The organism is Enterococcus sp. 2STP (assembly GCF_032465635.1).
In the GTDB taxonomy this organism is placed as follows: Bacteria; Bacillota; Bacilli; order Lactobacillales; family Enterococcaceae; genus Enterococcus_B; species Enterococcus_B lactis.
Genome location: NZ_JAWDJH010000009.1, coordinates 115,343 through 173,013, shown reverse-complemented (window position 1 = coordinate 173,013; position 57,671 = coordinate 115,343). Strand labels below are relative to the sequence as shown.

Genomic DNA, 57,671 nt, shown 5'->3' with positions numbered 1-57,671 from the left:
TAAACCGACCAAACATCGACCGTGTTGGAGAGATGACCGCTAGCATTCAACTGGAAGATTCAGGGGGAGCTGTTTCAGTCATCGAAGTGCCGATTACCGTCAAGTGGGGAAGTACGATTTCTTTAAGAGGAAACAGTAATATTACTGTTGGAGCATACAGTTTGACGAAAAATGGAGATGGCACACTACAACTTCATTCGACATTTGGGGACAACAGCGTGTATCGAGATCGTCAAGTCCATCCTGATTATGGAAGTAGTGATTTTTACCATTTGGAAGTGTTCGATGGAGAAACCAGCATATATAAATATGCTGTCAGAGGAGACCAACTCATTGGAGATGCAATCAATGGATTCAATCACGGTAATCCTTTGGAGGTTTCTGTGGGTAACACGATCAGAGTTTTTTGTAGAGATTCTGATATCGATCGGAACAACTTAATGGTAAACGAAATAGAAAAAAATCACACTTACGAAACAGATTATGCTTACTATAGAGTGACAGAAGAGGGACTAGAACCAGCACCTGTTCTAGTAGCGAAATCACTGAAGCAAGACTTTGTCCTTGGTGAAGATATTACGGAGTTAAATCCCCACGATTTATTTGAATACGTTGGGTTAAACAACTGCGTAATTTCTTCTGATAAATACGAAGTCGAACAACTCATAGGTTTTGATACTTCCTTGGTAGGTACTCGTAATGCTAAAGTAAAGATAACATCTACTGTAGCTAATATTTCATTGGAAGTAGAAATACCATATGAAGTGAAATGGGGAAGTACGATTTCTTTAAGAGGACTTAGTGATCGTACAGTTGGCGCCTATAGTTTGACGAGAAGCGCAGATGGCACACTGCGTCTGCATTCGACATTTGGTGACAATAGAACGAATCAAGGTATGCAAGTCCATTCTTATTATGGAAGTAGCGTCTATTATTCTATCGAAGTGTTCGACGGAGAAACAAGCACATATCAGTATGAAGTCACAGGAAATGCGATTATCCGAAATGCAATCAATGGATTCAATCAAGGCAATCCGCTAGAAGTTTCTGCGGGGAATATCATCAAAGTCTTTCATGGGGAGTCCCACAGTCGAAGTCGATTGATGGTAAATGAAGTCGCGGAAAACTACTCCTTCGGTACACCTTTTTCTTACTACCGAGTAACGGACAATGGCTTAGTTCCGATCAAACACTTGGAAGCTGAAGCAGTCCCTCAGACATTTAACTTAGGTGAAAGCGTTGACGGACGTGACCTAAAAGAATTCGTTAAGGATGTGCAGGTAAATGGTGTAGCAGTGGATGCAAGTGAATATGAAATCTCGTTGCGTTCCGAAGTCAACACGACGTTGATCGATACGCGTGAAGTCGAAGTCGAAATACGCACGACGGACGGATTAGGCATCCTGAGAACAACTGTACCGTATGAGGTCAGATGGGGAAGTACGATTTCTTTAAGAGGGCTCAACAATCGTACAGCAGGAGCATACAGTTTGACGAGAAGCGTTGATGGTACACTGCGTCTCCATTCAACTTTTGGGGATAACCGAGCGAACTTAGATACACAAGTTCATCCTTATTATGGAAGTAGTGTCTATTATTTGATCGAAGTACTAGACGGAGAAACAAGCACATATCAATATGAAGTGCCTGGCAATATAAGTAACAGGAATGCAATCAATGGATTCAATCAAGGCGATCCATTAGAGGTTTCCGCTGGGAATATCATCAAAGTTTACCATGCGGAATCCAACACCCGAAGCAGACTGATGGTAAATGAAGTTGCGGAAAACTATTCCTTTGGCACCCTTTTCTCTTATTATCGAGTGACTGACAATGGATTAGTTCCAATCAAACAGTTGGAAGCTGAAGCGGCTCTACAAACGTTCAACTTAGGTGAAAGTGCCGATGGACGCAATCTAAAGGAATTGGTTAGAAATGTACGAGTAAATGGCACAGCCGTAGACGCAAGTGAGTATGAAGTCACCTTACGTTCAGAACTTGATACGTCATTGATTGGTACGCGTGAAATCGATGTTGAAGTCCGTACAACTGATGGACTAGGTATCGTACAACTGACAGTTCCTTATGAAGTGAAGTGGGGGAACTCGATCATCGCGCAAGATCAGGCAGCAAACTCTGATAAGACAGTAGCTGTTCTGTCATTGACCGAAGAGAATAATTTGCCAAAACTGACAGCTACGCAAGGAGACGGACTTGATTCTTTCAGTCCAGTAGCCTCTGCACCACAAGCAGTATTTTATCGTGGTGATCTTACTTCACCAAGATTCTCCCTTTTGACCAATAACTTGGCTATGGACGCACAAACACTGAGAAGCAATTGGAACAATGTTCTTAGACAAAATGAATTAGCCTATGGTGATGTGCTTTCTTTTGAAGTTTTCGATTCTGCAGGGAATAACCTACTTGGAAATAAAACAGCTGTCTCAAGAAATGAACAGTTAGTAAAAGAAGTAATCGGCTATCCGCAAGCTTTTTACGAAATGACAGCTAATGGGTTCAATCTTCTACGTATCAACCAATTAAAAGTAGAAACGCAAACCATTGAAAGTGGATTGACAGAAGAGGAATTAAGTCAAAATATCGAATCTTATCTGTCAACTGACGGATTCGATACGATCCATGTGACAAAGTTCATCCAATATCCTGACACAAGTAAAGCTGGAACAAGTAACGGGATCATCGAAGTAGAAGAAACATTAGCGACAGGTGGCACAGCTACGTATAACTATACGGTACCATTTATCGTGGAGAACTCGACGGAATGGATCGATGTCAAGATTCCTAAAAAATTGCTTTTTGGAACGACTGACGTAAATAAAGGAATGGTTTCTTCCCCGCTTTACTACATCGAGAACGCTGGGACGAGAAATCTAAAAGTCAGCGTGGAAGAAATCAACATCACGAACAATACGAATAACTTGGAGCTGTTACGTACAGCTGATGCAGATCCATCTGCAGAGAGGGCAGCAGCAAAACTTCGTATGAATTACAAGACGAGCAATATCCTTGTCGATCTTTATGAAAGTACACCAAATCAGGTAGTTGCTGAGCTAGCACCGAATGAACAAACCCAGTTTATGATCGAAGGGCAATACTTTGGAAACTATCAGCAAGAAATCAATATTGGGTTGGATATCCGCTATCGATTTGAGGTTGCTTCGTAAGATAGAAAGCTGTTGATTTGAAGAAAATGATGTACGAACACAAAAGCCCATCAATCGATTGAAATCGGTTGATGGGCTTTTTGAGTATTATCGTGTGGGGTTAGGCTTTGACTGCGATGGACTTGATAGATTTGAATTCTTAGCTCTGTTACTAGCGTCTTGAGTTAAGTTATATAATTTTTTTTCTTGGGTGGGTTGTTGTGTGTTTTTTTCCTGATAAGAGGTTAGGCTTTTAGAAAGGCTCTGTTTGTAGTCCTCAACTGCTTTTTGTAATTTTTGAGGTGGATTTTCTAGTTTCGCCATCTCTTTCCTAGCATTCCAACCTAACGATTGATCAGCTTTGAGTGCATTATCAATGTTTACTTGAGTAGTTACGTAATTTTGTATTGCATTTGTGATCTTATTTTTGTTAAAAAGTCTATTCATGAATGTATCTACCTTTTTACATTGTTTTAAATTATTTGTTTGTTTAGCTAGCAGCGACTTAAAATCATTTAAACTGGTCTCTTGTTTTGCCTCTTGTTTTTTAAATGATTGTTCTTTTTGCTTCTGTTGTGTCTTTTGTTTCGCCATTGTTTTTCTAGTATTATCAAAGGTCTTTAATATTTCTGGTGCTCGTGTTTTCAGTTCTTCTCGTAATTTTGATGCTTTTAATTCTGCCTTCGCATATACCTTGTTATCTTCAACTATTTTGTATTCAGGTGTATGTTTTCCATGTTTGGGTGTACTTTCCATAACATTTATATTATCTCGGAGTTGTGCTGCAAGATCTTTTGTTGTAGGATCTTTAATCTCATTGATCATTTTATCTAATAGTGTTTCTTGCCTATAATCTGGTGAATTTGCAATATCTTCTTTTGGCATGTCAATTCCTCTTTTCTTTTTTTATTTGTATCTTTGTATTCACTTTATCATGCTTTCTTTTTGTTTTTGTTCCGTCTTTTTCTAAGGTGGAAAATATCTGGTACGGTTTTCTGGTATTTTCCATAAAAAATAAAACAAGGTGCTTCTTTATGAAAAAAGATTCGTACCGATTTTTTTCAATCCTCATTTATCCTTGTTGTCAAAGGCTTTTTTTCTTCGTATCATTCTTTTTTATTTTTAGAAATTATGGTCCCAAGGCATGAAAAAAAACATGTTATAGTAAAAACATAAGTGAAGTTGGCAGAGGAATCAGCCGATTTTTACTGTCTATCTAAGCGAAAAACAGCTGTCCACAAAAATCAAATCGAGGAGGATGCATTTGAAAAAACTCATCACTAATTTAACACGTACAGATGTTTCGCCCCTGATTCTTCGGTTAAAAGGAGAGAAACATGCATTTACGTTTGAAGACATCGAAAAAGAAAGCGGGATAAAATTGACGAGCGCAGACAAATTTTTGATCCGTTCTGTCGCAGAGAAAAAATTCAAAATGCAAGTGGTGTGCGAAGCACCGGAGAACCAGCTGAAGTTCTTTCCAAAAGCAAAAGAACTTTCTTGATCACTCTATTTATTGTTCTATCTATGTAGCAAACAGGAAAAAATAACAAATATGTTATTAAAAGTGTTGCAATCGCATACAAAAAGAGTAAAAAACAAAATAGTCCTTTATTATAGGAGATGGAAACACGAGAATGTCAGACAGGGGGGATGGGATGCGTTGATTTTTTAGTTGTAAGTTGGTTGCTACATAGATAATAAAGGGGGAGTAATTGGATTGAAAAAGAAAATCATTGGTAGTCTATTACTATCAACGCTAGTGTTGACGAGTATGATAAATATGTTCATCAATGAAGACTTGCAAGCGGAAAATCATGTGCTCAATATCAGTCGCACGCTTCAAGAAGAAAAGGTGAACGATCTCAATCCTGGGGGAGAAGATGGTATCGGCAATGCCTGCCACTGATAGTCATCGAAAATTATCGCGCAGGCTATATCGGCTCTATCGACATCGTTCCTCAATAAAAAGAACGATGAGGAGATAGATATTTTTTAGGAAACAAGCACATAACTTATGATCGCATAAGTATTTTCACACAGGACTAGCAAATAGTCCTGTGTGGGTATCATAAAAAAACTGAATAGAAACAATAATCAGCTTTACCACCATTGATAGAAAAGAGATAGAAAACCGAGAAAAGGAATCGGTCCTCTATCTCTTTTTGCTGTACAAACGCATGTTTCTCCTGTTTTTTGCATGGATTCCTTTAAAGAAAGTGTACCATGTTTTCTTGATACGTTTAGAACACCTTTTTCTAGAGGTAGAAAAACTACAAGTTGAGAGGATAAGGAGAGTCGTTTGAAGAGAACTCAGAAAAAAGGACACTGTATGAGATCAGGTGTCCTTTTGTGAAATCTGATATTATTACGTACGGATAGATGTGAGACTGATTTCGCCAGAAGACAAACTCATTTCCTGTCCATTTGTTTGGACGATCAGTTCGCCGTGATCACCGATTTCTTTTGCAAGTCCGACATAAGTCGTTCCTTTTTGATTGAACGACACGGTTTTTCCCAATACGAATGATTTTTCTTTATAAAAGTCCAATGCTTTTTTCGGTTGAGAAAGATAGGTGAACAATTCTTGCCAGATTTTGCTGATCAGTTGATTCCTTGTGATACTCGCTTGCCCATCAGGAAAGACAGAGGTGGCTTTTTCTTGGAGATCAGTTGGAAAATGATTTTGAGGAACAGAAAAATTCAGCCCGATCCCGATGATGATATGACTGATTCTGCCGCTTTCCATATCACTGACTGCTTCAGATAAAATCCCACAGACTTTTTTTCCATCCATGTAGATGTCATTGACCCATTTGATCGAAGCAGAACGACCGGTAACAGATTCAATGGCTTTCACACAGGCACTGGCTGCGATGATCGTATATTGAGGCAGTTCATCAAACCGTTTGTCTGGATGGAGCAAGAGACTCATGTAGATTCCTCGTCCAGGTTCGGCAAAAAAAGGTCGTCCAAAACGTCCACGAGCTTGTTCTTGTGTATCAGCAACAAATAACTTCGAAACAGAATCTCCGTGAGCTGCTGCCAGTTTGGCATCTTTCATCGTAGATTCAGAAGTCAACATCGTTTGTACCTTCAAATCGGGAATAAAAGACCGTAGCTCTTGCTGGATTTCTTTTGCATCTAGTACGTCAGAGGGCAGGTAACGATACCCTGTAGGCCCGTGCTCAAAACGATAGCCTGCCTTTTCCAATTCTTTGATGGCTTTCCAAATACTTGTCCGGGAAACTTCCAGTTGCTGTGCTAACTTTTCTCCGGAAAGAAAATCTGGCGTCTTTTTCAATAAATGAAGTACTTTGTCTTTTGTTGTCATGGTACCAAGCTCCTTTCTCATCCATTCTATCAGGAAGAAGGAGAGAACAAAATAGTTTTCGAAGAAACAACGGTTGATACATAAAGCAAAAACGAAAGAAGAAAAGAGAAAAAAGAAGAGGGGGGCGTTCATTTTTTGTCCCAGCCTCTTTCTGATTATGAAGATAAAAGTACTTGATCGTCTTTTAATGCCGTGCCGCTGTTTTGTTTGAACAACGCTAATAGTTGAGGTACTGTGAGCTGCTGTTTTTCCTCTTGCTGGATATCGACGACGATCCTTCCTTGATGCAGCATGATTAGTCGATTTCCATAGCGGATCGCGTCTTCCATGTCATGAGTGACCATGAAAGCAGTGAGACTCTGCTCGGTGATCAGCTTTTCTGTCAATTCCATCACCGTTTTGGAAGTAGCAGGGTCAAGCGCTGCAGTGTGTTCATCTAATAAGATCAGTTCTGGACGCTGCAATGTAGCCATTAACAGCGTGATGGCTTGACGTTGTCCCCCAGACAGCAAACCGATTTCTGAGGATAAACGATTTTCCAAACCCAAATTCAGCCGAGCCAGCTGTTCTTTGAAAAATGTTCGGTCTTGCGGTTTGACACCGCGGAAGAAGCCGCGTTTTTTTCCTCGTTTCATAGCAAGAGCGAGATTTTCTTCTACCGTTAAACGAACGGCTGTCCCTAGTTTAGGATCTTGGAATACGCGACTGATGGATTTCGAACGTTCGACAACGGATTTTTTCATGATATTTTTTCCATTCAATAAAATCTGTCCCTGATCGACAGAAAATGTACCAGCGATGCTGTTCAGCAAAGTAGATTTACCAGCACCATTTCCACCGATGATCGTCACGAAGTCGCCGGGTTCTAAGGAAAGATTAATCCCTTTCAGGACATGGTTTTCGTTGATCGTTCCTTTTTCAAAGGTATGATGGAGATTTTCCAGTGTTAAGACGTCATTCATTTGACACTACCGCCTTTCCTTTTTTGAGATAAATGGAATTTTTGCTGAATCTGCGGGAAAGAAAGACAGATCACTAGCACGAAAGCAGAAGCAAGTTTCGAATCACTTGGTTCAACATTCAGTTCGAAGACTAACGCCAAAATAAAGCGGTAAATGACCGCACCTAAAACGACAGTCAAGAGACGGAGAAATAGTGGCTGGTTACGTAACAAAACTTCTGCGATGATAATAGAAGCTAGTCCAATCACGATCGTTCCAATACCAGAATTCAAATCAGCAAAGCCGTTGTTTTGCGCAAGCAAGGAGCCAGAAAGAGCAATGCATCCATTAGAGATCATATAACCGATGATCTTCATATTATCTGTGTTGATCCCGTTTGCTTCGCTCATTGCCAGATTATCGCCAGTTGCACGAATAGCAAGTCCTGTTTCTGTACGTAAGAACAAAACAAGTAAACATACAACGATTAAAGCAAAAAGCAGACCGACGATCAGTACAGCGTTGTCTTTTGTTATGCCGAATGACTCGACCCAATGAAAGATCGTTGGCTGACCCAATAAAGAGATGTTCGGCGCACCCATCACACGGGATGTGACAGAGTATAAACCAGTCATGGTGATGATCCCTGCAAGAAGGGCGGGGATTTTTAATTTTGTGTGAAGCAGTCCGGAAACAAGCCCTGCTGCCGCACCCCCTAAAAAGCCTAGAAGACAAGCTGTCAATGGGTGATAGCCATTTGTAATACTTACTGCCGCGATCCCTGCACCTAAAGGAAAGCTTCCTTCAGCAGTCAAGTCGGCAATGTCCAAGATACGGAAAGTGACATACACACCAATCGCAAGCAGGGCCCATAAGACCCCTTGCGACGCAGATGATAAGAAAAGAGAGAGCAGATTTGTCATGAGAATCCTCCTGTGTTTTATTCAGCTTCTTTGATGCTGTCTGGATTGATACCTAATGCTTTGGCCATGTCTTTATTGACATACAGTTCCAAATCATTTGCTGTTTCGACAGGAAGTTCACTTGGCTTCTTGCCGTCTAAGATTTTTGCTGCCATGATCCCCGTTTGTTTGCCCAAGCTTTCGTAGTCGATCCCTACTGTTGCTAGACCGCCGTCTTTGACTTGATCAACTGCGCCAGCAACGACAGGTGTTTTTGTTTCTTTTGCGACTTCACCGACAACACTTGCCGCACTTGCGAACGTGTTATCAGTAGGAATATAGATTCCGTCTACATCTTTAGCTAGACTTTTCGTCACTTGTTGGACATCATTTGTGGAATTTGCTGTCAGTACTTTGACTTTTACGCCCGCTTTTTTCAATTCTTTTTCTGCCAAATCAGCTTGGATCTTAGAGTTTGCTTCACCGTTGTTATACATGATGCCGATTGTTTTGGCGTCTGGCACGATAGTTAACAGTAAGCCGATTTGTTTTTCGATTGGCACCATATCTGTCGTGCCAGTCACATTTCCGCCAGGTTTTTCATTGGATGTGACTAAATGGGCTTGTTCCAAGTCTGTGACCGCTGTGACAGTCATCGGGATAGTGGTTGTTTCATTTAATAAAGATTGTGCTGCTGGAGTGGCGATCCCAAGTAGCAAATCAGGATCTTCTTTGACGAGCTTCTCACTCATGCTTTTCAGGTTGTCTTGATTGTTTTGGGCATTTTGATAATCGATTGTTAGATTATCGCCTTCTTTATACCCTTCTTCTGCTAATCCTTCTTTGAATCCTTTATAGGCAGCGTCTAACGAGTTATGTTGTACAAGTTGCAATACGCCAATTGTTTTTTGTCCATCTGATGCCTCTGCGGAATTGTCTTTTTGTGCGCAACCTCCTAAAGCTAGTAGCAGAGCAGCGCCTAATCCAATTAATATGTTTTTTTTCATTTCTTTTTCCTCCTTAATTTTGGGAAACAAAAAATCCATTCAGACAAAATGTCCAAATGGATTGAAAAGTCGGAAAATAAATTGAAAAGTAGAATGCTTGATACTTTTACTTTGTATTTTCACTGCTCAGCCACTTAGCATTTTGTCTACGTGGCTTTTTGCTGCAATACAAAGTTCTTTAGCCATCATAGATACAAACTGTCGTTTAACGTTTGTATCCATCATGATGAATACAAACCTATCTAAAGTAGCTAAAGTAAAAGTTATTCAGTTGTGTTGGTACGATTTGCTTGATATTGGTTCGCATAGAAGTTCCTCCACAAAATGAATTTTCTAAAGTATAACCGAGAAAAAAAGGTCTGTCAATTAAGAATTGTCAGATAATTGAAAACATAAAATTGAAAACATTAAGAAAATATTGCGAAAAAGTAGAAGAAACGCCAGGAAGTGTTGACTTTTATAGAAAATAAGTGTAGTATATGAAGTTGCAAAAACTATCTGATGAAGAAAAGGCAGAAACGAAATATTGTCCGTTTCGGCTTTAATATAAGGAAACAAAAGTAGAAGCTCACGAAGTAAGGTTTCAAGAGAATGTTCTATTTTTGGTTTTTTTTTGCCTAAAAGCCGCAAAAAATGTCTGTTGTTACCTAAAAATAATATTTGAAATATTATTGTAACAATTGATCGGGTAGTCTTTTTGAATGACATTTTAGAGGGGTGAAGAGCTTGGCTGGACACGTAGTAAAATACGGAAAACATCGCGAACGTAGAAGTTTCGCAAGAATCAGTGAAGTGTTGGAATTACCAAATTTGATCGAAATTCAAACAGACTCTTACCAATGGTTCTTAGATGAGGGACTTAGAGAAATGTTTGAAGACATTTTGCCAATCGATGACTTCAATGGCAATCTATCTTTGGAATTTGTAGATTATGAATTGAAAGAACCAAAGTATACAGTAGCAGAAGCTCGTGCGCATGATGCAAACTACTCTGCACCATTACATGTAACATTGCGTTTGACAAACCGCGAGACTGGCGAAATCAAAGCACAAGAAGTATTCTTCGGTGATTTCCCATTAATGACAGAACAAGGAACATTCATCATCAACGGGGCAGAGCGAGTAATCGTTTCTCAGTTAGTCCGCTCACCAGGTGTCTATTTCCATGGAAAAGTCGACAAAAACGGAAAAGAAGGATTCGGTTCTACTGTTATCCCTAACCGTGGCGCTTGGCTAGAGATGGAAACTGATGCAAAAGACATCTCTTATGTACGTATCGACCGTACACGTAAGATTCCTTTAACCGTATTAGTTCGTGCGTTAGGATTTGGTTCCGATGATACGATCTTTGAAATCTTCGGCGACAGCGAAACATTACGCAATACAGTCGAAAAAGACTTGCATAAAAACGCAAGCGACTCAAGAACAGAAGAAGGTTTGAAAGACGTTTACGAACGTTTGCGTCCAGGCGAACCAAAAACAGCAGACAGCTCACGTAACTTGCTGAATGCTCGTTTCTTCGATCCAAAACGTTACGACTTAGCAAACGTTGGTCGTTACAAAGTAAACAAAAAATTAGATTTGAAAACACGTCTATTGAATCTGACATTAGCTGAAACATTAGTTGATCCAGAAACAGGCGAGATTATCGTTGAAAAAGGAACAGTCTTGACTCACCAAGTCATGGAAACATTAGCTCCTTTCATTGATAACGGTCTAAATTCAGTGACTTACTATCCATCAGAAGATGGTGTGGTCACAGATCCAATGACTGTCCAAGTCATCAAAGTATTTTCACCAAGAGATCCTGAACGTGAAGTGAACGTGATCGGAAACGGCTATCCAGAAGCAGCTGTAAAAACGGTTCGTCCAGCCGACATCATTGCTTCAATGAGCTATTTCTTGAACTTGATGGAAGGTATCGGCAATGTCGATGATATCGACCACTTAGGAAATCGTCGTATCCGTTCAGTCGGTGAACTTTTACAAAACCAATTCCGTATCGGGCTAGCACGTATGGAACGTGTGGTTCGTGAAAGAATGTCGATCCAAGATACTGAAACATTGACACCTCAACAATTGATCAATATCCGTCCAGTTGTGGCAAGTATCAAAGAATTCTTTGGTTCTTCTCAGTTGTCACAGTTCATGGATCAAACAAACCCTCTTGGCGAATTGACACACAAACGTCGTCTTTCAGCCTTAGGACCTGGCGGATTGACTCGTGACCGTGCCGGTTATGAAGTTCGTGACGTTCACTACTCCCACTATGGCCGTATGTGTCCGATCGAAACTCCTGAAGGCCCAAATATCGGGTTGATCAATAGTTTGTCCAGTTATGCGAAAGTAAATAAATTCGGATTTATCGAAACACCTTATCGTCGTGTAGACCGCGAAACAGGTCGGGTTACTGACCAAATCGACTACTTGACAGCAGATATCGAAGACCATTACATCGTAGCCCAAGCAAACAGCCCATTGAATGAAGATGGAACATTTGCTCAAGACGTTGTTATGGCGCGTGCTCAAAGTGAAAACTTAGAAGTATCTATTGATAAAGTAGACTACATGGACGTATCACCTAAACAAGTAGTTGCCGTTGCGACAGCATGTATTCCTTTCTTGGAAAACGATGACTCCAACCGTGCCTTGATGGGTGCCAACATGCAGCGTCAAGCAGTGCCGTTGATCAATCCTCAAGCACCATGGGTTGGTACTGGTATGGAATACAAATCAGCGCATGACTCAGGAGCTGCTTTGTTATGTAAACATGACGGTGTCGTTGAATACGTTGATGCTTCTGAAATCCGTGTACGCCGCGACAACGGTGCATTAGATAAATACGATGTGACAAAATTCCGTCGTTCAAACTCCGGAACAAGCTACAACCAACGTCCAATCGTTCATTTGGGTGAGAAAGTCGAAAAAGGGGATACTCTGGCAGACGGACCATCTATGGAACAAGGCGAAATGGCTCTAGGTCAAAACGTTTTAGTTGGTTTCATGACTTGGGAAGGGTACAACTATGAAGATGCGATCATCATGAGCCGTCGTTTGGTAAAAGATGACGTATACACTTCTATTCATATTGAAGAATATGAATCAGAAGCCCGCGATACAAAATTAGGACCTGAAGAAATCACACGCGAAATCCCTAATGTCGGGGAAGACGCATTGAAAGATTTAGACGAAATGGGTATTATCCGTATCGGTGCAGAAGTCCAAGATGGCGATTTGCTTGTAGGGAAAGTCACGCCAAAAGGGGTAACAGAATTATCTGCAGAAGAACGTCTATTGCATGCGATCTTTGGCGAAAAAGCTCGTGAAGTCCGCGATACATCATTACGTGTACCGCATGGCGGCGGAGGGATCGTTCACGATGTGAAAATCTTTACTCGTGAAGCTGGAGATGAATTGTCACCAGGCGTAAACATGTTAGTTCGTGTTTATATCGTTCAAAAACGTAAAATCCATGAAGGGGATAAAATGGCCGGTCGTCACGGAAATAAAGGGGTTGTATCCCGTATTATGCCGGAAGAAGATATGCCATTCCTACCTGACGGAACACCAATCGATATCATGCTGAATCCTTTAGGGGTGCCTTCACGTATGAACATCGGACAAGTATTGGAATTACACTTGGGTATGGCTGCACGTCAGTTAGGTATCCACGTAGCAACGCCAGTATTCGATGGTGCAAGTGATGAAGACGTATGGGAAACAGTTCGTGAAGCCGGTATGGCCAGCGATGCGAAAACTGTTCTGTACGACGGACGTACAGGTGAACCATTTGACGGACGTGTGTCTGTCGGTGTGATGTACATGATCAAACTTGCTCACATGGTCGATGACAAATTGCATGCACGTTCAATCGGACCTTACTCATTGGTTACACAACAACCATTGGGAGGTAAAGCTCAATTTGGTGGACAACGTTTTGGTGAAATGGAAGTATGGGCACTGGAAGCTTACGGTGCGGCTTATACTTTACAAGAAATCTTGACATACAAATCAGATGACGTAGTCGGACGTGTGAAAACATACGAAGCAATCGTCAAAGGTGAACCAATTCCAAAACCAGGTGTACCGGAATCCTTCCGCGTATTGGTGAAAGAATTGCAATCACTAGGTCTGGACATGCGTGTCTTGGATATCGAAGAGACAGAGATCGAACTTCGCGACATGGACGATGAAGACGACGATTTGATCACTGTTGATGCTTTGACAAAATTTGCCGAACAGCAAACTGCCAAAGAATTAGAAAAGAAAGCTGCTGAACAAGTGGAAGATGAAAGAGACGATGTCATCCAAAACTTTGAAACCGCAGAAGATAATTTAGACTAATCCGGTCTATGAGCTGCAAGGCGGTCGAAGATCAGCCGTCTTGCGGTTTGCCATTAAATGAAATGGAGGGAACCCCTTTTGATCGATGTAAATAAATTCGAAAGTATGCAAATAGGTTTGGCTTCTCCCGAAAAAATCAGAAGCTGGTCTTACGGTGAAGTAAAAAAACCTGAGACGATTAACTATCGTACCTTAAAACCTGAACGCGAAGGGTTGTTCTGTGAGCGGATTTTTGGTCCTACAAAAGACTGGGAATGTGCCTGCGGAAAATACAAACGTATCCGTTATAAAGGAATCGTTTGTGATCGATGCGGAGTGGAAGTGACTCGTTCGAAAGTTCGCCGTGAACGCATGGGACATATTGAATTAGCAGCTCCTGTTTCACATATCTGGTACTTTAAAGGGATTCCTTCACGTATGGGTCTTGTATTAGACATGAGCCCACGCGCTTTGGAAGAAATCATTTATTTTGCTTCATATGTGGTTATCGAACCAGGAAACACGAATTTAGAGAAAAAACAATTGTTGACAGAACGCGAATATCGCGAAAAACGTGAACAATATGGACAAGAGTTCCAAGCTGCTATGGGTGCAGAAGCGATCAAACAATTACTTGATAATGTTGATCTAGATGCAGAAGCAGCCGAATTGAAAGAAGAATTGAAATCTGCACAAGGACAAAAACGTACACGTGCGATCCGCCGTTTGGATATTTTAGAAGCATTCCGCGCTTCAGGAAATCAACCAAGCTGGATGGTTATGGATGTTATCCCTGTTATTCCACCAGATTTGCGCCCAATGGTTCAATTAGAAGGTGGACGTTTTGCAACAAGTGACTTGAATGATCTTTACCGTCGTGTCATCAACCGTAATAACCGTTTGAAGCGTTTATTAGACTTGAACGCACCTGGAATCATCGTTCAAAACGAAAAACGCATGTTGCAAGAAGCAGTAGATGCATTGATCGATAACGGTCGTCGCGGACGTCCAGTAACTGGACCAGGTAACCGCCCATTGAAATCTCTTTCTCATATGTTGAAAGGGAAACAAGGTCGTTTCCGTCAAAACTTGCTAGGTAAACGTGTGGACTACTCCGGTCGTTCCGTTATCGTTGTTGGACCTTTCTTGAAGATGTACCAATGTGGACTTCCAAAAGAAATGGCCATCGAATTATTCAAACCATTCGTGATGCGTGAGCTTGTTCAACGTGAACTAGCTTCAAACATCAAAAATGCGAAACGTAAAATCGAACGTCAAGAAGACGAAGTATGGGATGTCTTAGAAGACGTAATCAAGGAACACCCAGTATTGCTGAACCGGGCACCTACGCTTCACCGACTTGGTATCCAAGCATTCGAACCAGTTTTAGTACAAGGACGCGCAATCCGTTTGCATCCACTTGTATGTGAAGCTTATAATGCCGATTTCGATGGAGACCAAATGGCTGTCCACGTGCCATTGAATGAAGAAGCACAAGCAGAAGCACGTATGTTGATGTTAGCTGCTCAAAACATCTTGAATCCTAAAGATGGTAAACCAGTTGTTACTCCTTCTCAAGATATGGTTCTAGGTAACTACTACTTGACAATGGAAGAAGAAGGACGCGAAGGCGAAGGAATGGTCTTCAGAGATCAAAACGAAGCCGTTATCGCATGGCGCAACGGATACGTTCATTTACATTCACGTATCGGTGTGAACCCTAACTCATTAGGTGAAAAACCATTTACTGAATGGCAAAAAGAACGTACGATGATCACAACAGTTGGTAAGATCATCTTCAACGAGATCATGCCTCCTGAATTCCCTTATCTGAATGAACCAACAGACTTCAACTTGACCGTCCAAACACCGGACAAATACTTTGTTGAAGCTGGTACGGATATTCCTGCACATATCAAAGAGCAAGAATTAGTATTACCGTTCAAGAAGAAAAACTTAGGGAACATCATCGCAGAAGTCTTCAAACGATTCAAAGTAACAGAAACTTCTAAGATGCTTGACCGTATGAAAGACTTAGGGTACAAACATTCAACACATGCCGGTATCACAGTAGGGATCGCTGACATCAGTGTACTGAATGAAAAACAAGAAATTATTGAAAATGCCCATAAACAAGTTGAAACTATTACAAAACAATTCCGTCGTGGTCTGATTACAGATGACGAGCGTTATGAACGTGTCATTGCTGTTTGGAACGCTGCAAAAGACAGCATCCAACAAAAACTGATGGAAGGTTTGGAAGCGAAAAACCCAATCTTCATGATGTCTGATTCTGGAGCTCGTGGGAACATTTCCAACTTTACACAGCTTGCCGGAATGCGTGGTTTGATGGCCGCTCCTAATGGTCGAATCATGGAATTGCCAATCATTTCAAACTTCCGTGAAGGACTATCTGTCTTGGAAATGTTTATCTCAACTCACGGGGCTCGTAAAGGGATGACCGATACAGCCTTGAAGACTGCCGATTCAGGTTACTTGACTCGTCGTCTGGTTGACGTGGCCCAAGATGTAATCATCCGTGAAGAAGATTGCGGGACTGACCGAGGTCTTGAGATCCAAGCAATCCGTGAAGGAAATGAAATCATCGAATCATTAGAAGATCGTTTAGTGGGACGTTACACTCGTAAAGAAGTACGTCATCCTGAAACAAATGAATTGATCATCGCAGGAAACCAATTGATTTCCGAAGACATCGCAAAACAAATCGTTGATGCAGGTGTCGAAACAGTGACGATCCGCTCTGTCTTCACATGTAATACAAAACATGGTGTCTGCAAACATTGTTACGGACGCAACCTTGCAACTGGCTCTGACGTTGAAGTCGGCGAAGCAGTTGGTACGATCGCCGCTCAATCAATCGGTGAACCTGGTACTCAGTTGACGATGCGTACATTCCATACGGGTGGGGTTGCCGGAGACGATATCACTCAAGGTCTTCCTCGTGTCCAAGAAATCTTTGAAGCACGTAATCCGAAAGGGCAAGCAGTGATCACAGAAGTAACAGGGGATGTCATCGATATCTCAGAAGATCCTGCAACACGTACCAAAGAAGTAACAATCAAAGGAAAAACAGATACACGTACGTATACTGTTCCTTATACAGCACGTATGAAAGTAGCAGAAGGCGATATGATCCACCGTGGTGCACCATTGACAGAAGGATCAATCGATCCAAAACAATTGTTGCAAGTCCGCGATGTATTATCTGTTGAAAACTACTTGCTTCGTGAAGTACAACGTGTTTACCGTATGCAAGGGGTAGAAATCGGCGACAAGCATATCGAAGTAATGGTTCGTCAAATGCTGCGTAAAGTTCGTGTAATGGATCCAGGTGATACAGATATCTTACCAGGTACATTATTAGACATTGCAGACTTTAAAGATCAAAACTACAATACGCTAGTCTCAGGAGGCGTGCCTGCAACTTCTCGACCTGTCTTGTTAGGTATCACAAAAGCATCATTAGAAACAAATAGTTTCTTATCTGCTGCATCATTCCAAGAAACAACTCGTGTCTTGACGGATGCTGCGATCCGCGGTAAGAAAGATCCTCTTCTTGGTTTGAAAGAAAATGTTATTATCGGTAAGATCATCCCAGCTGGTACTGGTATGCAACGTTACCGTGACATGGAACCAAAAGAAGTCGGTGTAGCAAGTGAAAATGTCTACAGTATTTCAGATATTGAAGCGCAAATGGCTGCAGAAGACGCAATGAACAATCAAACAAAATAGAGGTTGTGACAGAAGCTACTTCTGGAACACCGTGTATAAGAGGTTGTGAAATCAGCGTTTTGACCTGAGTATTAGAGAAATAAACGAAAAAATAGTTCCTCATATTTTGCCGTTTGTTGAGCTAATACCGAGGGTCAGCTGATTGAACACCGTTTATTCGGAAAAAGGGCTTGTGACAAAATCTTGTCACACGCCCTTTTTTTGCTTATATGAAGTAGTTTACCTTTCATCTGTTTGGTTAGAAGAAAGAGTAGGAGATGATCTTGAAGCTACAGGTTTTGCTATATCTGCTAGCTGTTTACTGCGTTTCACTTTTTGTTTTATTTCTTTTACTGTAGTTAGGGATACGCCAAAAAACGTTGCCACATGTTTTTGTTTAGTATAGGGTATTGTTAATGCTTCTTCGATTTGATTACGTAATTTTTGTGGTATCCTTTGATTTTTTTCTCTGGAAATTTTTCCGAATTTCCCATGAAAAAGCTGATGGGTCATTTTTTCATCATAGTCTTCTTCAAAATGTTTTTGGTATATATTATTTACTGTAGAGTTGGACACGCCAAAAAATGCGGCAATCTGTCTTTGACTAAGATTAGGCAATGTCAATGCGTGTGTGATCTGTTCGCGTAATTTTTGTGATAAACCCCTTTTTTCTCTTTTTCTGGAAACTTCGCCGAATTCCTTGTATAAGACTTGATATGTGTGATTTTGAGCATCACCTTCTGCAAGTTGTTTGAGGTATATATTGCTTACTAAACATGAGGATACGCCAAAAAATGTGGCAATTTGACTTTGTTTAATATCAGGCATTGTTAATGCGTGTTCGATTTGATTACGCAATTCTTGTGATAGTCTTTTATTCTTTCCTTCTCTAGAAGGAATAGGACCAAATGTCTCATACAAAAGCTGATAAGCGTTATTTCCATCATTTCCTTCTACTAGATTGCTCGTTTTTTGTCCATCCACAACAAAGGAAGGTCCTGGCTCAGTAGGCGAGATGGGTTCTTCGTTCGTTTGTTGATGGAAGATTGGATCGGGCAATGGTTCATCAATAAATTGTCGCTCCTCTCTTGTGAGAGACTCGTGCTCCATTAAGTTATGGAAACGATAATCTTCCCCAAAGATGTCAATAGGTGGAGATGAAAATGACTCCTCAAATGGCGAATGTTCAGGTGAATTTGGAATAACTGAAGCTAGTTCATTAACGAGTTGCTTCTCATCTTCTAGGAGAGTTAGAGCATCATCCTTTGAATGAGCATCAAATTCGTGGGAAGTTACAGGGGGCGTTTTTATTTTTTTGTTCGCTTTAGTTAATAGTTCATCAAATGCAATAAAGTCAGTGGATGTATCTGAATGTTTTCTTTTTGCTTTAGGCATAGTTATCCCTCCGATAACATGGATTTGTTTATTCGCATGAAAAAATAAAGGTACATAATTTTGGAATAAGCATACCATATAAAACTTATACACAACGTGGCTGAAAAGACAACTTTTTCTTGCCTGTGGAAAAAATAGTTTAACACAAACCTTATAGTTATCCACAACTAATTAAAAATGAAGAAAAATCCGATAAAATACCGGGAGGGGGTAAAAACAAGCAAAATAATTTTAATTATCTATAAAACAGGTATGATGAGAAAAAAGGGGGATTTTATATGACAAAAAAAGCAGTTTTCGCAGGCGGATGCTTTTGGTGTATGGTCAAACCATTTGAAGAGCAGCCAGGGATCATTTCTGTGACATCCGGTTATACAGGCGGGCATGTACCAAATCCAACTTACGAACAAGTAACAACAGGCACAACAGGGCATACAGAAGCCGTAGAGATCGAATATGACCCAGAAATTATTTCTTATGATCAGTTGGTGGAAATCTATTGGCAGCAAACCGATCCGACTGACGCGTTAGGACAGTTCGCTGATCGTGGTGATTCTTATCGACCAGTGATCTACTATAGTGATGAAGAAGAACGAAACATTGCAGAGCGTTCAAAACAAGCATTGCAAGACAGCGGGCGATTCGATAAGCCAATCGTGACAAAAATCGAACCAAGAAGCGAATTTTATCCTGCAGAAGATTACCATCAGGATTATTACAAGAAAAACAAGCTCCATTACAATCTTTATCGAGAAGGTTCTGGACGTGCCGGTTTCATTCGTCGACATTGGGGAGGCAAGAAATAAGAAGCTGAAAAAGCTACTTTTGGAACACCGTATATCAGAGGTTGTGACAAGTCGTTTGTCACAACCTTTTTTCAATACCTAAAATGAAGGACGATCAGCAATGCACTACTCAAAAAAGGAATGAAAGGCAGCTTTTCCAACTTTTTTTTATGACAGATAAAGTAAACAGAAAAAACGGTTATTCCAAACAGGCTAGCCAGAAACAAGACCCGAAGCAACTCTTCCAGAGGCAAGCCCCCACTCCAAGAAAGCACCAACAGAGTATCGCCAGCTCCGAGATAGGATTGACCATAGCGAAGGCACACACCGCCTACGATGAACGTTAACAGCACACTTTGCCATTGGAAAACGCCAGCCTGCCACCAAAAAATCCATAAGACTGCCCAGGAGCAGAATAGCGTGTGAGAATGGACCATGAAGTAAAACAAGTCCATCAACGAAAATAGCAAAGCCGAAAGCACCCAAATGAACGTCGAAAAATTTCTTGCGGAAGAAAAAGTAAAGAACCAGACAAAAAGACCACCACATAAGACTTCTGCCAGCAAATAGTAGAAGGGCAACCGACACCGGCAATAGCGGCAGCGAAAACGTTGGACGATGATCGAGAGAATCGGAATCAATTCATACCAAGAAAGCGAACGACAGCATTTGACACAATGGGATCTAGGATAAATAATAGAGTGACCTAACGGAATCCGCTGGGCGGTTAAACATAAAAATGACCCGATACAGCAACCAATGATAAAATAAAGTAACACGCCATCTCCCCCTTTTCAAAACCAAGATACGCAAGCTTAAACTAAATTTTTGTACATACATAAAATTTGAGGTGAAAAAATGAACGTTTCAATCGGATTAGATATCGGAACCACACAAACCAAAGCAGTTGCTTTCACAGATGAAGCCCAAGAAGCAGCATCCGCTTATTTTCGCTACCCTTTGATCCAAGAAACACAAGGGATGGCAGAACAAGATCAGGAATTGATCTTTCAAGGCGTCTGCACCGTTATAAAAGAAGTAATTAAACAGTTGCCTTCAGACACGACCATTCAATTTGTCTCCTTCTCCTCTGCGATGCATAGCCTGATATTGTTGGATGAAGAGAAAACACCGTTATCTCGAATGATCACTTGGGCAGATAACCGAGCAGCGGACGAAGCAGAAAAACTGAAATATACCGTGCTTGGCAAAGAATTTTATCGGCAGACTGGGACACCGATCCATCCAATGACACCATTGAACAAAATCAAGTGGCTGCAAAACAGCCAACCTGAATTATTCAAAAAAACTGCTTATTTTGTCGGTATCAAAGACTATATCTTTTATAGATTGTTTGGAGAACTCATCAGCGATTACGGAACAGCTTCAGGAACTGGATACTTTGACATCCATGAATTCCAATGGGCAGAAGAAGTGCTTGACTACTTGGGCATTCGAACAGAACAATTGCCGCAAGTATTTCCTTCCACCTATCAAGTAACAGGTCTACCGTCAGAAACAGCAGCAGAACTAGGTTTGCCAAATGATATATCATTTGTTTTGGGAGGGGCAGACGGGCCGCTTTCTAATCTAGGGTTAGGTGCTTTTGGTGATACGATCGCCGCTTTGACTGTAGGAACGAGCGGGGCACTTCGTTTTATTACTACTCAGCCTCAGTTCCATCCAGAAATGGAGACGTTTTGTTATGTTCTGGATCAGAAACATTGGGTAGTGGGAGGAGCGACTAGCAATGGTGCTGGCATCTTTGATTGGGCAGGGCATACATTTTTACAGGAAGTCGTTCAATCTGCTAAAGAAAAAGGCGAAAATCCATATGATGCACTGCTTTCGGCTATTGCTTTTGTGCCAGCGGGTGCCAATGGTCTGATTTTTCATCCCTATTTGCTTGGGGAGCGAGCACCGCTTTGGGACGCAGATGCGTTTGGCAGTTTTATCGGCTTACAGCGGCAACATACAGAAAAAGAAATGATGAAGGCGATTCTAGAAGGGATCTGTCTCAACCTTTATCGGATTTTAAAAGGAGTTTGCCAAGAAAATCAGCTCACAGAGATCCGTGCTACAGGCGGGTTTGCTCAATCTCCGATTTTTCGTCAGATGATGGCTGATGTACTGGGTTACCCGCTTGTTTTCCCTACTGTCACAGAAGCATCCGCATTAGGAGCTGTGATTTTAGGCTGGCGAAGCATCGGAAAGATTCAAAGTATCAGTGAAGCACAGGAATTGATAGAATTGAAAGAGCAAGTCGGAGTACAAGAAAACGATCATAAAAAATATCAGAAAATCTATCCATTATTTGTTTCGACACAAAAGCATTTAGCACAGACTTATCAGCAATTTGCTCAACTGCGAGAAGAATTAGCTGATTCTGAAAAATGATTGGCTTTACGGATAAAAAAGCGAAATGAAAATCGTTCTCAGGTAAAGGATTTTGTTGTACTTTTCATTGAAAGTCTACTATTATTTTAAGTGTAAGAAAATGTTAGGAGGCAAGAAAGATGAAATTCCAACAAACCAAAGAAGTATTAAATCAATTAGTTGCAGATCTAAGCCAAATGTCTGTTGTTGTTCACCAAACACATTGGTACATGAGAGGACCAGGTTTCCTTACATTGCACCCAATGATGGATGAGTTCATGGACGATTTGAACGCTCAGTTAGATGAAGTATCCGAACGCTTGATCACATTAGACGGTTCACCTTATTCTACATTGCGTGAATTTGCAGATAACACGAAAATCCCTGATGAAGTAGGACGTTGGGACCGCACGATTCCTGAACGTTTGGAAACACTTGTTGCAGGCTACCGTTATCTAGCAGATCTTTACCAAAAAGGAATCGAAGTTTCTGGAGAAGAAGGCGACGATCCAACACAAGATATCTTTATCGAATTCAAAACAGCTACAGAAAAACGTATCTGGATGATCCAAGCTCATCTAGGCAAGGCGCCAGAGATCGACGCGTAAAAACTGTTGTTGAACTTGACCGAAAAAAGGACGCAGAACTTGATAGTTCAGCGTCCTTTTTGTTTTTCATTTTGACAGGAAACGACCCTTTTATATAAAAGAAAGAAAAAGAAGTAAAGTTTCATATAAATTTTTCAATCAAGCAGAAAAACGTTGACATTGACTAGATTAGCGGGTAATATGTTAAATGGTATTGTTTGCCCCACAAAGAGCCCCGGAAACTCGAAGTGTATGTCAAACATCAGAACTTAAATTGGAGGAAAATAACGTGCGTACAACATATATGGCCAAACCAGGCGAAGTAGAACGTAAATGGTATGTAGTAGACGCAACTGATGTTCCATTGGGACGTCTTTCAACAGTTGTTGCATCTGTACTACGTGGTAAAAATAAACCAACTTTCACACCTCATTTGGATACTGGCGATTTCGTCATCGTCATCAATGCAGACAAAGTGAAATTAACAGGTAAAAAAGCGACTGACAAAATTTATTACCGTCACAGCAACTACCCAGGAGGATTGAAATCAATCACTGCTGGCGAATTGCGTGCTAAAAATTCTCGTCGTTTGATCGAAACTTCTGTAAAAGGTATGCTTCCTAAAAACACTTTAGGCCGCAAACAATTTACAAAATTGAACGTATACGGTGGAGCAGAACATCCACATGCAGCACAACAACCAGAAGTTTTAGACATCACAAACTTAATCTAATAGGAGGGAATTTCATTGGCACAAGTTCAATATATCGGCACAGGCCGTCGTAAAAACGCAGTTGCTCGCGTACGTCTAGTACCAGGAACTGGCAAAATTACTGTAAATAAAAAAGATGTTGAAGAATACATTCCACATGCTGACTTGCGTGAAGTAATCAATCAACCTTTCGCTGTTACTGAAACAAAAGGCGCATATGACGTATTTGTTAACGTAAACGGCGGAGGATACGCTGGACAATCAGGAGCTATCCGTCATGGTATCGCTCGTGCATTGCTAGAAGTTGATCCTGACTTCCGTTTAGCGCTTAAACGTGCTGGCTTGCTTACACGTGACGCACGTATGGTCGAACGTAAAAAACCAGGTCTTAAGAAAGCTCGTAAAGCTTCACAGTTCTCAAAACGTTAATATCGTTCGAGCAAAACACACCTTCTATTTGGAAGGTGTGTTTTTTTTGATTATGAAAAAATACAGAGCGAGGCGTAAGCAGAGTAAAGTAGTTTTATTTAATGGATGCGACTTCATTTGCTTATGAGTACTAGTTCAATTCTATCACTACAAGGCACTTTCAAAATTTGGAGAGTGTCAACTAATAGAAATAAAAAATGTATGTATTTTTTGCCAAAGTCAATTTTTCCTCTTTACTATGATATGATTTGATTGGTATATGATTGAAGTGGACAAGAAAGGAGTACAAATGTTTATCAATAGTGTAAATGATGCTGTTTTTTCTTGCCAAGCGTGTGTGAATGTCTATGTGTTAAAGTTGTCTAGAACTTATTTTATTCCTGTTGATGTTTTATTTATAGACCAGAGAAACAGAGCATGGGAATTAAAAAAGAAGTACTTTGAAAAGCAGATAAAATCTAAAGTGAAACAAAGGCAATTGATTGTTGCATTCAATGAAATAATTGATAAGGTGATTTTAAGAAGAGAGAAGCAACATTTTCAGTTCTCACTATCCAATCAACATTTTTTAATACGGGTAGAAAAAATAGAGGATAAAGAACATTTGATTATTTTAGGTCCTTTCTGTACGAGTGAAACTATTCAGTCCCATATAGTTCTACGTAAATGTATTCGTAAACTAAGAAAATTCTATTCCAAAAAGGTCAATAAATATCTGTACTTAGTGATAGATGAAATATTGGCTACTGAGAATTTCTATAGACATTCTTTAGGATTTTGGGCGAAGAAAATTGGGTATGATTATTCGTATTTAAGTAGAGAATTCAAGAAATATGTTGGCTGCTCATATAGTTATTATCGAGAAAAGTATAGAATTGAACATGCAAAGAATGACTTACTTATGACTCAGTTATCTATCGAAGAAATTTCTAACTTTTTAGGTTTTTATGATTCAAGTCATTTTTATAATAGTTTTTTTAAAGAAGAAAGAACTTCACCAACTTTTTTTAGAAATCGATATAAAAAATTAAATAAATAAAGGCTGGAATATTAATCCAGCCTTTATTTATTGTGTTGATTAAAAAATATAGTAAGAAGGAGCATGTCTTAAACTATTTGAACCTGTAACGCGTGCAGTACGAGTTTGTCCGGCATTACCAGTGACATGATTAGCTTTAATCACTGTTCCATTTGAGTTTAGTAACACGGCTGAAACTCGATAACGACGTGTACGATGATGAATAGTTGAGTTTAGTCTTACGTTTCCCCAAGCAACAAAAGGAAAACCATCTGTTGAAATTGTCCAAAAGCCCCAAGGGAAATGAGTTTGTCGTCTAGATAAAGGATTATCTGTGCTATTGCTTTTTTCTAACAAAATTTCATTTGAAACATCCAGAACTCTTCCGTTTTCATCAAAAACAATGCTTCCGCTATTTGGAAATGACTCTGTTATTGGCATTGTTAGTGCATCATTTTGAAATCCAACTTCATCAGCATTTACTGATACAGGCATAGCAAGGGGCAAGAGAGTAATTGCAACAAATGATACAGAAAAAATTTTTCTCATAATGCAGAGCACCTCTTTCTTTTTGTGGAAATAGATTATTCCCACATTTAAAATACTATGAGGTTAGCCATATTTTCTATGTAATATCATGACTATATACCTATATCTATTTGTAATAATATGACTTCTTAACAAACATAGATTGTTGAATGTTTAGTGTCCATCTATACTTTTAATTGACTAACTACGTTAAAAACAAGGAGTTTTGCCGATGACTAATATAGTATTGAAAAAAATCGTTTTGCTGTTGTCTATACTCTCAAGTCTTGCATTAGCTGTTGCCATTAGGAATGTGAATAGGGAAGAAGATTTCCAGAAAAAGGTAAACACGGTCGAGTATTTTACACCGTTCAGATTTCCAGAATTTATCGTAGATTCTCAGCAAGAAACTAGGGTTCTAGAAATACTTGAATCAGTCTCAGAAAAATTGAATGTAAACTATATGGCAAAAGTTTCATTCTATGGTGTGAGAGACCATACCTTTTCTGAAACAGGAGAAATCTCTTTTGATCGTTTAGGTGAAACACATACATTTTTTCTTTCCAAGCAAACAGAAACACATCTTTTGAACAATTTTTACATAGAGCCTCAAATAATCAGTGAAAAAAATTATTTTGCATCTGACTTAGAGAAATATCCAGATGCGGAATATTTAGAAAATAAACAACTGAAAAACGAAGATTTTTTTATACTACCGATACAAATGGCTGAGGCGCTAAATCCAGCTGATTTTTTTGTGGAAACGAAAGATCAAAAAACTCTAGATAGGTTCCTATCAAAATTATCTGATGAATACAATCTCTCCTTTGAGACAGCGTACGAACCCACATCTTTTCAATATGAGAATGACATAGAAACATTTGCACCATCTCGAACATTAGAAGCATCTACTTTTGTGATATTTACTCTTTTCTATAGCCTTTCCTTGATTTTATGGATACTAGAGAACAATAGACACATTGCGATCTATCGTTTAAATGGTTTAACTAGTAGAAAAATTTTAAAAAGATTATTATTAAAAGAATTAGTGATTCTTTTTCTCTTGAATCTATTGGTAGCTTTCTTCTTTGTCCTACATTCAGTGAATCATTTGTTTGTGCTAGTGCAACTGTTCTTGCTTATTTTTAGTCTAATCATTTCTTTTTTTGTGATTGATTTACTAGGCAATCTTTCATTGAATAAGCAACTAAATCGCCAAACTTTTGGTAAAGGATTCTTTTATACTATCTATTCTGTCAAAATGTTGATTTTATTTTTTAGCGTGGTACAACTTGTTCCGTTAACTGAATATGCTCGCACATTCCTTACACCAGAAGCAGTACCTGAAGAAATAAAAAATCATGCCGTTTTCTATCCAAGACTTGGCGGCAATGAAGCGACTTTGACAGATCTTTCTCAAGATATGAGAGGATTAGATAAAACAAAGTTGCTTTCGCAACTGTTGGATGATGGAGCAATCGAGGTTGATACAAGTGCTTATTTTGAAGAAGAGAATCCTTTGATCCATCAATCTATTTATGTAAATACAAACTATTTAGACAAGTATCCGCTCATCAGCATAACAAATCAGCCTCTCCAAATTGATAAAAATGAGGATCGAGAAATCATATTAATCCCAGAACGAATGATGCCCGATTTTGTTCAACTTCGTTCTTGGTTTTTGAATGAAACGAATCCTGATAGACGAACAAAAAAAGAAGAGGATGTTTTGTTTTATACCATCCAAGATGAACAAGAAATCTTTGCCTTTGACCAAGAACAGGCAATCATCATCAATCAGCCGAATATCATCCATGTATTCACTTTGAACAATCTACCCATTTCTCATAGAAATATTCTGACAGGAAATAGTTTTGCTGAACCATTAAAAATTCCATTGATTGGGACTGCACAAGAAACCTATGATAGATATCTTCCGTTATTGAAGGAAGCAGGATTGGAAGACAACTTTCCTTTTTTGATCCCAATGGAACAGTTAAGGAAAACAGAATTGCAGTTGATTTATTTGTGGGACATAAGACAAAGGATAACTGATTTATCGATTACTATTTTATTGGTTATTGTTTTGATTACCTATTCCACACTGAGCTATTTCCGCCTTTATCGGCAAAAATTTGTTGTTTGGCGGTTAAATGGTGTTTCTTTTTTCAAAACTTATAGAAGAATTTTTCTGTTGTTTGGCTTACAATATCTTTTGTTTTTTATCTATGTAGCTGTCCATTCATTTAGGATAACGGATGTCTTTATTTTTTCGTTATACATACTAATCGAATGTATTGTGCTGTTGTCTACATTTTTTTTAATCGAGAAAAAACAGAACAGATTATGTGGAAGTAAATGATTTTTTAGTTTCACAAGTAAAAATACCCTTTTGACTGTCTTTGGAAAAGTCAAACATGGGGTTGTGACAAAAGTCTTGTCACGACCCCTCTTATTTTGCAGCTAATGTCAAATTTTCAAACAGCATATATTATTTTTCATAGGTCCGTTTTTAAGGATGAGTGCTTTTCTTTTGCTTTTTATATACTCTGGCTCTTTTGACGTGTTCTGCGGTGATTCGAGGGTAGGCCATACGTACTTCTTCATCTAGGAAGCAAAGATCACAGATTGTCTGGATTCGTTGGGTCTCTGAACGAATGAAATCATCGTCTTCTCGAAAAACAGCAGCAATCAATTCAAGTTGAGAAAGACGCAAGGTGATGACTAAGCGTCCTTGTAAACTCGGATGTTCTTTCACTAAAGTTTGGAGGTCGGGAACTAAAGACAATGCTTCTTCATATCTATCAAAGAGTAGCTGGATCAAGGCATAGTTAAGTAGATGATTGGCATATTTAAAAGACCAGTCTTCTTCAAAATCACGGTAGTTCTGATAATTCTTTTTAAAGCGTGAGAGGAATAAAGGGCGGATATCATCTGCCAACATTGGCAAAATGATGCTTGCGTTATTCATTTCCTTTAGCGTCCACGTCTCCATCTGCATCAAATAATCTTCCATGAACTTCATTTCTTCGGTATTGACTTCGCTTGTCTGTGCATCGATTCGATCAATAGTAGCGAGTAAGTGGATGAGGTACGCATAAAAACGTTCTTCTTTTTTCTTACTATCTTTGTACTTCAAATAAAACTTAGGTTCTTTTTCCACATGTTGGAATCGTTGGGTTTCTTCTGCTATTTCTTTTAAGAAACTTTTCTGTCCGCGATATTTTTCTCCATAATGTAAAAAGAAAAATTCATCGGGGTTTTCTAATTCTAAATTATCGAGAACGGATAAAAAATTATCTAAAGCTAGATTTACTTCCCCCCGTTCAAAACGATAAGCAAAGGTCCGTCCAACGATTCCTCCATACACTTCCTTCATCAGCAACCCTTTGTCTATCCTGATGCGACGCGCTGTCAATCCATATTTCTCCATATACTTCCCTCTTTTGTGTTCATTATAGTGAACATAATAACATAAAAAATTGATCTGCTGATAGGATGAAAAAAACGAAGGGAGCATGGAGCATGAATACACTCACTCTTGAACAGCAATCAAAGAAACAAGTTATGAAAGCAGCAATTTCTTCTCTTATCGGGATATTTGGTTCTTCTATCTTTACATTTGGACTTAGTCTGATGCTACTTGAAAAAACCGGGTTAGCTATTTCATTTGTTTTAGCATCTGTCATTCAGCCAATACTTGCCATTTTTCTAACACCCATCGTTGGACCCATCGTGGATCGATACGATCGTAAAAAAGTGATCATCATCAGCCAGCTTGTAACGTTAGTTATTTTAGCCATATACGGTTTATATTGGGGGCTGTCTGCTCATCCGCAAAAAGGAATTCTTTTGCAATCAATCTTGCTGATTATTGTATTGAAAGCCACCGACCAATTTACTTATACTGCACAACAGGCGGCAAAACCCGATCTAGTATTGTCGGATGACTTGATGAAACTTGCCAGTTATTTGAGCATGGCTACGAGTATCTCGAGTCTACTAACAGGAGTTTTAGGTGCGGTACTTTATTCACTTCTTCCATTCTGGCTTTTTGTTTTTATCGAGATACTGACTGAGATCATGACGTTATTCATTACATTGACAATGGATTTTCGCCTTGTTCATTCACAAGAAGACCAACTGAAGAGAGCTACCGAATCAGATAAAGGTTCTTTTCTTGAAGGGTTGCGTTACATCAAACATCAAAAATATCTTATCTATTCGTTGGTTTTTGCTTTACTGATGAATTTTTTCAGTGCCATCATCAATGTAGGGCTGCCCATCATCATGCTTCGTACTTTGAAGGTATCTAATGTTCTTTATGGATTGACTGAAACATTCTTTTTTGTCGGGATGTTAGTAAGTGCCTGGTTAGCAGGAAAAATAAAAGATCCATCGGCTCCTCTTGAACGATCTCGTAAGCTTTCTTATGGCTATGCAGTTGGTTATGTAGGCATTAGTTTAATGGTTCTTTTGGTCCACGGAGAGATTCTTGCAGTTATCATTGATGGCTTGCTTCTTTTTGCGATTGCTATCGTGAACAATCTGATGAATATCCCAACTATGGTCTGGCTTCAGCGAGAAGTTCCAACGCATATACAAGGACGTCTGATGTCAACGATAACAACGATTACCATGGTGGCTAGTCCACTTGGATTAGCACTGTTTGGTGCGCTCTTTGATTGGCAGACAACGCAACCACGTCTGCGAGATAGTCTGATTTTTCTGGGAGGGAGTCTTGCTATAGTTATCCTTATAACTGGTCTGGTAAAATTACTCAAGCTTGATCTGAAAGAAGCAAAAATTTTCAGTGAAGAGGAATACAGAGAAACGACTTTGGTCGAAAAGAAAGAATCAGGAAACTGATACAAGCGTATAACAAACTGTCTGATAATAGGAAAGACACGTATTGTCAGATTGTTTTTTTGACATTCAATTGGAAAATTTACACTTTCTTTATACATTTCTGGCTGCTTTCTTTATACCCGTCAACTATACTTCACTTATCAATAAGAAAGAAGGATAAGTATGGATTTTGGAAATGAAACGGTCTTGAAAGCAACTGGTATAACCAAAAAATACGGTGCTGCCAAAGCATTAGATAAAGTATCGATCGAAATCAAACGTGGAATGATCTATGGATTGATTGGGGAAAATGGAGCGGGGAAGTCTACCTTTATGAGAACTATTATGGGTTTGATCTCGATTGACGAAGGTTCGATCGAATTATTTGGAACGACGGATTTTCAGGCAGCAAGACGACGTATGGGTCAATCGATTGAAACCCCTGCTCTTTATCCAGAATTAACTGCAAGAGATAACCTACGTATCCAAGCAGCGAACGGCGGTGTGTCGGATAGAGAAATCGAAGACCTGCTGAAAATGATGCGGTTGGAAAATACAGGGAAAAAGAAAGCAAAGAATTTCTCTTTAGGTATGCGCCAGCGTTTAGCTATTGCAAATGCACTGATCACGAATCCGGAATTTTTGATTTTGGATGAACCGACGAATGGGATGGATCCAGCGGGGATGGCAGAAATGCGAGAAATCATCCAACGTTTGGTAAAAGAACGGGGAATCACCGTCTTGCTTTCTAGCCACTTGCTAGATGAATTGTCACAGATCGCCACCCACTATGGTATTTTGCATGAAGGACACTTGATCAAAGAATTATCGAAAGAAGAATTGGCACAAGAATCTCGTCAATTTATAAAAATTGACACTTCGGCGACGGAACAAGCAGTAACGGTTCTCGACTCTCTTGGTTATAGGGATTATTTTGTCCAATCTAGCCGTGTTATCCAGCTTTTTGAAGGAATTGACCAAGTAGCAGCCATCAATCAAGCATTGGTAGAGGCAAAAGTTCCTGTGGATGGCATCCACCTAGTTGGGCAAAAACTGGAAGATTATTTCCTACAATTAACTGGAGGCAAGACACATGTTTAATCTATTAACTGCTGAAAAAATAAAAGTATGGAAGAGCCGTAAAATGTGGGTTTCACTAGGACTGATGGTCGTACTTCCGCTTTTTTATTCTTGGAACGAATGGTATATGCATACAAAATACGGCAATGAATTAAATCAAGCAACGGATACAGTCATCAACGGTGCAACAGGGATTTTAATGGTGGAAAAAATGGCTGCATGGATTCTTCTGGCTTTTGCAGCATTTGCGTGCTTTTATATTGGGGAAGAATTTCAAAACGGTACGATTCGCAATACGTTATCTTTAGGACGGAATCGAATGACTTATTATGTGTCGAAACTTCTCGTTACGCTTTTGATCACAACACTTGGCGTGGTTTTGATCACGGGTCTAGCCATGCTTGCTTACACACTTGCTTTCGGATTTGGTGAAATCGAGGGAATCAAAAACTATGGAAATTATGTTCTGCAAGTATTTCCTGTCTTGCTTCTGCTGACATTAGGGACATTATCTGTTCCAGTGGCTTTGACATTCATCACTAGAAGTACCAGTGTCAGTTTGCTTCTTTCTTTTCTTTATATCATGGGAACGGCCTTCGTTCCCGGTGTTTTCGCAAAAATCAAAGGCTTGGAATTTCTAACGGAGTGGTTTACGGAAACGTGGCTCATGTATACGGACTTTGCGCAACAAGCAACTTATTCGCAAGCACCGAAAATGATTCTGGTCAGTCTAGTAACAATCGTGGTATCATCAGCTCTAGGAATGTTTATTTTCCAAAAATCTGACATTAAGTAGGTGGTCCTGCTGGAAACTATTTTGATTATCGAAGACGATGAAGCTGTTCATTCCTTACTGGAGGAGGTTCTTGAACAGAGATACAAACTTCTCGATGCTTATTCAGGTACGGAAGGAAAATTATTGTTAAGCACATATCCTGTCGATTTGATCCTTCTAGATCTCATGCTTCCAGGGCTTTCAGGAGAAGCATTGTTAGCAGAAATCCGACAGACATCGAATGTTCCGATCATCGTTCTTTCAGCAAAAAGCGATCAAAGAGATAAAGTTTCCTTGTTGGCAGCAGGAGCGGATGACTATGTGACGAAACCATTTGATATCGAAGAACTGTTGTTACGAATCGGCATCCAACTTCGTCATCAGACTTCTGTCCAAGTAAAAGATCTGTCACAACGCATCTATTATAAGGAAATCTTACTGGACAAAGAGTCAAGGGATGTAAATGTGAATGGTGTGGCTGTCCATTTGACAGGAAGAGAATTCGATTTGCTGAAGCTTTTTTTAGAACATCCGAAAAAAGTATTTTCGCGAGCAAATCTTTATGAAACAGTTTGGCAAGAACCATATTTTGATAGTGAGAAAACAGTGAATATGCATATTTCCAATCTTCGAGGGAAACTAGCAAAGGCACATGCTGTGTATATTCATACGGTGTGGGGAGTGGGGTTTAGATTTGATTAAGTGGCTGTTGCTTCTCGTTGTTATCTTTATGGGAAGTTTTATTTTCTTCCTGCAAAGGGAAATCAAGCGATTGACTAAGAAAATCGCCACTCTTTCTGAACGACAAGAATATGGTGGTCGTCTTTCAGTCGAATTTCGAGAAAAGAATCTAATGGACCTAGTAGATGCACTGAATACATGGGTGGATGAAAATGAACAAAAAGGACAAGTATTTCAAGAAATGGAAGAAAACATCCGACTATCGATCGTCGGCCTTTCTCATGATCTCAGAACTCCTTTGACTGCTATTAACGGTTATGTACAATTACTGGAACAGGTAGAGGATACGGAGAAACGGGAGAAGTATTTAACGATCATCAAACAATCTGTTGCAAGATTACTCAGTATGACGGATCAGTTTTATGATCTTGCTCGAATAGAGACGAAGCAAAAAGAAATGGATCTCCATACGCTTTCTTTTTCTAAAGAGGTGGAAGAAGCTTTTTTCTCTTTTTATGAACAGTTTTCTGAGAAAAATATCGAGGTAGCGTTCGCTGAACACTCGATAAATACAACTGTATTAGCAGATCCGCTCATGTTGTTGCGAGTGCTGCAAAATATCATACAGAATTTATTGCGTTATGCAGATGGACAAGCAAAGGTGACATTTTCAAAAGAGGATCCATTCATTCGATTAACAGTGGCCAATCCTATCAAAGCAGGAGCACAAACCTCTGTTGAAAAAGTCTTCCAGCGTTTTTATACCGAAAATACCAGCCGCACAAATACGGAATCTAGCGGAATCGGGCTTTACCTGTCAAAAAAATTGGTGGAAGGAATGGGAGGAGAGATGACCGCTAAATTAGACGGGGACATCTTCTCCATCTCTGTCAAGTTGCGGAGGGTTTAATTATACAAGATTAGTGAGAACTAGTAGAAAAACGTATTATCTATATATATATAGATATATAGATTTAATAGAGAAAAAAGCCTGTGATATAAATATTGCTGGCTTTTTTATTGATTTGAAATAATCAAGAATATTAGAAACTTCTACATTAATCAAGAACTTTCTTCTGTATGAAAATAGAGATAATAATTGTACACTTAAGCTGTATTCAGGAGGTGAAGATAATGGGCATCGAATTTAGCGAACGGCAAATGAAAATACTATACTTTTTGATTGAAAATGAGCACACAACTTACAAAGAATTATCAGAACAATTATATGTATCTACGAAAACAATTAGCAAAGATATTTTAATTTTGAAAGAAATAATCCAAAAAATGCCAGATGTACAAATGTTGGTTCAACCTAAAAAAGGCGTTTCGCTTATTGGAAAAAAAGAAACACTTCGAAATTTATTATCCAGTCATAAAATCAATATCGCAGACTCTCCGGAGGACCGTCTAACTTATGTGTTTGCTAAATTATTGAATACTAATGATTCTCTAAAGATTCAAAATCTTGCTGACGAATTATACGTGAGCAGGTCGACGGTAGAAAGCACAATGAAAGATGTTAGAAAAAGACTAAACAAGCATGGGATGTCCTTAGTTTCAGATCGAAATGGCGTGCGCATCAAAGCTGATGAAAAAAGTAAAAGAAGGTTGATGTCAGAAGTTGTGAACTATTATTGGGGTGGCTTTACAGCATCTAACAGTAAAACAGATCTCTTAGACTTGAATATTAATTTCATTGGTGAAGCGAATAATTTCTTAAATAAGGACATATTGAAAAAAGTAGCCGAATTGCTTAATCGATACATGAATAAGACACAATTGAAATTTACAGATTATGAATTTCAAACTTTAGCTATCCACCTTGCTATTGCGATAGAAAGGATTGAAACAAGCAATTTCTTATCACGTAGTAATAATTCTGAAGAAGAAATCTCAGAGAATACACTTATTTTAATCAAAATGATTGAAAAAGCATTTTCAATTATTGTGCCAATAGATGAACAAGCTTATGTTGACATCCACATTACTTCGATTGAAAAAAATGCTATGAATCACGACTTAGATCAAACGAAGCTTTCCTATTTAGATATGGGTGTTGAGCTACAAGAGCTAGTAAGAACTAAATTAAATGAATTTTATCCTGATGAAGAATTGATCAATAATCTAGTATTACATCTCAATGCAGCAGTTAAAAGACTCAAATTGGGAGTAAATATCTATAATCCTTATACGGACAAAATCAAATATTCTTTTAAAAGGTCATTTATGATAAGTGTGGATTTATTAGAGGAAATCGAAGAGAGATTCTGTATACATTTCAATGAAGATGAAATCGCTTACGTAACACTCCATGTTCAATCACTTTTGGATCGTTACAAACCTGACAAAACGAAAGTGATATTAGTTTGTAGTAGCGGATATGGAACATCAAAATTATTAGAGCAAAGAATAAATAACGGTTTTGCAGATATGGTTGAGATAGAAGATGTACTAAGCATCAATGAACTACAAGATCGAAAAGTCACTGATGAACTTGTTATAAGCACGATTCCGATTGAAAATACAAATTTTCCTGTTATTGTTGTTAGTCCTTTGATGTTAGGGGCAGATGTCAGAAAAGTAAAACAGTATCTACAGTTAAATGAACAAACAGAAGATGCTTTTCTAAATTTATTAGATAAACGATTTTGCTTTTTTACCCACCAAATAAAGGATAATCAAGTGAACGTTTTAAATATAATTACCAAAAAATTGGTAAAAGAAAATTACGCGAAAGAAGGGATACTAGAGGGAACAATCAAAAGAGAAAAACTATCTTCAACAGCGATGAATGATTTTGCTATGCCGCATATTGAAGTAGATTTTATAAAAAAACCAGTAATCTGTGTCTACGTTAATCCAGAAGGAATTGATTGGGATGGGACACTTGTTCATTCTGTTTTCTTTTTTGCACTTAATGAAAAAGTAAAACCTGAATTGAATAAAATTTATGAAACATTCAATGAAATCGCTTCGAATCATGAGTTATTAGCAAATTTAAAAACGAGTTCGTCGTTTGAAAAATTAGTTTATATATTGAAAGAAGGCTTATAAATGATCAGTGAAAAAATCAATATAAATAATATAGTGATAGATTTAAATGCATCTGATAAAAAAAGTGTAGTCGAAAAATTATCGAAATTGTTAGAGACTAATGGGTTTGTGTCTGACCACAAACAATTTCAAAAAGACGTATTTGACAGAGAAAACCATATGACCACAGGAATTGGGAAAAATATCGCCATTCCTCATGGCAAAAGCCTAGCAGTAATTGAATCAACAGTGGCTGTAGCCAAGTTAAAGCGGTCTGTTGAATGGGGCGCATTAGATGATCAACCAGTTGATCTCGTCTTTTTGTTAGCAATAAAAGACACTGATAAAGGTACTAATCATTTACGTATTTTAGCAGAATTATCTGGAAGATTGATGGATGACGAGTTTGTTAAAAGAATAAAAGATTCGAGAAATAAAAAAGAATTGGTAAAAGCTCTATCATTTTAAAAGGAGGAATTTCATATGATAAAAATAGTAGCAGTAACAGCATGTATTGCAGGGATTGCCCATACTTATATGGCAAAAGCTAATTTAGAAAAGTTTGCGAAGAAGAAAGGGTTAGATATTAAAGTAGAAACACAGGGGGCTATGGGGATAGAAAACAAACTTTCAATTTCGGATGTTTCCGAGGCAGATGTTGTCATATTTGCAGTAGATACAAATGTTTCAGAACGAGGTCGCTTTGATGGTAAACCGATTTTAACAGTAGGAACCTCAGAGGTAGTAAAAGATGGTGAAGAGACGATTGATGAAGCAATTGCATTAATTAACAAATAAAAAATGTATCGTGGGGGAGTTACTAATGGAATTCAAGAAACAAGGAAGAGAAATTTTAAATCATTTCCAAAGTGGGGTTTCCTATATGATCCCGCTTGTCGTAGCAGCAGGGTTACTAACTTCTATTGCAGTCATTTTTGGTGGCACAGGTGTTTGGGACCAGACGGATACATTCTGGGGAGTCCTGCGAATGATTGGTCAGACGGGATTACAGTTTATCGTACCGATGATTTCAGCCTATATCGCATATTCAATTGCTGACCGTCCCGGTCTAGCACCAGCTTTTATCACTGGGATGATGTGTCAAAATCTTGGTATGGGATTTATTGGAGGAATGGTTGCTGGATTAGCTTGTGGTTATTTAGCTAATGCATTGAAAAAAGTAAAAGTACCGATGCAAGTTATTAGTCTAAAATCAATTATGCTGATTCCTTTTGTTACTACATTAGTTGTTGGAATCATATTATGGTATGTACTAGCTACGCCTATTCAAGCAATGACAACAGGACTGACTAATTGGCTAGAAGGCATGTCAGGAGCAAATGCTGCTTTGATGTCGGCTATTTTAGGAGGAATGATGGCGTTTGATATGGGAGGACCTATCAATAAAATTGCATATGCTTTTGGGGTTGCTTCTTTTTCAAGCGGAAGCTTTGGACCTAGTACAGCCATGTTATTAGGTATTGCTATTCCGCCATTTGGAATGTTTTTAGCAACAATTTTAAACAAAAAACTTTATGATGAATCAGAACGAGATAATGCAAAGACAGCTATGATTATGGGCCTTGTTGGGATTACTGAAGGGACGATCCCGTTTGCCGTGAAAGATCCTTTACGAGTAATACCAAGCATCGTGGTGGGCACTGCAGTAGCATGTGGTCTAAATGGATTTTTTGGTGTTACTCAAGAAACAATGCTTTCAACCTTTATGGCAATTCCTTTTGTTACGAATATACCTTTATATTTAGTATCAATTGTTATTGGGGGAGTGGTTACAGCGTTAATGGTCAATGCACTAAAATCCATCAAGTATAAAAAAGAACAACAAGTAAATTCAGTAGAAGAAGGAAAGTAGGGGAATCTGACATGGTCAATGCACATATAATTCAACACACGCACTGGGACAGAGAATGGTATTTTACAAATGAAGATGCCATCGTATTGTCTGATCAGGTCTTTACTGAAGTTCTAGATGAATTGGAAAGGAACCCTAAAGTAAACTTTTGTTTAGATGGACAAACTTCAATCGTCGATGAGTATTTGGAGATCAATCCGCAAAAGCTTAAGGTTATCCAACGACTGATGAAAACAGGACAACTATTTGTGGGACCGTGGTATGCACAAACAGATGCCTTATTAGTGGATGCTGAATCAATTTTAAGAAACTTAATGATAGGGATCAGTGATACGATCCTTAAATATGGAGATCCAATGATGGTAGGGTATTTGCCTGACACGTTTGGGTTCAATGCGAATTTGCCTACACTTTTGCATCAAGTAGAAATCGATAATTTCATGTGTTGGCGAGGATTAAACTTTGAAACGATGGTTCCATCTCCTTACTTTATCTGGAAAGGATTAGGAGATAAATTTGTTTATGCCATGAATTTTCCATTTGGTTATATGACTGGAATGATGACCTTAGACGCAATTAAAGATATTCCTGAATTTGCAAAAGAAAAGTTGGATGAAGCAGTTGAAATGCTTCATATGCAAGGAAAAAACAAAGATATTTTAGTACCTTCGGGTGTAGATCAAAAGTCAATGATTTTAAATTTTGATCAAGTCGTAGAGAAGTTGAATAAATACAGTAAATTCCACAATATTATTTCAGATTATCCTTCTTATGTAGAAGTTATCAAAAATAAAAAAGAATTACCTGAATATAAAGGTGAACTTCGTCAGCCGGTTTACTCTCGTGTTCATCGTTCGATTGGCTCAGTAAGAACAAAAATGAAAATAGAAAATTTTAAATTGGAACAAAAAATTCTAAAACGAGTTGAGCCACTCATGCTGATTGCAGAAAGAAATGGTATCCATATCAGTAAAGGCCTACTTCGTCGGTTATGGAAAAAGATTTTGCAAAACCAGGCTCATGATAGTATTGGTGGCTGTGTTTCAGATAATGTTGCGGAAGATATTTTCCATCGGATCAAAGAAGCTAATGAGATAGCCGACGGAATCGAAAACCTTATTGTAAAACGGATGGCTGATGCATTAAAGCTAAAATCGAATGAAGTCCTTGTTTTCAACACAACGACTGAGAATTATAGTGGATCGAAAATCGTGCATGTAGTAGCTGATTCAAAGAAAATACATTTCAAAGGTAGTCCCTATAATATCATTGAAAAAGAAGTTTATTTTCCAGAACGGAAAAATGCTTATCGGATGATTGCTACAGGTTTCGAATATTTTGATGAACCAGCTTATTATGAACTTGACATAAAAATAAATGTAAATGTGCCAGCGCTAGGATACACTGTTGTTGAATTTGAGAAAAATAATGAAAAATTAGAAACAGCAATCGAGATAGACAAAACTGAGATAAGTAACAATAAATATAAACTTTCTTTTAAGGATGGGCACTTGAATTTGATAGTTGGAGATAGACAATATCTTGATTTCGTTCATTTGATCGATTCAGCAAATGATGGCGATACGTATGATTATTCACCATTAGAAGGAGATACAGAACTATCTCTAAAATTTGAAACAGCTAAAGTATATAAAGATTCTTTACAAGAAACATTAGTTGTTTACGGAAAAGCTCAACTTCCTAAAAATTTAAAAGATCGTTTATCTGAAAAACCCGAAATGGAAGAAATATCTTATGAAATATCGTTCAGTCTGGGAGAAAGTCAAATCGTTGAAGGCACACTCAAAATTCATAATACTGTTTATTCGCATCGTATGCGCTTAGCAATTAATGTTTTAGATAAATCTGAAAAATCAATTGCACAAATTCAAAACGGATTTATTGAAAATACCCCTGATGTCATTCCTCCGGATTGGTCAGAAACTATGGTAGAGAAACCTGTTAATTTAGAAATATTCGATAAGAGTGTCTCTGTGGCAGAAAATGATCATTATTTTACTTTTTATGCAGATGGTTTAAAAGAGTATGAACGTATAGAAAATCAATTGATCATAACCTTATTTTCAACAACAGGGGAACTTGGAAAACCTAATCTTGCTTGGCGACCTGGGCGAGCTTCAGGAGATACGACAAATGAAGGGCATGTCATGATGGAAACACCGCTAGCTCAAGAAATAGGTGAGTATAAAGTCACTTTTGGATTTAATGTAGAAGAAGGAAGATTTAATGAGTTCAAAGTGGCAAAACAGGCAGAAAAACGGTTAGAACAATCTATTTCTTATCAAAAGCAGAAACTGAATGTATTTATTCACAGGTTAGATAACAAGATTTGGCCATTACAAAACGAACTTGATGTTCCTCGTAAATTTTCATTGATTGAATTACCTGAAGACTTAATTGTATCATCGATTTATCCTTCTTATTTTCATGAACAAGGATTTGTTCTTCGCTTAGCTAATCCAACAGAACAAGAAAAAATAGTACCTGAGGCTATCCTTTCCCTTGGGACAGTTGTCAATGCACTGGAGAATAAACAAGAATTAACAACAATTCCTCCCTATGATTATTTGTCAATTTTGATAAATGAGAGATAAATATGTAATATACAAGAAAAAACACCTTTTATTTTGAAAGGTGTTTTTTTACCCCCTTTTCAAATAGCGCAACAGTGCTATACTAAAGCTAACAAATAAAGGAACGGAGAGGGATATGGGTCAAAGAGAATTTATCGTTTCAATTATTATTGCAGCTGTTATTTTATTAGTCGCTTTAGACATTTTTTCACGTTTGAAATTAAAGGAAACAGTTCGTAGCAAATGGGGAAAAATTCCTTATCAACCGAGATTTGATAAAGAAGAAAGTTTGAAGGAAGCATGGCTCACGGAGAAGAAGTTCCGTTCATGGGATAGCGAAATCGACGATCTTACTTGGTATGACCTGGATATGTTCGAAGTATTTGAAGGGATCAACAGTACCTATTCTAGTGTAGGTTCAGAAGCGTTGTATCAACGTTTACGCAGCTTTGATTTTGGCAAAGATCAGCAGTTAGAAAAACTGATTGCTTTTTATCAGGAAAATCCTCAACTGAGAGAAAAAATCCAATATCAATTCGCTCGTTTAGGAAAAAAAGATCATAATTTTGCAAAACAATATCTAGCGGATGGAAAAAGTAAAAAGATTGGACGCGTAGGTTTATTTATTTTTCTTGGCTTGCTTCCGCTGGTGGGTGTAGGTTTGCTTCTTTTAGGTCAAGTACTAGGAATCTATTTGGCAATCGGCGGGTTAGTATTCAATACGGTCTATTATCTAGTGAAGAAACAAACACTAGAAACAGAGCTGAATAGCATGAGTTATTTGGTTTCAACGATTTCAGCCGCCAATCAGTTAGCAAAACTGCCGACACCACTTCAAGAAGAGCTGAAACAGCAAACTAAACCATTAAGAGACATCCCTAAATTAGGTTTTTCATTTCGTATGAAGAGCGGGAGTGAAGCAGAGTTGATTTTTGAATATGTCAACATCATGTTCATGCTACCATTTATCTCCTATCATTTCGTTCTCACTAAATTAGAAAAGCATTCAACTGAAGCCATCAAGCTGTGGGAATTGCTGGGAGAACTGGAAGTAGCCGCCGCAGTATTGAATTACCGTACTTATATGCCCATCACTTGCCGTCCGGAATTTACTGAGGGCGGTGTGACAGCGAAAGATATCTATCATCCATTATTAAAAGAAGCGGTAGTGAATCCAGTCAACTGGCAGAAGAATACATTAGTCACGGGTTCCAATGCATCAGGAAAATCTACGTATGTCAAAAGTATAGCTATCAGCTGTATTCTAGCACAGACGATCCAAACAGCGATTGCAGAACAGTTTACCCTGCAACCTGGACATGTGTTGACTTCCATGGCAATCGAAGATGATTTATTTGAAGGCGACAGTTATTTTGTTTCAGAAATCAAATCGATCAAACGTTTGTTGGACCAAGTGGCTTCCAAAGAACGCTGCTACTGCTTCGTAGATGAGATTTTAAAAGGAACAAATACGATTGAACGGATTGCTTCTTCCGCTTCAGTCGTTCGGTGGCTTGCGGAGTATCCATCTTTAGCATTTGTCGCCACACATGATATCGAATTGACAGAGATTTTAAAGAATTATTGTGAGAATGTCCACTTTGAAGAACAAGTAACAGAAGGAAAAGGAATCAGTTTTGATTTCAAATTAAAAGAAGGACCTTCAAGGACCCGAAATGCGATTGCCTTGCTGAAAGTTTTGGATTACCCTGAATCCATAGTTGAACAGGCCCAAAAAGAAAGTTTGTTGTTCGATGAACAGCGGCAGTGGTATCCGTTTGATTAACTTTATCAAACGAAGCATGATGCGTGGGTCCAAAAAGACGATTATCAAAAGAAGTATATCGATGCCAAAAAAGTGGCAGAATTCAATGGAAACGAGTCTGCTGTCCAGATGATCTTGGAAGATTTAGCAAAAGACGATACAAAATAAACCACGCTGTCTTCCTTCTAGCAGCTTTTATCGAAAAAACTTAGCATTAGCGACGAGACGCACGTTCCATGGAAAAGTTCTCCGTAAAACAAACAGAGAAAACAGAAATTGATAAATAACTATTTCCATTTTATTTATTTCGGTTAAAATAAAAGAAAAAAGCTTTCGATAAAAGGACGGAGGAAAGCTTAACATGAATAAAAAAGACAAGAACCTCAGTTATAAGGATCTTCTATATGTCATCGTAGTAGTTGCTGTCGGTACTTTTATGATTTTAAAAGTTCCAGAGTTGTTTAGATAGTTATTCTATCGAAGATGATCATGAACTAGAAAACACATCTCCTCTTTGTGAGCAGGTGTGTTTTTGTGTGGAACCAAGTTGTTTTTTCATCTGGTGTATTCCATGATACAATAAAGAATCATGTCTATAAGGAGATAGGAAATAAATGGCAAATGCGCTTGAAATAAATAATTTGAAAAAGGTTTATGGAAGTGGGGTCGAAGCATTGCGAGGAATCGATCTTTCTGTGAAAGAAGGAGATTTCTATGCGCTATTAGGACCAAATGGAGCTGGGAAGTCTACAACGATCGGAATCATTACTTCTTTAGTCAATAAAACATCTGGAAAAGTGAAGGTCTTCGATTATGATCTGGATACGGATCTAGTCCGAGCAAAGCAACAGATTGGATTAGTCCCGCAAGAGTTCAATTTCAATCCCTTTGAAACGGTCCAGCAAATCGTCGTGAATCAAGCAGGCTACTACGGTGTCTCTCGCAAAGAAGCGATGAAACGCAGCGAAAAATATTTGAAGCAGTCCAATCTTTGGGAAAAGAGAAATGTCCGTGCACGTATGCTTTCCGGGGGAATGAAGCGAAGACTGATGATTGCTAGGGCATTGATGCATGAACCACGTTTGCTGATCTTGGATGAACCAACAGCAGGAGTCGATATTGAATTGAGACGCGAGATGTGGGAGTTTCTCCGAGAATTGAACGAAAATGGTACAACAATCATTTTGACGACGCATTATTTAGAAGAAGCTGAAATGCTTTGTCGTAACATCGGGATCATCCAATCAGGTGAACTGATCGAGAATACTAGTATGAAAGAGCTTCTATCCAAACTGCAATTTGAAACATTTATCTTTGATTTAGCGCCATATGAGACCAAACCTGTGATTGAAGGATACGCTTGTACATTTGAAGATGAACAGACAATCGCTGTCGAAGTTGAACGAAATCAAGGGGTGAACGGAATCTTCGATCAGCTGACAAGACAAGGAATCAAAGTTCTTTCTATGAGGAATAAGTCGAATCGTTTAGAAGAACTGTTCTTGAAAATCACAGAAGAAAATGATCATACGGAGGAGAAAAATGTTTAATCTTTATTTTACTGCATTAAAAAGTTTAGCTATCAAGGAAACGAACCGCTATTTGCGTATCTGGGTCCAAACACTGGTTCCGCCAGTGATTACGACATCCTTGTACTTTGTTATTTTCGGAAAAATGATCGGTGGTCGGATCGGTGACATGGGTGGTTTTTCATATATGGAATTCATCGTGCCTGGTTTGATTATGATGTCTGCTATCACTAGTTCGTATGCCAACGTTTCTTCGTCCTTCTTCTCTCAAAAATTTCAGAAAAACATCGAAGAAATCTTGGTAGCACCTGTTCCTACCCATGTGATCATTTGGGGCTTTGTGATTGGCGGAGTGGGTCGTAGTATTCTCGTCGGCTCTCTCGTAACGATCATTTCCTTGTTTTTTGTACCACTTCATGTGTATTCATGGTTCATGGTCATCATTACATTATTGATGACGGCGATTTTGTTTTCGTTAGCAGGACTGCTCAACGGGATTTTTGCTCAGTCTTATGATGATGTATCGATCGTGCCTACATTTGTCTTGCAGCCGTTAACTTATCTAGGTGGCGTTTTCTATGCCATCTCGATGTTACCGCCCTTTTGGCAAGCTGTTTCGAAAGTCAATCCGATCGTTTATATGATCTCCGGTTTCCGTTACGGATTCCTTGGAACGATCGATGTGCCAGTAGCAACATCGATGATCGTACTTGTGTTATTCATCGTTGTTTTGTACGCCGTTACTTGGTATTTGATCAATAAAGGAAGAGGATTGAGAAGTTAGAAAAGAGGTTGTGAAATCAGCGTTTTGACCTGAGTATTAGAGAAACAAACGGGAAAATAGTTCCTCATATTTTGTCATTTTTTGAGCGAATACCGAGGAGTTGGCAGGAGAACACCATTTATTCCGGAAAATGGACTGTGATAAGATTTTTGTCACAGTCTTTTTTGTTCAATCAGAAACATCTTTTAAGCTGTTCACTTTGCTTCTTTTTTTGTTTCCTAGTATAATGACAATGTTTTTGAGAAAGATTGCGACTTCACTGCTTGATAGAATGGAGAGTAACAAACAAATGACTACTAATTTTTGGAAAGAGCTGCCAAAGCCTTTTTTTGTTTTAGCACCAATGGAAGATGTAACAGATGTTGTATTTCGCCATGTCGTAAAGCATGCAGCAGCACCGGATGTCTTCTTTACTGAGTTTACAAACTCAGACAGTTTCTGTCATCCAGATGGAAAAGATAGTGTACGAGGAAGATTGACCTTTACAGAAGATGAACAGCCGATGGTTGCCCATATTTGGGGAGACAAGCCAGAATTTTTTAGAGAAATGAGCATTGCTATGGCAGAAATGGGCTTCCAAGGAATCGATATCAACATGGGCTGCCCAGTTCCTAATGTAGCAGAACGTGGAAAAGGCAGTGGCTTAATCCTTCGTCCAGAAGTAGCGGCACAATTGATTGAAGCAGCTAAAGCTGGCGGTTTGCCTGTCAGCGTCAAGACGCGTATCGGTTATACGGAAATGTCTGAGATGGAAGAATGGATCAGTCACCTACTTCATCAAGATATAGCCAATCTTTCTGTTCATTTGCGTACGCGTAAAGAGATGAGTAAAGTAGATGCACATTGGGAAGTCATTCCTAAAATCATTGTTTTACGTGATCAAATCGCTCCGCAAACACTAATCACGATCAATGGAGATATCCCCGATCGCCGGACAGGAGAAGAATTGGCTGAAAAATATGGCGTAGATGGCATCATGATTGGCCGGGGGATTTTCAAGAATCCTTATGCATTTGAAAAAGAACCGAGGGAACATACAGAAAAAGAACTGATCGGACTACTTCGTCTGCAACTAGATCTGCAAGATCATTATTCAGAAATCATTCCGCGTTCGATCACAGGACTGCATCGTTTCTTTAAAATCTATATCAAAGGATTTCCTGGAGCAAATGACTTGCGTGTTCAGTTGATGAATACGAAATCTACCGATGAAGTACGAGAGATTTTAGACACCTTTGAAAAAGAACATCCAACACTTTTCAGTGAACAATGATTTCTTGCTTGAACACCGTTTATCAGAGGTTGTGACAAAAGTCTTGTCGCAACCTCTTTTTTAACCAAAAAAGTGCAAATAGTTTACTTTAAGTAAGAGAATAATTATGATGGATAAAAAAGGTGGAACAAATAACATACTATATATATTGAAATGAACACTGTATGGATGCTCCAACTTGATGAAGCTAAGGAGGAATTCGTATGTCAGAAAAGGAATTAATGAAAGTAGTCGGTTTTTATGAAGGGTTACCGATCGATGATCCAAAAAGCTTTATGGATGAAAAAGAACAGGTACCTGTACCCAGTTCACGGGATCTTCTGGTAAAAGTCAACGCAGTATCTGTCAATCCTGTCGATACGAAACTTCGCCAAGATAATGGGATAAGAAATGCTTTGCGTATCTTAGGGTTTGATGGGGTCGGGAAAGTCGTTGCTGTAGGCGATGAAGTGCAAAAATTTTCTGTCGGCGATCGCGTGTTTTATGCAGGTACAACAACAAGAGCAGGAAGCAATCAAGAATACCAACTGGTTGACGAACGTATTGCCGCTCTTGCACCGAAAAATCTGTCAGATGAAGAAGCCGCAGCGTTGCCATTGACTTCATTGACCGCTTATGAATTGTTATTTGAAAAATTTGGTCTGATTCCAGAAGAAAATGCCAACCGCGGGAAAAAAATCTTAGTGATCAACGGAGCTGGGGGCGTCGGTTCGATTTTGAATCAGCTAGCGCATTGGGCTGGTCTAGAAGTCTATGCGACTGCAAGTCCGAAGAATTTTGAATGGCTGAAAAAAACAGGCGTAGACTATCCAATCGATTATCATCAAGACTTAAGTAAAAGTTTTCGTGAATTAGGAATCGATCAAGTAGAGTATGTCGCTGTATTATTCGATATTACCCGCTATTTTGATCAAATCAAGCACCTTGTCCGACCATTTGGACATGTGGGAACGATCGTAGGGATCAAAGAGCCGTTAGACATAGGTGTTTGGAAAAACCAATCTATCAGTTTCGACTGGGAGTATATGTTCGCTAAAACAGACTATAACTATGAAGTCGAAACGCAAGGAGAAGCTTTAGCGCACATTGCTGCTTTAGCAAACGAAGGGATTATCCGCAGTACATTGAGCAAGGTCTATTCAGATGGGATCAATGCGAAGAACTTGAAACAAGCAACCAAAGACGTAGAAACAGGACATATGTTAGGAAAAGTCGTTGTTAGTGGTCCGTTCAACGGATAAGCAGGAATACGCCGATTTTCTTCTTATTATAAATAAAAAACAAGAGCGCATGACAGTAATTTGCCATAAGCTCTTGTTTTTTATTTATAATAAGCGAATCAATGAAAGGGAAAGAATACCTACCAAGACGATCACCAATAAGCTTTTTGAAAGAATAGCAGCTAAAAGCGTAGGAACTGAAGCCAAAGCATTTTCGAGATTGATCTGCGGCAGATGTCCGATATTTTGGGTAAATAGACTGCTGAACCATAAAGCAGACATAATGACGATTGGAACAAAACTTAAATACTCAAGCAACGGTTGCGGTAAGTCGAATTTTTTCAGTAAGACAAACGGTAGGACCCTAGAAAGCCAAGTCGCTAGAGTACAACCTAAAATAGTCAGCAATGTAAACTCAAAAGAAGGCATGTTTGATCCACACCCCCAATCCGCACCCGATAAGTGTCACAACTACGATCACTAAGTTGCTTGGGATAAAAATCAGTCCGACATATACCAGAATCAAAGTGAGACCAATCAGGATCAACTGTAATCGTTTAGAGGTGTTTCTATCAGAAATGACTTGAAGATAAAGTAAGCCGATAAACATAGCGACGATGGCGAAATCCAAACCAAACTTTTTTGGATCAGTAATAAAATTACCTAAAAGTGCGCCAACAAGAGAAGAACCCACCCACGTCAAATAAGAAATCCAATTAGCTGTATTCATCCAACGAAAGTTTAACTTTTGTCCCGTATAGTTCAATTTATTCATTCCCAGAGCGAAACTTTCATCTGTCAGCAATGTGCCAATGAGCAGATTTTGAATCAGCCGATTTTTCTTGAAATAAGGGGCGATCGTCATACTCATCAAAATCATTCGGGAATTGACTAGAAAGGTCGAGAGAACGATGGAAAGCAACGGACTGTGGCTAGCAAGCATACTGACTGTGATAAATTGGGCGGAACCAGCATAGATCAGCAGGGACATCAACGTGACGACCAGCGGATGAAACCCGGCAGCTTTCCCAACGATACCAAATGCAAGTCCAATACCGATATAACCAAAAACGGTAGGTAACGTGTCTTTGATCGCAGTTTTTATATCTAACTTTTCATCCAATAACAAAACTCCTTTAGCACGACATAAATTTTCATAATTGTCGTCAAACTTGTGAATATTCTAAATTTTTGTTTAACGTTTGTCAATGGTAAATAGTTCATACGAGGGGCATATTTAGAAGATAAAATTCTACTAGAAAAAATAAAAATGAGTATTTTTCATATAGCAAAAATAAAATAACGTATTATATGTATTACTTTACCGCTTATTCTTTATCCCCTAATGGATTGCAAAATTATAAAACAACTATTATGATTAAGTTTTTTTAAAAATACTGGTAAATGAACAATTGGTTTTAACAGCGATGATATTATGAAAAATAAGGAACGTCTTACGAAAAAATGATTTTTAGAAATGAAAAATGAAGATCAGATGGATTGGTATATGTTATTTCATACAAAATCATGTTGCGATTGTTTTCAACTGAAGGAGAGCCATATTTATAAAGGAGTTGGCAAAATGGAAGTATGGGAGATCATCGAATTTGTTCGAAAGCAAAAAGGTATCTCCGTAGCAGAATTATGCGGAAAGGAAGTCAGCCGATCCGTTTACGAACGGTTTGTAAAAAATCAAGCAGACACGACAGTTAGCAAATTTTCATATTTTTTACAAAAACTCAATCTTGGTTATGATGAACTGAGGATATTCGATTATCCGCCGGAAGTGGCAAACATGGACCGGATGATGAAAGAAATGGTTTTAGCATTTATGAATCAAGATAAAGAAGAATTGCAACATTTGATCAGCCTGTGCGAAGAAAAAGGAGACATCACTCAAAAGGAGAGACATCTAGCTAGTTTATGCAAATTACTGATTGCTCGTATAGTAGATGAGCCAATTGCTGTTGCTGATTCAGAAGTTTATCAGTATCTGATTTATGCACAGACATGGACGAACTATGAGTTGGTGTTATTCAATCATTGTATGTATGCTTTTGATCCATTCTTTATCGATTTAGTGTTAGATAAAGCATTAGTCAGTATTTCCGCTTATCAAAACAGCAAGGATCGAAAGAATGAGAGCTTTCGGATGCTGGCAAATGCGATTATCCATTTTATCCAGCAGCAACAACGCGGACTAATTTGGAAATATATCTCAAAACTTGAAGCAGTCTTTTTAGAAGAAGATATGTTCTTTGAACGAAATCAGTATTCCCTACTCACTGGAATCTGGGAGATGATCAAAGGAAATGAAAAAGGAAGACAAAAAGTAAACCAAGCGTTGCAGATTTGTCAGCAACTTGGTGCAACGAAATATCATAAAATGAATCATGAACTTTTGAGAAATGTAGAAAGAATCTATGAAATCGATTTTCAATTAGACGAATTACTAGTAGTAGACAAATAAAAAGAGAGACAGCCGAGGTGTTACATCAAATACCTTGGCTATTTTTTTGCATGAAAAATATCAAAAGGATAATGAGACAATAAAAAATCAAATCAAAAAAATTTTTTCAAATGTTTACGTACTTAATAAATGGGAGAATATTCACCACATATAAAACGAAGGAGGATCATCTGCATTTACAAGAAGGAATATTCGTTCCAGATAGAAAGAAAAGGGGGATAGAGGAGTATTGTCAGGTAAATATTAGCTGTTTTTTTATATTTTTTTGAAAAAGAACATAAAACATTAAAATATCAGCCAGTTTTTAAGAATTATTTCAAAGTGATTTGTAATAAATTTAAAAAGGTCATACTTAGAAAAATATGTGAGATTAGAAATAATTTGTATAGTTATTTTTCTTGGATTTTTGACCAGTCAAAAAAGGAGGAAGAAGGAGATAAAATAACACGTCGTATACGACACATGATGTGCGTGAATGCTACATTTTGACCACAGAGACAAAAAATAGTTTATGATGTACGCGTAACAAAAAATAACTTTTTATTAGGAGGAAAAAACATGGCAGGAGCAATTGCAGTCACACCCGAACAGCTTAAATCACAGGCAAAGGTCTACCAGCAGGCAGCATCTCAAATCCAAGATGCGATCAGAAAGGTCAATTCCATGAACCAACAAATCGCTCAACAATGGAAAGGGCAAGCCTTCCAAGCATATTTAGAGCAATACAATCAGCTGGAAGGAAATGTCAAACAGATGGAGCAGTTATTGGAAAGCATCAATCAACAGTTGAACAAGTATGCTGACACTGTGGCAGAGCGGGATCGTCAAGACGCTAGCTCATTTGGATTTTAAGCAAATGGAAGAGGCAGTGAGAACCCTCATCGCCTCTTCCTTTCAATAGGGGCTTGTTCAACACAGGTATTAGGACCAATTTTTGTACAAATTTTTCAATAAGTTTTCACAAAAATTTGCCCTATTACTTGAAGCAAAAAAGTTTCGTCATTCATTGGGAAGGAGTGGACGTTTTTGATATGAAAATAAATTTAAAAAGAAAGGTTTCTTTATTCCTGACAATCATTGCCAGTCTATGTCTATTGCTTTTCTTCATCTATCTAGGATTCAAAGATGATAATGTCACGATCAGTACAACTGATCCTACAGGGAAAATGCAATATGCACTAGTCAACGAAGATAAAGGAGCAGTATTTGAAGGCAAAAATTATTCATTAGGTTCGGATTTTGTGACATTGATCAATAAAGACAGTAAAAATCGCTGGGAAACCACCACTCGAAACATCGCTACAGCTGGTGTAGAAAGCGGGCAATTTGATGCGCAAATCATCATTCCCCAAGATTTTTCTGAAAAATTGCTCTCGCTGCAAAGTATCAATCCGGAAAAAGCATTGATCGAATATCAAGTTCGAGATGGACAAAATGAAATCACGAATCAAATGATTCAAGACAATGTCAACATGATCTTAACGGACTTCAATCAGCGGATTATCCAAATGTATTTTTCCAGTATCGTCGGGAATTTATTTGAAGCACAGCAAAACGTGAATCAAATCGCCGGAACACAAGTAAACTATCAGACGAATTTGGAATCATCTATTTACAGTCCATTCAAAGAAATCCCAGGCAATTATACGAATGTGCTGGAAACAGCCAGTATTTTAGACACAGACAATCAGTCTTTTACTGCCCAGCAGCAAACCTTTGTCCAGTCGGTCAAAGAGTTGCTGGACAGAAACAATCAAGGATTAGAAGGAGGCAGCCAATCGACTGAAGCAGTCAAAGAATCGGTCGAGGACTACACGAAGCAGGCAAATGAAAAACTGAAAGAATCGATCAGACAATTCAATGATCAAGTAGCGATGCAAAAAAAGCAGCTCAACGAACAATGGGAAACAGATACGGCAGACTATAAAAAGCAGCACGATCAATTGAATGAAACAATCTTGTCCCAGTTGGGTGATTTTTATACCAGCAATGAACAAGAAAGCACAGGTGTGTACGCCGGTTTTTTATCAGAATCGGTTCTTTTCCAAGTGACACAAATAAAAAGAATCACGGAACTTCAGGCAGAAATCGGTGAGCTACAAGCCCAGACAGAACAGTTGACCCAGTTGAAAAGCCAGATTGCAGCGACTTATTATAACGATCCTACAGCTACTCCTGATACAGCAACCACCGAGCAAGTGAAAACAGCTATCCTCCAGCTGATTTCCGATTTGGGAGGGAACGCACCCAAATTGAACGCTGAGTATCAAGGAACACTAGAGACCTCATTGGCTCAGATCCCAGACAAGAGCTTGGAACAGTTAGTGGACGAATTAGCAAAACAGCAAGTGATCACACCTGATCAAGCTTCCCTTTACTTGGATGAACTGGCAATCGTCCGAAAATACGCCAATGATTTGAACAAGCCATTGGGAAAAGAGGTCCATTTCACGTATTTAGATCCTAGACAAGGACATCCTGAAATGATCACCATTCCGCAGCAAACAGTCACGCTTTCCATGGACCCGACAAAAGAGAATACTTATTCGATCCAATTACCAGCTGATTCGCAAGAACAAGTCAGTGTGATGCTAGATGGTCCCAAGCTACAAGAAATCGAACAGTTAGTGAATGATGAACTGCATCCTTATCGCTATCAAACTACGATCATCGACCATTCAGATCATCAATTTACATTCGCAACACCTGAAAAAATCGAAGAAACGGAAGAAAGTACGCAAGATTCAACAGATGACCTGCAAGAAAAAGAATTGCCGAAACAGGTGATATTCACGGTCAACCTGCCGATCATCTGGCATTTGAACTCAATAGAACAAGCGACATCTTATAATGAACTTCACTATTCATGGTGCAGGAACGAAACGGTCCAAAGCGATCATCACTATGCCGTCTATCTCCCGATGGATCAGCCGCTGATCGATGATGTGCCTAAAATTCTGACACATTTACAAGCACTGGATACTGCTGCGCAGCAAATCGCGACTCTTTTCGGTAATCCGAACCAGTCGTTATCAGTCCAGTCTTATGCTGCCATGATCCGTGCGTCAGAAAATCAAGGGAAAACAGTTCTGGAATTAGCTAAAGACCAATCGATCTATCGTCGGTATGACAATATTACGAATGCTGAGAAACAAACGGTCATTACCGATAAATTATATGAAGAATACAAGAAATCAGGAGACAGGATCTACAAGGACACCGAGACTCAGATCAATCGACTGCAAGCGGTCATTGGGCATGAAACAGATCAGAATAAAGAAGAAGCCAGCCCTACGCTTTACGGCACATTGAATCTGATGACCATCCCGGAAAAACTGTTACAGGAAGCAGATAAATTGAATCGATGGTTCACAGATGCCAACCGGCAAATCAAGGATTCATACAATGCATGGGGCGAAACAGCAAAAATCGAAGCCGCATCAGTGATCAATGAAGAAAATCCGCATCCTGAAGAAAACGAGACGAAACAAATTGCCACCCAAACAGAGTCTTTAGTCCAAACGATGCAAGAACTGATGCGATCATCCAAAGAAACGGCTGCTAGCACCGAGAAATCTGCTGCAGAAGTCAAAGATATCGCGCCGGTAATCGAAGAATTAAAAACAACGACAGCTGATGTTCAGACAAATGCAACAACGATCCTCACCAATCTGGATCAATCGATTCAACAATCGAAGCAAATAACGAAAGAAAACGAAGAATATGCAAAGACCTTTGAAAAAGTGTTGTCCAATACGAAAAACGGCGGAGCAGACAATACACAAGTTTTTCATTTTCTGTCACGGCCGATCCAAGGAAAAGGTGTGTTCGGACAAACAAGACAAATCTCGTTAGTTCCTTATTACGCAACATTAACTGGCGCGATTCTGCTTATGGTCGCAGGGCTTTCATTACTAGGATTTATGAAAAAACGTAAAGTGACAGAAGCCAATCTGCTGGTTCAGCCGACAAGGATATGGCTGAATGTTCCTAATGTCTTCCTTCTTTCGTTTGTGACGATCTTACTTGCCGGTTTTTATGCTGGTGCTACCAGTGCAAGTGCTGGCACGGCGAATCGCTTGTTGTGGTTCAGCTATGCCTTTTTGACCTTTGCCAGCATGCAGCTGCTTGTCACAGGCTGTTTACGGCAATTCAAGAAACTTACCTTATATGGTTACGGCAGCGTTCTAGGATTGTATTTCATACTCACACCATTATTAGGAGTGACGGTCAAAATAGGTTCATTCACCGAGTTTCTCTATCGGCTGTCACCGCTCCAAAATATCCAAAATGGTTTCACAGTCCTGCTGAATGGCGGCCGTATCAGTTGGGTCAGTTATCTTGTGATCGCCATCCTTCTTGTTTTAGGACTGTTTCTGAATCTCATTGTTCTTCCTGAAGAACAAGATAGAAAAGAGCGTGAATCATGAATAAAAAAAGAAAAATCTGTTGGATCATCGGTATTTTGAGTGTTCTTTTTCCTATTAGCTTCGACGGAACACGTGTGCATGCTGAACAAGGGTCTCTTATAATCAACAATCAGGTAATCTATGAGGATCAGCAAACGGAAGCAGGCGGAAACGAGGTCTCATTTGCCATCAATGACTTGTTTTTGGCGGAGAAAGAAGCGAAAGATCATCAATTGAAAGCAAAACAAAAAGAACTGGTCTCAACTGCACAGGAAAAAGTATTTTTTGAGGAAACGTCTGAGCCAGAAGCTCTTGACCAAAAAGTAATGCCTTATCTCTTCAAAGAAGGAGATACTGTTGCTTCAGTCCAGAGCACTTCTTCTTCAACCATGCAGCAAAGGAAAGTAAATCAGCTGGTTACCTTTAGCGGCTATGTTCTTGGCGGAAGCCTATGCATAGGAATCGGTCTATTTTTAGGGAAACAATTAGCTTATCACAAAAATAAAAGGAGCAGGAGTGGCGTGTAGCATGGAAAAAGGTACAACAATCAGTATCAGTCTGCATACAGCTGATCGGATCATCGATCTGAAAGTCCCAAGCCAAGTCACTGTGGCACGACTGAAAACAATTTTACAAGAGTCGTTTCCAATCATTCATATCCGACTTCCCGAAAATTTTGAATTGGCTCTTTTGAATAAACCCATTCATTTGAGAAATGAGGCCATCTTAGCTGATTATTCTTTAGGCAATGGCGATCAGTTACAAGTGATAGAAAGACAAAAAAACAGGGAGGAAAACCCACTGTGAGAGAAATACAGAACATCGACCAAACCATTGGATTTATGAATGAGACTAACGCTGTAGAGGTGACTCTGCAGGCCAATCAGTATAGGTTGGACAAACTGACACAGTATCAGCACTTTTTAGCACCTGGTATCCGAATGCTGTCAGGAGAGATTATAGAAGCAACAGAAGAAAAGCTGGTTATTCGCTATAAAAAAGAAACGGCTACCTTGCCGCTTGAACAAGTCGTCAAAAAAGAAGAACTTTTCCAACGTTTGCTGCTGGCACAAAAAATCCATTTCTTAACGGATTTTCTACACCGTCCAGCTCAGCCTTTCCTCCATCCTGCTAATCTATTCGTTCGTGGAGAAGAACTAGTTATCGGGCACCGAGGATTTATGGAAACGATCGTCCCTCATATCAATGAAGAAGATGATTTTATCAAGCAATATCGGGCATTGGTCCTTTATATCCTGCATCCTAGATTAAACTATGAACTGCTGATCGAAGGCAGCGGTACGCTGAAAGATGCCTTTACAAAAAAAATAAACGAAGCAGATACGATCGAAATCATCGATCAGTTGCTAGCAACGGAGATTCTGAAGCAAAAGCAAAAACGAGCCAAAGAAACACAAGTGGTCAGTAAAAGAAATCATCAGATTTTTAAGTGGAGCAGCTTGATATTGGGGGTATCGACAATCGGATTTGCTGTTGCGACAGGGATCTATGCTCTGGATAAACTCCCGGCACAAGAGCGTATCAGTTCCGCTGAGACACAATATATCGCCAATGATTACGCTGGTGTTTTGAATACGTTGAAAGAAGACGAACCTGAAAAACTGCCCACTGGTGCTAAATATGTTGCCGCAGTCAGTGCCGTACAACTGGACAATTTGTCCAATGAACAAAAGGCAGCTATTTTAAATAACTTGTCCCTTAAATCGAGCGACAACACATTGCTTTACTGGATCTATGCTGGAAAAGGGAACTTCGATAAGGCATTGGATGTCGCTAAGAATCTTGGTGACAATCAATATATCTTACACGCTTATACCAAGTTATACGATGCAACAAAGACCAACAACAAGATGAAAGGTGAGAAAAAACAAGAATTGCTCACAAAGTATGAAGAAGAGATCAATAAATACATGAAGTTGTTAGGAGGAGAAGATGGAAATGAAGCCAACTGATCGGTTCGTCCCATTAAGTGATCAAATCCGGACATCTGTAAAGATCCTCTTTGATATTTTTTATTTTGGTGAAACGTTCGTCCATGAACAACTCACCGAGAAACAGCGTCAAGTCGTGCTTAACGGTCAAAGCTTCACTTATGAAGACCAGAAGTTATTGTGTGACGGAAAACCAATCAAGTCAGATGAAGACTTGCTGATTTTAAGACATGAAGAGCTGGAAACTGTTTTTACGAATAAACCCAAAAAAGATTTTCTGATCTCCGGAGCGAAAAAATCGGCAGTTTTTTTAGAAACAGATGCATTGATCTCAATTCCTATCGATCCTAAAACCAAAGAATATCAGCTGAAGATCTATCCGAGTAAGGAACGTGTTTACTACAACGATCAGCTTATACAAGAAGGTACATTTTCCTTTGGCGTAGGAGATCGGTTGATGGTCGATCGTTTAGTGATCGAAGTCCGGGAAAAGCAGCTGCGTTTCACCAGTCTGGGCACAAACTATCAGCTGGATCCATGGAAACTGGTAGAAGAAACGTTTCTTCCCGAATATCCGGATGATTTCCCATTTTTTAGAAGAAGCCCGCGTATCCATTTGAAAGAACCAGCGAATGAAATCGAGATCCTTGCACCGAAACCAAAAGAAACAGAAGGCAGGAATGACTTATTGAAAACAATCGTGCCACCACTTGGTATGGTCGTTTTAAGCGGTGCCACAAGTTTTCTTAGCGGAGGAAACCCGATCATGATGCTGAGCATGGGTGGTGCGAGTCTATTGACAGCTGGTTTTTCAGTTTCCAGTTATCTGACCAATAAAAAAGAAACGAAACGAACAAACGAGGAACGGGAAACCACCTACCGCCAGTATATGCTTCAAAAAAAATCAGAACTGAACAAGCTGTAGCAAAAACAAAAAGAAGCGTTAGCGTATATGAATCCTTCTATAGATGATTTGGCTGTGATGGCTAAAGAATATCATGCGCGGATCTATGAGCGTATGAGCCGCAATGAAGATTTTTTGAATATTCGAGTGGGCACAGGAGAAATCATCTCCAGTTTCAAGACGAACTACCAGCCAGCAGAAGAAGATGATTTGAGCAAAGAAGCAGAAGAACAGCTCGTCTGGCCTTATAAACAGTTGGACGAAGCGCCAATCGTCGTTCCGCTAAAGGATCAGACGCTAGGATTAGCAGGACCATCTGCTGTACTGCGAACCGCCGTCCAAACCATCCTTTTCCAATTATCGGTTCTTCATTCGTATCGAGATGTCGAATTCATCACATTGGTTCCGGAAGCGGATTATCAAAAGGAGTGGAGTGCCTGGCGCTGGCTGCCCCATACGAAGATCCGACACTTGAATCTTCGGGGAATCGTCCATCACGCACAGTCACGGGACATGGTCCTGAATTCCTTTTATCAAATGCTGACAAAGCGACGCCAGCAAGTCAAAGAAGCCGGAAATGAAACAGTTGTTTTTCAGCCGCATTACATTTTTTCGATCCTTGATGAAAGCTGGCTTTCAGGTCATGGATTGAATGAATTTCTGGCTGAAGACATGAGTCTTTACGGTGTGACAGTCATTTGGGGAAAAGAAGCCTTGAACATGCTGCCGGAGACAACGACAACGCTCATCGAATATCAAAGTAGTGAATCTGCTACCCTGATCAATCAAAACAGCGAATACATCAATCAGACCTTCTTGCCAAATCATCTGCCAACTAGCTATCCACTGGAGCAAGCCATCCAGCGTTTAGCGAACCTGCAGCACGTGGAAGTGGAGAAGAATGCGGTGCCGGAAAGTCTTAGTTTATTAGATCAATACGAAGTGAAAAAAATAGAAGAACTTTCTATTCGGACTCGCTGGTTGAAAGCTGAACCAAACAAATCAATTCGTTCTTTGATTGGTTGGAGAGGAAAATCGGAGTATGTCTATTGGGATCTGCATGAGCGGGTTCATGGTCCACATGCACTCGTTGGAGGAACGACTGGTTCAGGAAAATCGGAGTTTTTGACCACCTATTTGCTAGGTTTGGCGATTAATTTTTCTCCAGAGGATATCGGAATGCTGATTATTGACTGGAAAGGTGGAGGAATTGCAAATACATTAGAAAAATTACCTCATTTCATG

44 protein-coding genes and 1 pseudogene (2 of these 45 running past the window's edge) are annotated in these 57,671 nt (G+C 39.1%); 34 read left to right on the top strand and 11 right to left on the bottom strand.

All coding sequences use genetic code 11. The features are described 5' to 3' along the window. Positions 1 to 3,185, top strand: partial view of a putative mucin/carbohydrate-binding domain-containing protein gene (locus RWU19_RS02695; RefSeq protein WP_123837752.1) — the 3' portion only. Its footprint begins 2,914 nt before the window's first position; only the last 3,185 of its 6,099 coding nucleotides appear in the window; its start codon lies beyond the left edge, outside the window; it ends in the stop codon at positions 3,183 to 3,185. Positions 3,186 to 3,272: 87 nt separating this feature from the next. Here RWU19_RS02695 and RWU19_RS02690 read toward each other — a convergent pair whose 3' ends face one another. After that, the gene (locus RWU19_RS02690; protein ID WP_123837753.1) at positions 3,273 to 4,049 is read right to left on the bottom strand and encodes a hypothetical protein; all 777 of its coding nucleotides are present in this window, start codon (positions 4,047 to 4,049) and stop codon (positions 3,273 to 3,275) included. 373 nt (positions 4,050 to 4,422) lie between these two features. Between RWU19_RS02690 and RWU19_RS02685 the strand changes: the two genes are divergently transcribed. Further along, positions 4,423 to 4,668, top strand: coding sequence for a hypothetical protein (locus RWU19_RS02685; RefSeq protein WP_016629240.1), 246 nt, complete (start codon positions 4,423 to 4,425; stop codon positions 4,666 to 4,668). 216 nt (positions 4,669 to 4,884) lie between these two features. Then, positions 4,885 to 5,073 carry a hypothetical protein gene (locus RWU19_RS02680; RefSeq protein WP_002315817.1) on the top strand — a complete coding sequence of 63 codons (189 nt, stop codon included), beginning with the start codon at positions 4,885 to 4,887 and terminating at the stop codon, positions 5,071 to 5,073. Between the two features lie 459 nt (positions 5,074 to 5,532). Here RWU19_RS02680 and RWU19_RS02675 read toward each other — a convergent pair whose 3' ends face one another. The 4 genes from RWU19_RS02675 to RWU19_RS02660 form a co-directional block, all read right to left on the bottom strand. Further along, the gene (locus tag RWU19_RS02675; protein WP_123837754.1) at positions 5,533 to 6,498 is read right to left on the bottom strand and encodes a biotin--[acetyl-CoA-carboxylase] ligase; all 966 of its coding nucleotides are present in this window, start codon (positions 6,496 to 6,498) and stop codon (positions 5,533 to 5,535) included. A 155-nt stretch (positions 6,499 to 6,653) separates the two neighbouring features. Then, positions 6,654 to 7,460, bottom strand: a complete 807-nt coding sequence (locus tag RWU19_RS02670) for an ABC transporter ATP-binding protein (protein WP_123837755.1) — start codon at positions 7,458 to 7,460, stop codon at positions 6,654 to 6,656. Next, positions 7,457 to 8,362: an ABC transporter permease gene (locus RWU19_RS02665; protein ID WP_070770521.1), complete on the bottom strand. Its 906-nt coding sequence runs from the start codon at positions 8,360 to 8,362 to the stop codon at positions 7,457 to 7,459. The genes RWU19_RS02670 and RWU19_RS02665 overlap by 4 nt, the downstream gene beginning before the upstream one ends. 17 nt (positions 8,363 to 8,379) lie before the next feature. Then, complete coding sequence (locus RWU19_RS02660) at positions 8,380 to 9,348, bottom strand: ABC transporter substrate-binding protein (protein WP_024634987.1); 969 nt, start codon at positions 9,346 to 9,348, stop codon at positions 8,380 to 8,382. 726 nt (positions 9,349 to 10,074) lie between these two features. On the opposite strand from RWU19_RS02660, the gene rpoB reads away from it, so the two are divergent. Both rpoB and rpoC read left to right on the top strand, forming a co-directional pair. Beyond that, positions 10,075 to 13,692 carry a DNA-directed RNA polymerase subunit beta gene (gene rpoB / locus RWU19_RS02655; protein ID WP_002310550.1) on the top strand — a complete coding sequence of 1,206 codons (3,618 nt, stop codon included), beginning with the start codon at positions 10,075 to 10,077 and terminating at the stop codon, positions 13,690 to 13,692. 78 nt (positions 13,693 to 13,770) lie between these two features. After that, the gene (rpoC, locus tag RWU19_RS02650; RefSeq protein ID WP_002295965.1) at positions 13,771 to 17,424 is read left to right on the top strand and encodes a DNA-directed RNA polymerase subunit beta'; all 3,654 of its coding nucleotides are present in this window, start codon (positions 13,771 to 13,773) and stop codon (positions 17,422 to 17,424) included. A gap of 219 nt (positions 17,425 to 17,643) precedes the next feature. Here the strand turns inward: rpoC and RWU19_RS02645 are convergent, their stop codons facing one another. After that, positions 17,644 to 18,798, bottom strand: coding sequence for a hypothetical protein (locus RWU19_RS02645; protein ID WP_123837756.1), 1,155 nt, complete (start codon positions 18,796 to 18,798; stop codon positions 17,644 to 17,646). Between the two features lie 278 nt (positions 18,799 to 19,076). Here RWU19_RS02645 and msrA point away from each other — a divergent pair, with 278 nt between their 5' ends. Continuing rightward, on the top strand, positions 19,077 to 19,604 hold the full coding sequence (gene msrA, locus RWU19_RS02640) for a peptide-methionine (S)-S-oxide reductase MsrA (protein ID WP_316002705.1): 528 nt from the start codon (positions 19,077 to 19,079) through the stop codon (positions 19,602 to 19,604). A 71-nt stretch (positions 19,605 to 19,675) separates the two neighbouring features. On the opposite strand, the gene RWU19_RS02635 is transcribed toward msrA, so the two are convergent. Further along, positions 19,676 to 20,362 carry an A24 family peptidase gene (locus RWU19_RS02635; RefSeq protein ID WP_123837757.1) on the bottom strand — a complete coding sequence of 229 codons (687 nt, stop codon included), beginning with the start codon at positions 20,360 to 20,362 and terminating at the stop codon, positions 19,676 to 19,678. 79 nt (positions 20,363 to 20,441) lie between these two features. Here RWU19_RS02635 and RWU19_RS02630 point away from each other — a divergent pair, with 79 nt between their 5' ends. The 5 genes from RWU19_RS02630 to RWU19_RS02610 all read left to right on the top strand — a co-directional run bounded on the left by RWU19_RS02630 (position 20,442) and on the right by RWU19_RS02610 (position 24,726). Next, positions 20,442 to 21,980 (top strand): gluconokinase, encoded by a 1,539-nt coding sequence (locus RWU19_RS02630; protein ID WP_087062877.1) that lies wholly within the window; start codon positions 20,442 to 20,444, stop codon positions 21,978 to 21,980. A gap of 119 nt (positions 21,981 to 22,099) precedes the next feature. Beyond that, positions 22,100 to 22,567: a Dps family protein gene (locus RWU19_RS02625; protein ID WP_002310545.1), complete on the top strand. Its 468-nt coding sequence runs from the start codon at positions 22,100 to 22,102 to the stop codon at positions 22,565 to 22,567. A 283-nt stretch (positions 22,568 to 22,850) separates the two neighbouring features. Next, entirely contained in the window at positions 22,851 to 23,279 is a 429-nt protein-coding gene (gene rplM / locus RWU19_RS02620) for a 50S ribosomal protein L13 (protein ID WP_002323724.1), read from the top strand. A 15-nt stretch (positions 23,280 to 23,294) separates the two neighbouring features. Then, positions 23,295 to 23,687, top strand: a complete 393-nt coding sequence (gene rpsI / locus RWU19_RS02615) for a 30S ribosomal protein S9 (RefSeq protein WP_002287505.1) — start codon at positions 23,295 to 23,297, stop codon at positions 23,685 to 23,687. A gap of 289 nt (positions 23,688 to 23,976) precedes the next feature. After that, complete coding sequence (locus RWU19_RS02610) at positions 23,977 to 24,726, top strand: helix-turn-helix domain-containing protein (protein ID WP_160769826.1); 750 nt, start codon at positions 23,977 to 23,979, stop codon at positions 24,724 to 24,726. A gap of 39 nt (positions 24,727 to 24,765) precedes the next feature. On the opposite strand, the gene RWU19_RS02605 is transcribed toward RWU19_RS02610, so the two are convergent. Then, on the bottom strand, positions 24,766 to 25,254 hold the full coding sequence (locus RWU19_RS02605; protein WP_123837758.1) for a hypothetical protein: 489 nt from the start codon (positions 25,252 to 25,254) through the stop codon (positions 24,766 to 24,768). 211 nt (positions 25,255 to 25,465) lie between these two features. Here RWU19_RS02605 and RWU19_RS02600 point away from each other — a divergent pair, with 211 nt between their 5' ends. After that, on the top strand, positions 25,466 to 27,595 hold the full coding sequence (locus RWU19_RS02600) for a hypothetical protein (RefSeq protein WP_123837759.1): 2,130 nt from the start codon (positions 25,466 to 25,468) through the stop codon (positions 27,593 to 27,595). A 150-nt stretch (positions 27,596 to 27,745) separates the two neighbouring features. On the opposite strand, the gene RWU19_RS02595 is transcribed toward RWU19_RS02600, so the two are convergent. Then, positions 27,746 to 28,666 (bottom strand): transcriptional regulator, encoded by a 921-nt coding sequence (locus tag RWU19_RS02595; RefSeq protein ID WP_123837760.1) that lies wholly within the window; start codon positions 28,664 to 28,666, stop codon positions 27,746 to 27,748. A gap of 65 nt (positions 28,667 to 28,731) precedes the next feature. Between RWU19_RS02595 and RWU19_RS02590 the strand changes: the two genes are divergently transcribed. The 15 genes from RWU19_RS02590 to RWU19_RS02520 all read left to right on the top strand — a co-directional run bounded on the left by RWU19_RS02590 (position 28,732) and on the right by RWU19_RS02520 (position 46,712). Next, entirely contained in the window at positions 28,732 to 30,102 is a 1,371-nt protein-coding gene (locus tag RWU19_RS02590; protein WP_375730962.1) for an MFS transporter, read from the top strand. A gap of 162 nt (positions 30,103 to 30,264) precedes the next feature. Next, positions 30,265 to 31,182, top strand: coding sequence for an ATP-binding cassette domain-containing protein (locus tag RWU19_RS02585; RefSeq protein WP_123837762.1), 918 nt, complete (start codon positions 30,265 to 30,267; stop codon positions 31,180 to 31,182). Then, positions 31,175 to 31,957, top strand: a complete 783-nt coding sequence (locus RWU19_RS02580; protein WP_002315833.1) for an ABC transporter permease subunit — start codon at positions 31,175 to 31,177, stop codon at positions 31,955 to 31,957. The genes RWU19_RS02585 and RWU19_RS02580 overlap by 8 nt, the downstream gene beginning before the upstream one ends. After that, positions 31,958 to 32,638, top strand: a complete 681-nt coding sequence (locus tag RWU19_RS02575) for a response regulator transcription factor (RefSeq protein ID WP_002303698.1) — start codon at positions 31,958 to 31,960, stop codon at positions 32,636 to 32,638. Then, complete coding sequence (locus tag RWU19_RS02570; RefSeq protein WP_123837763.1) at positions 32,631 to 33,527, top strand: sensor histidine kinase; 897 nt, start codon at positions 32,631 to 32,633, stop codon at positions 33,525 to 33,527. The genes RWU19_RS02575 and RWU19_RS02570 overlap by 8 nt, the downstream gene beginning before the upstream one ends. Before the next feature lie 224 nt (positions 33,528 to 33,751). Next, the gene (locus tag RWU19_RS02565) at positions 33,752 to 35,674 is read left to right on the top strand and encodes a BglG family transcription antiterminator (protein ID WP_185022570.1); all 1,923 of its coding nucleotides are present in this window, start codon (positions 33,752 to 33,754) and stop codon (positions 35,672 to 35,674) included. Continuing rightward, positions 35,675 to 36,121: a PTS sugar transporter subunit IIA gene (locus RWU19_RS02560; protein ID WP_002302514.1), complete on the top strand. Its 447-nt coding sequence runs from the start codon at positions 35,675 to 35,677 to the stop codon at positions 36,119 to 36,121. It abuts the gene before it with no gap. 15 nt (positions 36,122 to 36,136) lie between these two features. Further along, a complete protein-coding gene (locus tag RWU19_RS02555) occupies positions 36,137 to 36,451 on the top strand; it encodes a PTS fructose transporter subunit IIB (protein WP_123837765.1) in 315 nt (104 codons plus the stop codon). A 25-nt stretch (positions 36,452 to 36,476) separates the two neighbouring features. Then, positions 36,477 to 37,526, top strand: coding sequence for a PTS fructose transporter subunit IIC (locus tag RWU19_RS02550; protein ID WP_002305530.1), 1,050 nt, complete (start codon positions 36,477 to 36,479; stop codon positions 37,524 to 37,526). Positions 37,527 to 37,537: 11 nt separating this feature from the next. Then, a complete protein-coding gene (locus tag RWU19_RS02545) occupies positions 37,538 to 40,141 on the top strand; it encodes a hypothetical protein (protein ID WP_002329806.1) in 2,604 nt (867 codons plus the stop codon). 115 nt (positions 40,142 to 40,256) lie between these two features. Then, a complete protein-coding gene (locus tag RWU19_RS02540; protein ID WP_123837766.1) occupies positions 40,257 to 41,906 on the top strand; it encodes a MutS-related protein in 1,650 nt (549 codons plus the stop codon). A gap of 593 nt (positions 41,907 to 42,499) precedes the next feature. Further along, positions 42,500 to 43,435: an ABC transporter ATP-binding protein gene (locus tag RWU19_RS02535; protein ID WP_123837767.1), complete on the top strand. Its 936-nt coding sequence runs from the start codon at positions 42,500 to 42,502 to the stop codon at positions 43,433 to 43,435. Further along, positions 43,428 to 44,198, top strand: coding sequence for an ABC transporter permease (locus RWU19_RS02530; RefSeq protein WP_002287492.1), 771 nt, complete (start codon positions 43,428 to 43,430; stop codon positions 44,196 to 44,198). Before RWU19_RS02535 ends, RWU19_RS02530 begins: the two co-directional genes overlap by 8 nt. Before the next feature lie 289 nt (positions 44,199 to 44,487). Further along, the gene (locus RWU19_RS02525) at positions 44,488 to 45,471 is read left to right on the top strand and encodes a tRNA dihydrouridine synthase (RefSeq protein WP_123837768.1); all 984 of its coding nucleotides are present in this window, start codon (positions 44,488 to 44,490) and stop codon (positions 45,469 to 45,471) included. Between the two features lie 203 nt (positions 45,472 to 45,674). Beyond that, a complete protein-coding gene (locus RWU19_RS02520; RefSeq protein ID WP_123837769.1) occupies positions 45,675 to 46,712 on the top strand; it encodes a zinc-binding alcohol dehydrogenase family protein in 1,038 nt (345 codons plus the stop codon). 84 nt (positions 46,713 to 46,796) lie between these two features. Here the strand turns inward: RWU19_RS02520 and RWU19_RS02515 are convergent, their stop codons facing one another. Continuing rightward, entirely contained in the window at positions 46,797 to 47,120 is a 324-nt protein-coding gene (locus RWU19_RS02515; protein WP_002332245.1) for an AzlD domain-containing protein, read from the bottom strand. Further along, positions 47,107 to 47,814, bottom strand: coding sequence for an AzlC family ABC transporter permease (locus RWU19_RS02510; protein ID WP_002315845.1), 708 nt, complete (start codon positions 47,812 to 47,814; stop codon positions 47,107 to 47,109). The genes RWU19_RS02515 and RWU19_RS02510 overlap by 14 nt, the downstream gene beginning before the upstream one ends. Positions 47,815 to 48,273: 459 nt before the next feature. Between RWU19_RS02510 and RWU19_RS02505 the strand changes: the two genes are divergently transcribed. The 7 genes and pseudogenes from RWU19_RS02505 to essC all read left to right on the top strand — a co-directional run. Continuing rightward, the gene (locus RWU19_RS02505) at positions 48,274 to 49,161 is read left to right on the top strand and encodes a transcriptional regulator (RefSeq protein WP_002315846.1); all 888 of its coding nucleotides are present in this window, start codon (positions 48,274 to 48,276) and stop codon (positions 49,159 to 49,161) included. Between the two features lie 558 nt (positions 49,162 to 49,719). Further along, positions 49,720 to 50,013 (top strand): WXG100 family type VII secretion target, encoded by a 294-nt coding sequence (locus RWU19_RS02500; RefSeq protein WP_002315847.1) that lies wholly within the window; start codon positions 49,720 to 49,722, stop codon positions 50,011 to 50,013. A 179-nt stretch (positions 50,014 to 50,192) separates the two neighbouring features. After that, positions 50,193 to 53,591, top strand: a complete 3,399-nt coding sequence (gene esaA, locus RWU19_RS02495) for a type VII secretion protein EsaA (protein ID WP_316002704.1) — start codon at positions 50,193 to 50,195, stop codon at positions 53,589 to 53,591. After that, on the top strand, positions 53,588 to 54,097 hold the full coding sequence (locus tag RWU19_RS02490) for a hypothetical protein (protein WP_123837771.1): 510 nt from the start codon (positions 53,588 to 53,590) through the stop codon (positions 54,095 to 54,097). Before esaA ends, RWU19_RS02490 begins: the two co-directional genes overlap by 4 nt. A gap of 1 nt (position 54,098) precedes the next feature. Next, positions 54,099 to 54,377 carry an EsaB/YukD family protein gene (locus RWU19_RS02485; RefSeq protein WP_002320467.1) on the top strand — a complete coding sequence of 93 codons (279 nt, stop codon included), beginning with the start codon at positions 54,099 to 54,101 and terminating at the stop codon, positions 54,375 to 54,377. Beyond that, positions 54,374 to 55,543, top strand: a complete 1,170-nt coding sequence (essB, locus tag RWU19_RS02480; protein WP_123837772.1) for a type VII secretion protein EssB — start codon at positions 54,374 to 54,376, stop codon at positions 55,541 to 55,543. The genes RWU19_RS02485 and essB overlap by 4 nt, the downstream gene beginning before the upstream one ends. Then, positions 55,524 to 57,671: pseudogene (gene essC, locus RWU19_RS02475) on the top strand (type VII secretion protein EssC) (it continues 2,283 nt past the right edge of the window). The gene essB and the pseudogene essC overlap by 20 nt, the downstream one beginning before the upstream one ends.

Bases quoted from the DNA above. Each gene is read 5' to 3' on its own strand.
- RWU19_RS02690 (WP_123837753.1), bottom strand. From the start codon at position 4,049: ATGCCAAAAGAAGATATTGCAAATTCACCAGATTATAGGCAAGAAACA.
- RWU19_RS02685 (WP_016629240.1), top strand. From the start codon at position 4,423: ATGCATTTGAAAAAACTCATCACTAATTTAACACGTACAGATGTTTCG.
- RWU19_RS02675 (WP_123837754.1), bottom strand. From the start codon at position 6,498: ATGACAACAAAAGACAAAGTACTTCATTTATTGAAAAAGACGCCAGAT.
- RWU19_RS02670 (WP_123837755.1), bottom strand. From the start codon at position 7,460: ATGAATGACGTCTTAACACTGGAAAATCTCCATCATACCTTTGAAAAA.
- RWU19_RS02665 (WP_070770521.1), bottom strand. From the start codon at position 8,362: ATGACAAATCTGCTCTCTCTTTTCTTATCATCTGCGTCGCAAGGGGTC.
- RWU19_RS02660 (WP_024634987.1), bottom strand. From the start codon at position 9,348: ATGAAAAAAAACATATTAATTGGATTAGGCGCTGCTCTGCTACTAGCT.
- RWU19_RS02645 (WP_123837756.1), bottom strand. From the start codon at position 18,798: ATGCCTAAAGCAAAAAGAAAACATTCAGATACATCCACTGACTTTATT.
- msrA (WP_316002705.1), top strand. From the start codon at position 19,077: ATGACAAAAAAAGCAGTTTTCGCAGGCGGATGCTTTTGGTGTATGGTC.
- RWU19_RS02630 (WP_087062877.1), top strand. From the start codon at position 20,442: ATGAACGTTTCAATCGGATTAGATATCGGAACCACACAAACCAAAGCA.
- RWU19_RS02625 (WP_002310545.1), top strand. From the start codon at position 22,100: ATGAAATTCCAACAAACCAAAGAAGTATTAAATCAATTAGTTGCAGAT.
- rplM (WP_002323724.1), top strand. From the start codon at position 22,851: ATGGCCAAACCAGGCGAAGTAGAACGTAAATGGTATGTAGTAGACGCA.
- RWU19_RS02610 (WP_160769826.1), top strand. From the start codon at position 23,977: ATGTTTATCAATAGTGTAAATGATGCTGTTTTTTCTTGCCAAGCGTGT.
- RWU19_RS02605 (WP_123837758.1), bottom strand. From the start codon at position 25,254: ATGAGAAAAATTTTTTCTGTATCATTTGTTGCAATTACTCTCTTGCCC.
- RWU19_RS02600 (WP_123837759.1), top strand. From the start codon at position 25,466: ATGACTAATATAGTATTGAAAAAAATCGTTTTGCTGTTGTCTATACTC.
- RWU19_RS02595 (WP_123837760.1), bottom strand. From the start codon at position 28,666: ATGGAGAAATATGGATTGACAGCGCGTCGCATCAGGATAGACAAAGGG.
- RWU19_RS02590 (WP_375730962.1), top strand. From the start codon at position 28,732: ATGAAAAAAACGAAGGGAGCATGGAGCATGAATACACTCACTCTTGAA.
- RWU19_RS02585 (WP_123837762.1), top strand. From the start codon at position 30,265: ATGGATTTTGGAAATGAAACGGTCTTGAAAGCAACTGGTATAACCAAA.
- RWU19_RS02580 (WP_002315833.1), top strand. From the start codon at position 31,175: ATGTTTAATCTATTAACTGCTGAAAAAATAAAAGTATGGAAGAGCCGT.
- RWU19_RS02565 (WP_185022570.1), top strand. From the start codon at position 33,752: ATGGGCATCGAATTTAGCGAACGGCAAATGAAAATACTATACTTTTTG.
- RWU19_RS02560 (WP_002302514.1), top strand. From the start codon at position 35,675: ATGATCAGTGAAAAAATCAATATAAATAATATAGTGATAGATTTAAAT.
- RWU19_RS02555 (WP_123837765.1), top strand. From the start codon at position 36,137: ATGATAAAAATAGTAGCAGTAACAGCATGTATTGCAGGGATTGCCCAT.
- RWU19_RS02550 (WP_002305530.1), top strand. From the start codon at position 36,477: ATGGAATTCAAGAAACAAGGAAGAGAAATTTTAAATCATTTCCAAAGT.
- RWU19_RS02545 (WP_002329806.1), top strand. From the start codon at position 37,538: ATGGTCAATGCACATATAATTCAACACACGCACTGGGACAGAGAATGG.
- RWU19_RS02540 (WP_123837766.1), top strand. From the start codon at position 40,257: ATGGGTCAAAGAGAATTTATCGTTTCAATTATTATTGCAGCTGTTATT.
- RWU19_RS02535 (WP_123837767.1), top strand. From the start codon at position 42,500: ATGGCAAATGCGCTTGAAATAAATAATTTGAAAAAGGTTTATGGAAGT.
- RWU19_RS02530 (WP_002287492.1), top strand. From the start codon at position 43,428: ATGTTTAATCTTTATTTTACTGCATTAAAAAGTTTAGCTATCAAGGAA.
- RWU19_RS02525 (WP_123837768.1), top strand. From the start codon at position 44,488: ATGACTACTAATTTTTGGAAAGAGCTGCCAAAGCCTTTTTTTGTTTTA.
- RWU19_RS02520 (WP_123837769.1), top strand. From the start codon at position 45,675: ATGTCAGAAAAGGAATTAATGAAAGTAGTCGGTTTTTATGAAGGGTTA.
- RWU19_RS02515 (WP_002332245.1), bottom strand. From the start codon at position 47,120: ATGCCTTCTTTTGAGTTTACATTGCTGACTATTTTAGGTTGTACTCTA.
- RWU19_RS02505 (WP_002315846.1), top strand. From the start codon at position 48,274: ATGGAAGTATGGGAGATCATCGAATTTGTTCGAAAGCAAAAAGGTATC.
- RWU19_RS02500 (WP_002315847.1), top strand. From the start codon at position 49,720: ATGGCAGGAGCAATTGCAGTCACACCCGAACAGCTTAAATCACAGGCA.
- esaA (WP_316002704.1), top strand. From the start codon at position 50,193: ATGAAAATAAATTTAAAAAGAAAGGTTTCTTTATTCCTGACAATCATT.
- RWU19_RS02490 (WP_123837771.1), top strand. From the start codon at position 53,588: ATGAATAAAAAAAGAAAAATCTGTTGGATCATCGGTATTTTGAGTGTT.
- RWU19_RS02485 (WP_002320467.1), top strand. From the start codon at position 54,099: ATGGAAAAAGGTACAACAATCAGTATCAGTCTGCATACAGCTGATCGG.